Raw genomic sequence first — 57,671 nt, 5'->3', positions numbered from 1 at the left:
GGCGGAGGACACGCCGGCCGTCGGCTCCGGGGCGGGCGCGGCGGACGACGCGTCCGGGACGCTCGCCCTGACCTCCTCCGGCGCCGCGCCGTCCCGGGACGGCGTCTCGTAGGAGAACACCCCGCTCGCCCACCCCGCCGCCCCCACCACGGCGACCACGGCCCCGGCCACCGCGAACAGCGCCCCACGGCGGCGTCGGCGCGGCGGGGCCCCGTCGGCCTCGTCGGCGCCGGCCGGGCCGGGCGCGGCGGGGACGGCCGCGAGGGGCTGCGTGGCGTCGAACAGATGGAGATCGGTGGCGCTCGGCCGGGCCGTCCCGGGGGCCAGCGGCGTCGGGAGGACGGACGTCGCGTCCGCCGCGCCGGGCGCCTCCTCCGGCGGGACGGCGCGCAGGACCATGGTCTCGTCGGCCGCCCCCGGGGCGCCGGGCTCCTGCGCGGGCGTCCTCGGGGCGCCGGCGGCCTCCGCGGCCCCGTCCGGCGTACCCGGGCCGGTCCCGCCGTCCAGCTCGACGTACGGCCGTATGCGCAGCGGATCGAAGTCCTCCGCGGCGGCGGCCTCCGCCGTACGGGCGTCGCGGAGGGCGTCGGACGCACGCAGGGTGCAGGCGCACGACGGCGTGTTGTCGCTGTTCCTGGGCGCACCGCACTCCGGGCACGGGTGCCCGTTCGGTTGTTCCACGTGTTCGTCCCTCCCCTCGCGAACTCCAGAGATTATGCAGATCTTCTTCACGGCTCCGTCCGCGCGCCCCCGGAATCTGGACTTCCGGAAGGACTCAACAGGCCATAACGGGTCACACCGATCACGATGGATGGGGGAACCAGCATCCTGTGGAGGACTTCATGGCCGGGGACGCGCACCGCACGGCGCCGAGGGCGGGCAACACGGGGCCGGCGCCCGGCGCCGGACCGCCCGACCGTGACGCCGGAGGCCGGGAGCACGTGTCCGGGAACGTCATGGTCTCGATCGGCGCCCTGCTGCTCGGTCTGCTGCTCGCCGCCCTCGACCAGACCATCGTCGCCACCGCGCTGCCCACCATCGTCAGTGACCTGGGCGGTCTGGAGCACCTGTCCTGGGTGGTCACCGCGTACCTGCTGGCCTCGACCGCCGCGACCCCGCTGTGGGGCAAGCTCGGCGACCAGTACGGGCGAAAGAGGCTCTTCCAGACCGCCATCGTGATCTTCCTGGTGGGCTCCGCGCTGTGCGGCGCGGCGCAGGACATGCCCCAGCTGATCGCGTTCCGCGCGCTCCAGGGACTGGGCGGCGGCGGGCTGATCGTGCTGTCGATGGCGATCGTCGGCGACCTCGTGCCGCCCCGCGAACGCGGCCGCTACCAGGGCCTGTTCGGGGCGGTGTTCGGCACGACGAGCGTCCTCGGGCCGCTGCTCGGCGGACTGTTCACCGAGCACCTGAGCTGGCGCTGGGTGTTCTACGTCAACCTGCCCGTCGGGATCGTCGCGCTCGCCGTGATCGCGGCGGTGCTGCACATCCCGCGCCGGCGGACCAAGCACGTCATCGACTACCTCGGCACCTTCCTCATCGCCTCCGTCGCCACCTGCCTGGTCCTGGTCGCCTCCCTCGGCGGCACCACCTGGGACTGGGCCTCGCCGCAGATCATCGGGCTCGCGGTGCTCGGCGCGCTGCTCGCCGTGGCCTTCGTGGCGGTGGAGCGGCGGGCCGCCGAGCCGGTGCTGCCGCTGAAGCTGTTCCGGGTGCGCACCTTCACGCTCTCCGCCGTGATCAGCTTCATCATCGGCTTCGCCATGTTCGGCGCGATGACCTACCTGCCGACCTTCCTCCAGGTGGTCCACGACATCACCCCGACCATGTCCGGCGTGCACATGCTGCCGATGGTGGCCGGCATGCTGCTGTCCTCCACCGGCTCCGGACAGATCGTCAGCCGCACCGGCCGCTGGAAGGTGTTCCCGATCGCGGGCACCGCCGTCACCACCCTCGGACTGCTGCTGCTCCACCAGCTCGACGCGCGCAGCTCCACCGCCGTGATGAGCCTGTTCTTCTTCGTCTTCGGCCTCGGACTCGGCCTGGTGATGCAGGTCCTGGTGCTGATCGTGCAGAACGCCGTCCCCTACGAGGACCTCGGCGTCGCCACCTCCGGCGCGACCTTCTTCCGCTCCATCGGCGCCTCGTTCGGCGTCGCCATCTTCGGCACGATCTTCGCGAGCCGCCTCGGCCAGGAGCTCACCGACGCCTTCCGGGGGCAGCGGCTCCCGCCCGGCGTCTCCGCCGACTCCCTGAAGGCCGACCCGCGCGGCATCGCCGGTCTGCCGCCGGCCCTGCGCCCGCCGGCGCTCGACGCGTACGCCACCGCCATCACCGACGTCTTCCTGTACGCCGTACCCGTCGCCCTCCTCGGTTTCGCGCTGGCCTGGTTCCTCAAGGAGGACCGGCTGCGCGCCTCGGTCACCGCGCCCGACGTCACCGAGACGCTCGCCAGCAACCCCGTGGAGCGGTCCTCGTACGACGAGGTGTGCCGCGCGCTGTCGGTGCTCGGCACCCGCGAGGGCCGCCGCGAGATCTACCGGAAGATCACCGACCGCGCGGGCTACGACCTGCTGCCCGCGACGAGCTGGCTGCTGCTGCGCATCAGGAAACACGGCTCGGTGGAACCGGCCCGGCTCGCCGAACGCAGCCCGATCCCGCTGAACGTCGTCCTCGAGGCCGCCCGCCAGGCCGAGATCCGGCACCTCGCCGTGCGCCAGGGTCTCGACATGGTGCTCACCGGTGAGGGACGCGAGGTGACGGAGCGGCTGGCGCGGGCCCGCGAGGAGTCGCTGGCCGAGCTGCTCGGCGACTGGTGGGGGCCGGACCGCCCGACCGACCTGGTGCGGCTGGTGCACGAACTGAACGAGGAGCTGTGCGGCTCCCGGAGCGAACGCCCGCACGACGAACGCTCCGTGGCGCGGGCCGGCTGACGCGCGCCCCTCGGCCCGGCCCCTCGGCGAACCGGTGCCCGGCGTACGGGCCGGCGTCGCGCGCTCCGGTCTCCGCGTGGCCGGGCCGGGCGTACGGCACCCGGGTCCCGGCGAGGCCCCGCGGGTGTCCAGGACCGTCCGGGCGGCGCCCGAGGCGCGGGCCGCGTCCTCGGCGGCCCGCCCGGCAGCGCCGCACCACCCCTGCCGCGCACGCCCTCGTACGGGAACACCAGGGTCGGTTCGGCGGGTGAGCCGGCCGGCAGCCGGACGCCCGCGCCGCCGGCCGGCTCACCCGCGTACCGCGCGACCGGCGGCAGGCCCTCCGGCGGCGCGAGGCCGGTCCCCGGCACGGCGGCGATCTCCCGCTCCGGCTCCCCGGGATCGGTCCGCCGCCCCTCGTGCCACGGGTACCGGTGGTCGCCGGCCTCCGTGCGGTACGCCCGCCGCAGCGCGACGGCGACGGGGGAGTCGTACGGTTCCGGGGCCACGGTCCAGGCCGTGCCCGCCGTGCGAGCGGCCGGGCCATGGCGGACCGTGACGGTCCCGAACTGTTTGTGCGCGAACCTTCGGGCAACCCGGAAGACGAACCGGCTCGCGAGGAGTGCCGGTTGGGCCGATAACCGGAAGGCATCCATGTCCACTGGCCTGATCATTGCGTTGATCGTGATCGTCGCGGTCGCCGTCGTCGCGGCCGTACTGATGTCGCGCGCCCGCGGCCCGCGGCACGGCGCCGGTCTGAAGCGGCGCTTCGGACCCGAGTACGACCGTGCCGTCGCCCGGCACGACGGGGACACCAAGGCCGCCGAGCGGGAGCTCGCCGAGCGCGTGGAGCGCCACGGCGACCTGCGCGTGCGGTCGTTGGAGCCCGCCGAGCGGGAGGGGTACGAGGCGCGCTGGACGGCGGTCCAGGAGCGGTTCGTCGACGCGCCGCGGGACGCGGTCGCCGAGGCGGACCGGCTGATCGCCGAACTCGCCGCCGCGCGGGGCTTCCCCGCCGACGGGCACTACGAGGACCAGCTCGCCGCGCTGTCCGTGCACCACGCCCACCACGTCGAGGGCTACCGGCGCGTGCACCGGGTGGCGCAGGCCGGCGCGCACGACGCCGGCGCGGGCACCGAGGAGATGCGCGAGGCCCTCGTCGGGGCCCGCGCGCTGTTCGAGGAACTGGTGGGGCCGTCCCGGCACGAGGCCGGACGCCACCACACCGGTGCGGAAGCCGGCCGTACGTCCCCGGCCGCCGGCCGCGGCCACCACACGCCGTCGTTGTTCCACCGGCACCAGACGAAGGAGAGCTGAGCGATGACCGACGCGACCCGACGTCCCGGCGACGTCCCGCCCGTCGAGGGGCACCGCACCACTCCCGGCGTCCGGAGCGACGCCCCGGACCCGGGCGCCCGCGGCTCCGGCACCCGTGAGGAGGCCGGCCGCATCACCCCGGCCCCCGACGGCGAGAGCCCGTCGGCCGCCGCGCACCCGCGGCCCGTCGCCACCGCCCCCGCCGGCACACACCACGAGGGTGACCGGGCCCCCTTCGGCACCGGTACGCATCACGACGGCGACCGGGTCTCCGCCGGCACCGGCTCTCATCATGAGGGTGACCGGGCCCCCTTCGGCACCGGTACGCATCACGACGGCGACCGGGTCTCCGCCGGCACCGGTTCTCATCATGAGGGTGACCGGGCCCCCTTCGGCACCGGTACGCATCACGACGGTGACCGGTCCTCCGGCGCCCGCCTCCTCCGGCTCGACGACACCGACAAGCTCACGGCGCAGTTGCAGCACGCCGTGGCCGGGTTCGTCGACGCGCCGCGGGACGCCGTGCAGGAGGCCGACCGCGCGCTGCAGGAGCTCACCGAGCGCTTCACGGAGGCGGTGACCGAGCGGCGCCGCACCCTGCGGCGGTCCTGGCAGGACAACGGGACCGACGAGGGCAAGACCACGTCGGCCACCGACACCGAGCAACTGCGGCTCGCCCTGCGGGACTACCGCGAGCTGGCGGAACGGCTGCTACACGCCTGAGCCGTCCGACCCGCCCGCCGCCGCCCGGCGCTCCCGCCACAGCCGTACGACGTCCTCGACGTCGTACGGCTTCTTGCCCAGCGGGGGGCCGGGCGGCGGCTTGAACATCATGTCGCTGATCTTCGCGTTGATCTCCGTGAGGATCTTCCGCACGATCCGCTCCGAGGGCGCCGCGAGGGCCGCCTCCAGGGCGTCCTCGGCCTCCTTGCGCAGGGCCAGCGTCGGCGGCAGCACCGAGAAGCCCTCGCGGGCCATCTTCCGCTTGACCCACCACAGTTCGTCGTAGGTGGTCTCGACCTCACGGGGGAGCGGCTTGCCCGCCCCCGCCAGCTGCTCGAACTCGCCGCGGGACTCGGCATCACGGATCTGCTTGTCGACCCAGGACTCGAAGTCGACGCCGGGTGGCTTTCGCTCGGTCATGAGGCCATTGTGCCGGACGCCGTGGAGCCGGGCGTTTTATCATTCGGCGGCAGCCGGGCCGGGCCTCTCCGGTCCGCCAGGACGTCTCAGGAGGAGCCCTCGTGCTCGAACTCACGATGGCCGCGGTGTCCGCGGCGGAAGCGGGCGCCACGGCCGGCATGCTCATGGCCGACGCGCCCAGCGAGCCGGGCGCCGTGCTGCGGGTGGGCCGGGACGCGTCCCTGTGCCGGCTCTCGACGCCGGACGACTGGCTGTTCGTCTCGCGGGTCCACCTGGAGTTCCAGTGCGCGCAGGACGGCTCCTGGCAGCTGACCTGGCTGCGCGGCTCCCTGCCCGAGCCGTCCTCCGAGGTGCGGCTGGCCGTCGGCGAGTACGCCCAGCCGGTCGCCTACGGCGGCACCGTGGGACTGCCCCGGGGCGGCAGCGGCGAGGTCGTCATCCAGGACCGCGCCGCCCCGCGCAGCGTCAACGTGGGCTTCTACCACGAGGTCTGAGCCCCGCGGCGTCAGGCCAGCACCCGGGCCAGCGCGAAGCCGTCGTAGTCCTTGGCGCCGACCGTCTGGAGCGCCGTGCCGCTCAGCCGGGGGTGGCTGCCGATCAGGTCGAGGGCGGCGCGGGTGCCCAGCACGTCGGGGTCGGTGTTGTCCGGATCGGCCACCCGGCCGCCGCGCACCACGTTGTCGAGGACGATCAGGCTGCCCGTGCTGGTCAGCCTGAGCGCCCACTCCACGTAACGCGGGTTGTTCGCCTTGTCGGCGTCGATGAAGACCAGGTCGAACGGGGGCGGGTTCTCGTCGGCCAGCTCGGGCAGCGAGTCCAGCGCCGCGCCCACCCGCACCTCGACCTGCCGGTCGAGGCCCGCGCGGGCGATGTTGCGGACGGCGACCTCGGCGTGCCCGGGGTCGTGCTCCAGGGAGATCAGCCGCCCGTCGGCGGGGAGGGCGCGGCCCAGCCAGATGGTGCTGTAGCCGCCGAGCGTGCCGATCTCCAGGATGTGCCTGGCGCCCTGCACCTGGGCGAGGAGCTGGAGCAGCTTGCCCTGCAGGGGCGAGACGGCGATCGGCGGGAGGCCGGCGGCGTCGCTGTCGCGCAGGGCGGCGGCCAGGGAGTCGTCGGGGACGTCGGACAGGAGGCGGCCGGTGAGGTAGTCGTCCACCTCGTGCCAGAGCTGCGACTCGGCCATGTGCCTGTCCCTTCCGTACGAGGGGTCAGCCAGTCTCCCTGGCGCCGCTGAAGAAGATACGCCGTGCCCCCGTCCCCGTCAGGCGTTCTCCCGGTGTGTCCCGTCCGTCCCGGCCTCCAGCGACGGCGCCGAACCCGGCAGCGGGCGGCCCGCCGACTCGGCCATGCGCCACACCGCGAAACCGCCGATCACGGCCGCCGCCATCATGTAGTAGGCGGGCATCATCATGTTGCCGGTCGCACCGATCAGGGCCGTCACCACCAGCGGGGTGGTGCCGCCGAACAGGGACACCGAGACGTTGAAGCCGATCGACAGCGAGCCGTAGCGCACCCGGGTCGGGAACAGCGCGGGCAGCGCGGACGGCATGGCGGCGGTGAAGCAGACGAGGAGCAGCCCGAGCGCGCCCAGGCCGGCGGCGACCGCGAGCAGACCGCCGTCGCGGATCAGCAGCAGCGCGGGCACCGACAGCACCAGGAACCCGGCGCAGCCGGCCGCGATCACCGGACGGCGGCCGACCCGGTCGGTCAGCGCGCCGGCGAACGGCTGGACGATCATCATCAGCACCATCACGCCGAGCACGACGACCAGGCCGTGCGTGGCGTCGTAGCCCAGCTCGCTGGTGAGGTAGCTCGGCATGTACGACAGCAGCATGTAGTCGGTGACGTTGAAGACCAGCACCAGGCCCACGCAGAGCAGCAGCGCGCGCCACTGGCCGGTGACCATCTCCCGCAGCGGCACCTTCGGCCGCTCGTTCTCGGCCTTGGCGACCTCCGCCGCGAACGCCGGGGTCTCCTCCAGGCGCATCCGCAGGTAGAGGCCGATGATGCCCATCGGGCCCGCGATCAGGAACGGGACGCGCCAGCCCCAGGACAGCAGGTCCTCCGACGACAGCAGCGCGGTCATCAGGGTGACCAGGCCCGCGCCGCCGATGTATCCGGCGAGGGTGCCGAACTCCAGCCAGCTGCCGAGGAAGCCGCGCCGCTTGTCGGGGGCGTACTCGGCGATGAAGGTGGACGCGCCGGCGTACTCGCCGCCGGTGGAGAAGCCCTGCACCAGACGGGCCGCCAGCAGCAGGATCGGGGCGCCCACGCCGATCGCGGCGTAGGACGGGATGAGGCCGATGGCGAAGGTGCCCGCCGCCATCATGATCATCGTGAGGGCGAGGACCTTCTGCCGCCCCACGCGGTCGCCGAGCGGGCCGAAGACCATGCCGCCGAGCGGGCGGACCAGGAAGGCCGCGGCGAAGGCGCCGAACGTGGACAGCAACTGGGCGGTGGGGTTGCCCGAGGGGAAGAAGACCTTGCCCAGCGTGACCGCGATGTAGCTGTAGACACCGAAGTCGAACCATTCCATCGCGTTGCCGAGCGCCGCCGCCTTCACGGCGCGCCGGACGAGCGCGGGGTCGGTGACGGTGGGGGCGGAGGCGGGTGCGGCGCCGGACTTCGACGAGACCTTCCGCGTGGACGGGGGAGCGGTGACCGTGGCGGTGGCCAAGACTTCGCTCGCCTACCTTTCGACGGGAACAGGGACGGGTCCGCGCGGCGGCGCTGTCGGGCGGGCCGAAGAAAACGACGATAGGCGCCGTTGGTGCCGTTACGGGCGGTACGGATTTAGGTGCGCAGTGCATCTAAATGGCGGGTGTACAGGCACGCGGCACTGTCTCGGAGGGCTTCGGCCGACTGTCCGGTGTGACCCTTCTCGCCTCCCTTGCGGGTAACGGGGATCCGCTCTTTCCCTCGCCATTCGGGCAAAAGCCGTAGGGCCGTCGGGTGGGGCGGGAGTCGCTCGTGCTCCGCCCGGAGGGGCGCGGGCCTCATGATGCTCACCGAGAGGGATCATGCTGTTACACGGCGTGAGGTGAGCGGGGCAGGAGGCCGACGAGGGTGAGGAACGCGGACCGCGGCGGACGGCCGACGGAGGCCTGTGGGGCGGTGGCCGCCGACGGCCCCCGGGCGCGGCTGCGCGTGGCGCGCCTCGGGCTCTGGACGCTCGCCGCCGTCCTCGCCGTACGACAGGTCACCGCCGTCCTCACCGCTTCACCCGGGGAACGGCTGACCGATCCGGAGACCTGGGTGGGCCCCGCGGGAGTGCTGTACGGCAGTGGCTCCCTCCGCGACTTCGGCGAGTACACCGGCACCCCCTTCGGCGGGCTCGTCCTCGGACCCTTCACCCGCCCCGCCGAACAGACCCTCGGCTGGGGCTGGATCCTCGGCACCCTGCTGCTGGTCGTCGCCCTCGGACTGGTCGCCGCCCGCGCCCTGCCCCGGCCGGTCGGCCGCCGCACCGCGGTCCTCGCCGGGCCCGTCGCCGTCAGCCTGCTCCTGCTGTCCCTGCCGGTGCGCGACGCCCTCCGGCCCGGCCGGACCGGCCTCGTCCCGGTCCTGCTCGTCCTGCTGGGCTGCTTCGTCGTCCGCGGGCGGCGCGTCGGCGGCGTACTGATCGGCGTCGCCGCCGCCCTCCAGCCCACCCTCCTCCTCTTCGTGCCGCTGCTGTGGGGCGCCGGCCGCCGCCGGACCGCCGCCGCCACGGGCGTCACCTTCGCCGCGGCCACCGCGCTCGCCCGGGCCGCGACGCCGCACGACTCCCGCACCCACTGGGTGCACCACCTGGCGGGCAGCGGCCCCGCCGACGCCCTCGCCGACCACTCCCTGCACGGCGCCCTGCTGCGCCTCGGTCTCGAGGGCCCGCCGGAGACCGGCCTCTTCCTGCTGCTCGGCGCCGCGGTCGTGACCCTCGCCCTGCGCCGCGCCGTCCGCTACGCCCACGACGGCCAGCTCCTGCTCGCGGTCGCCGTCACCGGCTGCGCCGCCATCGCCGTCTCCCCCGCCGCAGGGCGGCACCAGCTGCTGTGGGTGCTGCTCGCCGCCGTCGGCCGGGTGGGCGGACACGCCCGCGACCGCCCGGTGTGGCCCGTCGCCGCCGTCCTGGTGATGACGCTGCCGGCGACGACGACGCTGCCGAACGTGGCGTTCCTGTACCCGCTGCGCGACAACGTCGTCCTCCTGGCCGCCCTGGCCGCCGCCACCGCGCTCCCCTTCCTCCCCCGCAGCTCGCCGTACTTCCGCACGCCGATCCCGACCCGGTACGCCCCGCCCGTCCCGGCCCGCTTCGCGTCCGTCCCGCTGCCGCCGTGGCCGCGCCGGGTGCTCATCCGCCCGAACCTCCTGCTCGAGCTCCTGCTGATCCGCGTCACCTACGCCGCGTACACCCAGGTCCGCCTCGCCGCGACCGGCGGCAGCAACGCGGCGGGCCGCGTCCGCGCCGAGGAACACGGGCAGCGGATCCTCGACCTCGAACGCCTGCTCCACCTGGACGTCGAGCGCGCCGTCAACCACGGCGTGGCGAGGATCGGCTGGCTGCGGGAGTCCTTCGACTTCTACTACCTGTCGTTCCACTTCGCCGTCCCGCTGACCGTGCTGGGCCTGCTGTACTGGCGCCGTCCCGTCGACTACCGCTGGGCCCGCTCGGCCCTCGGCCTCACCACCCTCCTCGCCCTGGTCGGCTTCTGGCTCTACCCGCTCGCCCCGCCCCGCCTCATGCCGGGCCTCGGCATCATCGACACGGTCCACGGCGTGCAGGACTTCTCCCGGCCCGACTACGGCACGCTCACCCACCTCACCAACCAGTACGCGGCGATGCCGTCGCTGCACTTCGGCTGGTCCCTGTGGTGCGGGCTGGTGATCGCGGTCATCGCGCCGAAGGCGTGGATGAAGGCGCTGGGCCTGCTGCACCCCCTGTGCACGGCCGCCACGATCGTCGCCACCGGCAACCACTGGGTCCTGGACGCGGCCGGCGGCGCACTCGTCGTCGGCGCCGGCTTCGGCCTGACGTACCTGCTCCAGGGCCCGCGCGCCCGTACGGCCGTGGCCGCCGCCGAGATCGACAGTGAGCCGTCGACGCCGGTGAAGGGCCGTACTCCGAGCTGAGCCGGTACCCGCCGGGCGCGGACACGGTGAGCCGGGTGAATCCGCCGTGGCGGCTCGGACAGTTGCCGTCGTCGCTGCGCGACCGGGGCTTACGGGGTGCCCTGAGCGTTGCGATGAGGTGGCCCGACGGCCACCTCACGCACGAGCCTCCACCGCACACTCGAACCACACGGTCTTCCCGCCGCAGGGCTCGGGATCGACGCCCCACTTGTCGGTCACCGCAGCCAGCAGCACGAGCCCTCGTCCGTTCTCCGCATCCAGCGACGACTCGACCGGCACGCGCGGGAGTTCGTCACTCCCGTCGGCCACTTCCACCCGTACCCCGCCCGGTAGCCGCAGCAGCAGCAGGGCGCAGTGCCGGTCCGGAACGTGCCGTACGACGTTGGCGAGCAGCTCCGTCACGCCGAGTTCCACGGAGTCGGACAGACCGGTCATCTCCCACTCGCGCAGGAACGGCCGCACGATGCGCCGGACGTGCCCCGCCGAGTGCTCACCGACGGTGAGCCGCATCGCGTATCGGTCGCTGCGCGGGGCGAGGAGAGTGGGGAGAGCGGGGGGAATGTATTGGTTCACGCCACAAGGGTGACCTCGACTGACTACGCTCGGCTACGGAACGAATACAACCGGTCCCGCCGTGGACCGAGTTGCGCGAGAGGGGCTCCACGTGACCCATATCAACGTCCTCGACCCGGGCGCGTCACCGCTGGACTACTACGGCTTCGAGCTGCGGCGCCATCGAGAAGCCGCCGGGCTGACCCAGCGGCAACTCGGCGACATCGTCAACTACACGGGCTCGCTGGTCGGGCAGATCGAGACGGCGAGGAAGCTGCCGACGCAGGAGTTCAGCGAGCGGATCGATGCGGCGTTGGGGACGGGAGGGCTGCTGTCCCGACTCGTCACGCTGGTGATGCGGACTCAACTCCCCGCCTGGTTCCAGCAAGTGGCGGAGCTCGAGTCGAGAGCCAAGGCGATCCGCGTCTTCCAGCCGCAGCTCGTGCACGGTCTCTTGCAGACGGAGGCGTACGCCCGCGCGGTGCTCAGCGCCATGGGTGACCACGACCTGGACAATCGCACTTCGGCACGGCTCGCGCGGCAGCGCATCTTCGGCAAGGAAGAGCCCCCGGTTTTCTGGGCGGTCCTCAGCGAGGCCGTACTTCATCAGGAGGTCGGCGGCAAGGAGGCCATGCGGCAGCAACTGTTGAGGTTGTTGTCCCACGAGCGGAACCCGTGTGTGAACGTCCAGGTGCTGCCGTTCGAGACGGGCGTACATACCGGATTGATGGGCTCCTTCGACATCTTCCGCTTCGCGGGAGATCCCACCATTGTTTATAGCGAGGACTACGAGACAGGGCACCCGACGGCCGATCCGGCCGCGGTTGAGTCCCGATCGCTCCGTTACGATCACCTGCAAGCCGCAGCTCTGTCCGTCAAGGACTCGGCGGCGCTGATCCGGCGAGTGATGGAGGAACGCTATGGAGAGCATCTCGCATCCGACAGAGATCACATGGCGTAAGTCGAGCTACAGTGGCGATACAGGAGGATCGTGCGTGGAGGTCGCCGACATACCCGGCTCGGGCCCCGCCGTCCGAGACTCCAAGAACCCGGCAGGCCCGATCCTCACCCTTCGCCCCGCCACCTTCACCGCCTTCCTGACCTGGACGGTCGGCGAACGGTCGCAATGACTCCCCGGACGCGCTGATACCCCGCCTGGCGGCCTCGCGGAGAGGATTCCGTTCGTCCTCGGTTGAGCGTGGACCGGGCATCACGCGACCGCGGCTGCGGTGTCAGTTGGCCCTGGGTATTCAGCGGAATTGGGTGATCTGACGACCCGGTAGCAGAAAGATGCCGCTGACCTGCGAGGATGCGAGTGTCGAAGTCGTATCTGTCGCGATAATCAGGGCACCAATATGGTGAGCGAGCTTACGGGGTGGGACCGGCGGCTGTCCGTGACGGCCGGCGGGAAGGGGCTGGTGGGGCATGCCGGAGCGGTGCTGCTGCGGAAGGTCGCGGACCGGGTCGGGCTGACCGGGGGTCTGGCCGAGGTGCTTCCCGCCGGAGCCGGGCACAGCTGGCGCGAGCGGGCCCACGTCGTGGTCCAGCACGCCGTCGCGATCGTGCTCGAGGCCGCGAATCTGACCGAAGCCGAACAACTCCAGGCCCACCACCGGCGTCTGTTCGGGCCGCCGGTCTCGGACTCCACCACCCGGCGCACGCTGATGGATCTGGACGGCGAGGTCATGGCCGCCCTCTCACGGGCAAGAGCGAAGGTACGGCGGCATGTGTGGTCGCTCCTGGCACGGGCCTTGGGTCAAGGCCCCCTATCGACCCTGCCAACCTCACCCGTCGCTTCCGTAGCTTCCTCGACCGGGCCGGACTCCGCCGCGTCCGTTTCCACGACCTTCGACATTCGACCGCCACCCTGCTCCTGGAACAGGGCGTCGACCTCGTGGTGTTCAAGGAGCTTTTGGGCCACGCCCACATCGGCGTCACCGCCGGCGTCTATGCCCACGTACGACTCCGACTCCAGCGGGACGCCATCGACGCCTTGGGCCACGCCCTCGGCAGCCAGGACGGCGACCCTGACGACCCGCCCACTGCGGTCGTCGCCCGCTGTCACCCCACCCTTTCAATCTCAGCGTCAAAGACCAGGATGCCCCTTTCTCCGCCAATCGGGAAAGGGGCATCCTGCCTCACTCTTCGACAGCACCTACGGGCGAGCTAGCTTTCGCCCAGGAACTGCAAGACTCCTTCAGGTCCGCCTGAATCGATAATCCCCTTGAAGGAATCCAGCATCGCAGCCAGACCCCCCTCCGGAATGATCACGAGATCGGGACACTGAAAATATGCCCCGCCGGAGCATTCTCCAGTCTCCTTCCATCGATCCATTACTTGCGCGATCGCGCGGAGCGTCATGAACGTGGCGCTCCACCGCGTCCCATCCGGGAGGGTGAGTTCCGCGTCTACATTCTCAACGGTTTCCTTGTCGTCCTCTGCGCCCAACATGAAGAGTGCGCTGAACTGCTGGTTCTCTACGCGATAGAGAGGGTCACTGACCATAGAGCTGATTCAGCCTCGCAATCACCTTGGACTCGTTCGCTTTATCGGACTTCCCAACGACCTGAACCCCTCCGTCAACGTTCCGGAAGAACAGGCGACCGCCGTTCCTTCCTCGCGCGTAGGTGACATCCGTTCCGGCCAACGCCTTACTTCCGAGGCCCGGATTCATATTTCCGCGCGACAGCTGCTGGAACAGGCTGTCCAGATCGGCCTGAACCTTCTGATTCTTCCCTGCCTGCTGCGCGGCCTTCGTCAGCGCTGAATCCTTGCCGATGACAGAAGACATCGTTGTGAGGGAACAGTTGGAATTGTGAACCAGTACCGGAGTGGCGCCCGCCAGCACATAGTACGTGTGGAGGTCGTCGACAGTAAGGTTGTACGTGCGAGCGTGCTGTGTGAAGGGCTTGTTAGCTGTGACGATGACGGTGCGGTCGTCATCGGTGAGCAGGGTCATGCCCGACGTGAGGTCGCCGGCTGCTATCCAGCTCTGCTCTGAGGGTGACCAGAATGGGTGTTCGTGTGTCGCCGTGAGCTCTTCTATACCCTCGTCGGTGGTGATGGAGAGCGTGTTGAAGTGCTTGTCGTCTTCGGTGCGGATGAGGCGAGTTACCTCGCGAGGGCCCAGCTCGCCGGTTTCCGGGTTGGCCGCCAGTACCTCATCGCCCAGCTCTACATTTTCGATGTCCTTGGTGGAGCCGTCTGCCATGAGGACGTCGGTCCCGGCGAGGAAGCACCTGATGCATGAGATGTCGCGAGTTTCCTTCCACGGCCCGCTCGCCGGGGGATTCCCCTTACCGCGAAGGCTGTACGGGGTTCCTCCGATACTTCCGACCATGGGGCCCATTGACTCGATGTATTCCGGCGAGTATCGAAGGTCCCAGACGAAGTAGTGGTGCAGCTCGTAGGAGCATTCGATGTATTCTTCGCAGACCGACGCGCCGGCCAGTGCCATGAGTTCATGGTCCGGCAGGTAGTTGTACATTCGGTCAGACTGCAGATTCGCAAGGGCCGTGGAGAAGGCTTCCTCGAACTGGTCAGGTTCGGGTCCCGGTGCGGCAACGACTTCGAAGTGGGACGGCGGCGGCGGCGTCCACGGTGACGAATGGCGCACCTGTGAGGGGCCGTATCCGACGTCGTGGTATCCGCCGATCGCGCCGCCGTACGGTTTCTTGCTGCCGGAGTTTCCGGGGCTGCCGGGGTTGCCTCCGCTGACTGCGTTGTTGACTCCCGACTTTCCAGGGATATTGCCGCAGGAACTGACGGCGTAGGTGGCGCCGCAGCCTTCTTTGAGACCGGTGGGGTCGGAGGCTGTGGCGGGGTGTTGGTTGGCGTAGCTGTAGCCGTTGAGGGACTGTGGCTGGTCGAGGCTGAGGAGGGGGTCGACGCTGATGAACTGGCCGATGGTCGGGTCGTATTCGCGGGCGCCGATGTGGGTGAGGCCGGTGGTTTCGTCGTTGGTTTTGCCGAGGAATCCCTTGTCGTCGGGCCAGGGTGTGCCGGTGGGCTTGCCGCGTTCGGCGCCGAAGGGGCTGGTGTAGCGCTTGCTGTGGGTCTGGGTGGCGTCGGCGTTGATGGCCAGGGACATCGTGCCGTGGTGGTCGCCGGCCAGGTAGGTGAGCTTGTTGCTGAGGGTTTCGTTGGAGCGGGTGGCGATGGTCTGGCCATCGGCGGTGTAGTAGCGCTGGGCCCAGGTGGTGCCGTCGGCGCGCAGGTGGAGTTCGGTGGCGCCGGCGTACAGGATCCGCTCGCCTCCGGCGGTGCTGCGGATCAGGAGTTCACCTGAGGCGTCGTAGAGGTAGTCCGTGGCTTTGCCGTTTTCGGTGAGCTTGGCGAGCTTGCCTTCCTCGGACCATGCGAGGTCTTGGATCGCCGTCGCGCCGGGGCGCTTGGTGGTGTTCCCGGTCGCGTCGGGGGTGTAGGTCTTCTCCGGGCTGGTGCAGTCGCTCTTGGTGGTGGTGCCGGTCAGGAAGTGGGGCTGATCGGTTTTGGTGTAGCAGTAGGTGGTCTTGGTGTCACCGGTGGTCTTGTGGGTGGTTTCTGTGGTGCGCTGGCCCGCCTTGTTGTAGGTGTAGCTGGTCCAGTACGGAGCCGGGCCGGACAGGTCGCTGGTGCTGCGGGTGTCGGAGCACTTCTGGGAGCTGGGTGTCCAGGCTTCGGTGAGGCGGCGGTGGCCGTCGTAGGCGAAGCACTGGGTCTCGGCGCTGCTGGTGCCGCCCAGTGTCGTGGGGTCGGCGATGGAGGTGACGTTGCCGGCCTGGTCGTAGGTGTAGTTGAGGTTCTGCAGCTGGTAACTGTGGGTGTCGTCGGTGACGAAGCTGCTGATCAGGCGGTCGGTGCCCCGCTCGTAGCGGTTGTTGATGTAGGACTTCTTGTGGTCGTCCGTATCGGCGGTGCCCAGCGTGAGCTGGGTGGGCTGGCCGATCGGCGAGTACTCGGCGTCCAGGAGGTAGCCGGTGGAACCGCCGACCGAGGTGACCTGCCCGAGCTTGTTGTAGTCGTACTCGACGATCTCGGAGGGCAGGCCCCCCAGAGCCGGCTCTTTGGTGTGCTTGAGGGTGCCGTCTGGGTTGTAGGCGGTCTCGAACTCCAGCGTCGCCGGTGCACCGGCCTTCACGAACGGATCGCCGGAGGGGAGTTCCAGCTTGCTGACCGCGGGGCGGGACAGCGTGTCGTATTCGGTGACCGTGTCGGTGTACGCCTGGCCGTTCTTCCCGCCCACGTAGCGGGTGCTGCTGTCCGGCATGCCGTCGAGCAGGTCGTCGTAGCTGGTGGCGGTGAGCTGGTTGGCGTCGCTCTTGGACCCGGCCCAGGTCCCGGTCGGACGGCCGAGGACGTCGTAGGCGGTCAGGATCGCCTTGCCGCGGGAGTCGGTGGACTTGATGGCCCGGTCGAGCGCGTCGTACTCGGTGGTGCTCTTGCCCTGGTCCGGGTCGACGGCTGTGATCTGGCGGCCGAACAGGTCGTAGGTGTAAGACCACTTGGCGTCGTCCGGGCCGGTGATCTGCGTCTGCAGACCGTCCCGGGTGTAGTGGAACTTCGTGGACGCGTAGCTGGTGCCGGGGCTGTCACCGTACTGGGGGTCGGCCGGGGCGCCACCGGCGTATTCACGGGTCTCGAGGGTACGGCCGCGGATGTCGGTGATGGCGCGGGTGGCGGTGCCACCGTCCAGGGCGGTGGTGGCGGTGGAGTCACCGGTGTAGCTGGTGGTGGTGGACCACTTCTCGACGCCCATGACGTGCAGGGTGCTCTTGGTGGCCCGGCCGGCCCCGTCGAAGACCGTTCCGCTCTGCTTGGGTGCCTCCCCGTACTCGGCGCGGGTGTATGTACCGTTGGGAGTGCTGGTGGTGTCGAAAATGTCCGCGTAGGACTCGTACGGGAGACCACGGGTGTCGTAGCGGGTGTCGGTCAGCAGACGGCCACCCTTCGGTGTCTCCGACTGGGTCTGCAGGGGACGCAGCAGCGAGTCGAAGATGGCGTAGCTGGTGGTGTAGGTCTCGCCGTCCTTCTTCAGCGTTGAGGAGGACACCCAGGACTGGTTCTTGTTGTCCATGTGGTAGGCGAACTTGGAGCTGGGGCTTTCACTGGCGCTCGAGCGGTTGGGGAGCCACACGGAGGTGAGCCGGCCGAGTGCGTCGTAGGCGAGTTCGGTCTTCTTCAGGTTCGCGTCGTACATGCGCAGCGCCTGGCCCCGGCGCGGGTCGAGGAAGCTTGTGGCCCTGTGCCCCAGTGGGTTGGTGGTGATGGTCTTGGTGAGCGGGCCGGCGGCGACCGGGGTGTAGGCGGTGGTGGTCGGCTGGCCGTCCGCGTCGGTCACCTTGGTGAGGCGGCCGAGAGTGTCGTAGTCCGTGGTGGCGCTGCTGGTGATCGTCTGCCAGCTCGGGCTGCCGGAGGCATAGCTCTTGGCGCGGCCGGTCCAGGTGACCAGTCCCTTGGTCGGCTTCATCGACTCCGACCAGGTGCTCGCACCGTCATAGCCGACCGCTGCGTCCGCAAGGACGTCACCGCGGCGCTTGTCGTCGGCGGGCAGGTCGAGTGCGGTGTCGGCGGTGGAGCATTGCTTGCCGACGGTCCGGGTGCGCGAGACCAGGCTGTTGATGCCGGCATCCACGTTGCGGGCGTACCAGGTGCGGGTGCAGGTCTCGTCACCGCCCAGGCCCTTCTGCCCGTAGTCGTCGACTTCTCTGACCATGCCCAGGTCGTCGTAGCGATTGGTGATGACATGGGTGCGCCAGGACTTCGACGCGGTCAGGTAGGTGCTCGCGTAGGAGGTGTTGGGTCGTGTCCAGCGTGCGATGTGAGCGGCCGCGTCGGGCACCGTCTGCGTGGCGGTGTTCTTGGAGGTGTAGTTGGTGTACGAGGTCGAGATGGGCTGGCTGCCGTTGTAGGCGACCTTCTGCAGCATCTGGCCCGCGTACTGGTCGCTGTCGGTCAGGGCGGGGAAGTCGACGTCGGTGTCCATCAGCGGCTCGACGCTGACGGTCCTGGTGGTGCCGTCCTTCTTCTTGTCCCCGTGCATGCCCTGCAGGTAGCGGGAGACCGTCTTGGAACGGGTGGTGCCCAGCGCGCCGGCGTATACGGTGACATCGCGGTAACCACGCCACTCGGACCAGGTCCGCTCGTCCTTCGGCGTGAACGGGTCGTCGGCGTAGTGCCACGCGGCGCCCGAGTAGTCGTAGGCGTTCTCGACCGTCTGGTTCTGCCCGGCCGGATCGGCAACTCCGACCGCGAGTACACGGTACTTGTGGAACCAGTCCACCGACGCTTCCGTGGCACCGTTGATGTGCCAGTACTGCGGGTAGCAGGAGCGGGTGTTGGAGTCCTGCGCGGCTCCGAGGACCTCGCTGCGCTTGCACTCCGGCGCCGACAGCGTCACCGTCGTGATCGCCCCCGTCTCCGAGGTGATCGTCTCGATGCGATGGCGCTTGAGCGGCAGGATGTCATCCGTACCGTCGACCCGGTTGGGGCGCAGCTGGTAGGTGAACACCACCGGTTTGACGTCGATCGCGGTGCCGGCCTTGCCCGTCCGCTTGATCGATGTGAGGACCAGGACGTGGTCGGTGGTGTCCCCGATGTCGCCGGCGTCCTGGTATTCCTGAGTCAGAGCCCATGAGTCGACCGGGTCGTGCTTGCTGGTGGTGGCGTTCCACGAAAAGGTGTGGATGCCGGTGAGGCGCTTACGGGTGAAGAAGGTCGGGCCCGCGGCATTGCAGTCGGTGTCACCACTGGTGCAGATGCTGTCGAAGGGAACATCGGGCCAGTGCTTGGCCGTGTCCTCGGTCAGCTCCGCGCAGTCCGTGACAGTGCAACGCTCGGCGTACGAGAAGGTCACCTTCCCATCGGCGTCATCCGTGAACAGCGCGCCCTTACGCAGCCCGTACTTGATCTCGTTCAGGTAACCACCGCGGACGTAAGAGGTGTTGGCGGTAGCGGCCTTGTTCTTCGGGTAGTGGTTGGATTCCTTCGTGTACCAGTAGGTCGAGGCGTTGCCGTGGATGTCCTCGACGTAGTCGAGATTCCACCGCCATGCCTGGGTCAGCGAACGGTCGGCGAAGGTGCTGCCCTTGTCGTAGCCGGGCTCGCCGGAGTCGTCACCGAAGACCGGTGCCGTCCAGGTGGAGTTGGTACGTTGGTCGGCTGCCCCCTCGAGCTTGTTCAGGCCGAACACGTACTTTGTTCCGTCGCCGGTGATGACGGTCCAGTACTCACCGTTGTCGTCCCCGTTGTCCGCACCGGTCGAGCGCTTCACCGTGGAGGCGTCATCGTTCTCCAGACGATAGGCACCGGTGGTGTTGTCCTTGATGATGCGGCTGGAATTGCCGTTCAGGACGAGACGGGCGTTGTCGTACTTCCAGCAGCGGTCGAAGACCTTGTCATGGCCGTCGTCCTCGCAACTGCTGTAAGTGCGCTCGATGTAGGACTCGGTGAGGGCGAACCCTTCACCGACCGAGGTGCCCTGGTTGTTGGTGGAGGCGGTGCGTCCGTCGATGCTGCCCGAGTCATACGACAGGCCCAGGCTCGGTGCGGGACCGGCCGCGGCCGGAGGCAAAGTCAGGCCGTAATTCCAGGTGAACGAACCCGAACTGCCGCCGGCCTCCCACGACGACGACGGCGCGAGTGCGGTTGCGGAGTAATCGCCGGTCCCCTTGGGTGACGCCCCCGCTCCGGCAGCCGCCGCCGTCACCGCGAACACGGTGACACCGTTGAGTCTGTTCGCCGAGGCAAGCTGCGTGGAGGCACCGGACGTGGTCTCAGCGAGCGGGACCTGCGCAGAGACGGTCTGCTGTGCGGAGTCGTTGGTTGAGGAGAGCGGGGTCTGCTTGCGGCACTCCGTCTTTGACGGAGTCGTCAGCGCACAGGCAGGCAGCTGCACGAGACGCAGGCGCTCCGACCAGCCGCCACCGATCATGGATGCGAAGTCGCTGTAGTCGACGCTGACTGCCGCCGTACCGGCGGTGTCGGCGCTGGCTGTGAAGAGCACACCGGTGATGCCGGTCTTGCGGGCGGCCTTCTGGTCGAGGACCGTGAAGTCCACGGACCCTGCGGCCGCCGGCATGCTCCGGCTCTTCACCGGTTGCGCGGCCACAGGCGTTCCCGCAAGGTCCACCTCAGCTGCTTTGTCCGCGGAGAGTGTCGTGGTGGCCGCATCGGGCTTGGGCCAGGCAGCTGTCTGCTCTTCCTTGGCTTTACGGGCTCGCTGTTCGCCGGCCTTCCTGCCCTCGGAGACCTTCTGGCGTGCCTTCTTCGCGCCCAGGCCCTTGACTTCTTCGACCTTGCTCACGCGGGGTTTGGGCACATCAGGGCGCCCCAGTCCCTGCTCGCCGGCCACCGCGGCCGGCAGCTGACCGACCGGGGCCAGCAGCGCCAACGCAACCGTGGGCACGACGAGGCGTCGCCCCCACCGCCACGCACCCCCCGCACCCCGTTTTGAGGTGCCTATGCCAAATGTCATGAGTTTCGTACCCATCCGGTTCACGAGAATTGGAAGATCAATCAAGTTGCGGAAGCGGCCGGGGAATGCGGCCGCGGGGTGGTTGGGCAGCCCTGGGGCTGCCCAACCACTCACTGCAGGTCAGTCGCCCACCGTGACTTCGACCTGCTCGGCACTGGCCATCGCGCCGGCCCACAGGCGCACATCGGAGATCCGAGCGGGCAGGAAGTGCTTCCAGCCACCGGTCGCGTATGCCTTGCCGAGGGCGAACTCACCGCTGCCGATTTGCGCCGTGTACGCCTTGGCGTCGCCGTTCCGGCTGTAGCCGATGTAGAGGCTGATCGTGCCGTCCACCGAATCGTGTACGCCGGTCAGCCGCGCGACGCTGTCCACGCTCGCGGTCTCTTCGGAGGTGACGGAGGAGAACGTGCCATCGGACTCGAGACGACCGAAGTGCCACTTGCCCTCCGGCACTGTGATCTCCTCCATGGTCTCCTCGTCCAGCACGGTCTTCCTGCCGGTGAGTTCGAACCACAGGCCCCATGCGGAGCCGTCCGCGGTGCGCTGGCCCGCGACCTGCCCGATGTAGCCGATGTCCTTGGTCAGCAGCTTCGCTCCGTCCAGGGTCACGCCAGTGGTCACCGTGAATGAGCTGCTGCCGTCGACTACAGGACCTGCGGTCGTGGCGGCGTCATCGACGCCGTCGAGGACGATCTCCTCGTCGGTGACTGAAGCGCCTCCGGCCAGCGTGAGGCTCTTGCCGTAGGAGGAGACAGTGTCCTTGATCGTGGTGCCGTCGACGCCGCGGGTGGGGTTCCAGTCCGCGATCAGTTCCACTCCGGCGAACTGCTCCGAGACCAGCAGCTTGGCGTCCTTGGCGATCTCCTCCGGCGTGAGTGTGCGCTGCCAGACCGTGACCTCGTCCACCACGCCATCGAAGTAGTCGGCGTAGTTACCGCTCCACTTCGCCCTGCCGATCTGCAGGCCGCCCGTGGCCGACCAGGGCACACCGGCATCCACCTCGGACTGGAGCACTCCGTTGACGTAGAGGCGGACCTTGTTGTTGTCGGCGTCGAAGCTCGCCGTCAGGTGCGTCCAGACACCGGTGGGGCTGGTCTGCTTGGCACGTGCCTTGTTCCAGGTGTAGGTACCGTCCTTCTCGGTCAGCACCCGCAGGCTCCAGTCCTTGATCCCGTCTGCGCCGTAGGAGACGTAGAACGGGCTGCTGTTGCCGCCGTCCTGGCTCAGCACGGTTTTGGTGCCCGTGGTGCCCGGCGTGACCCGCGCCCAGGCAGAGATGGTGTACGAGGACCGGGTCTCCACTGCGGGGCCGCTGGTCGCCGCATAACCGCCAATGCCGTCCAGCTTCAAACCCTTGTCGTCGACCGGAGTCGCCAACGGCTGTCCCTGCGCGTCATGGGTGATCAGACCGCGTCGCCCGTAGTTGGGCCGGCTCGCACCGGCGCTCAGGGTCGCGTCGTCCTTGCCGTCGTCGGTGGCGGCGTCGATGGCAACGCCAGCGGCCTCGTTGAAGTGGTAGCGCGCGATCGGCCCGGCTCCGGCGGCGACCAGGAAGTCGACCGTGCTCCAGGCTCCGTAGCGGCCGACGTTGTCCTTCGCTCGGACCCACAGCGTGTATGTGCCCGCCTGCGTCACTGGCACGCTGGCCGACGATCCGTTGGCCGTCGGCCAGGTCGTCATACCTGACAGCGTGTACTGATACGACACGACACCGGTGTCACCCGTGGCAGGTGCGAAACTGAAGGTGGCCTTCTGCCCCGGGCCGCCCAGCGCTTGGCAGTCGTTGGGCAGGCACTCCTTGTACGGACTGCCGATAGTGATCTTCGGTGCCTTCGGGGCGGTCGGGTCGACCTTGAAGTAGCAGAAACCGGTGGTGGAGCCGTTCGACGGACCCGACAGGTGACTCTTGCCACCGTTGTAGAACGACTGTGTCCACGCCCGATAGCGGTGTACGGGACCTTCGGTGAGGGTGGACCAGTCGATGGTCTGCTTTTTCCCGTCCCCCGCATACCCTGTCGAGGGCCGCGAGTCATTCGTGCCGGCGTTGGTGTCCGCCCACGTGCCGTCGGTGTTCTTGCGGTCGACGTCGAAGGCGATCCGCAGCTGCGCATCCTCCTCACCGCCCGCCTTGGTCTGCGTCGTCGCCGTCAGCGCCGGCGTCGGGTCGGAGGCGATCGTCGGGTTCGACTCGTTGGTCGAGCACACCGTGCCCGAACCGGTCACGAGCCCGATGCCGCTCGGCTTGTCCGGAATACCTACGAAGGAGACCTCGAGGACGGCATCGTTCTTGAACCGCTTCCATGCCGCGGTGTCCGACTCGTCGTGCGCCCGGATCTCCAGCGTGAGCCGGGAGAACTTGCCCGCCGCGAAGTTCCTCACGGTCGGGGTGAGGTTCTCGTTCGTCTCCTCCGGGTTGTCGTTGAACTCGATCGCCGCATCCGGCAGCCCCGGGCTGCACAAGTCGCCCCGGCCCGCCGAGACATGCCGATCGCCCATCAAGTCCAGTTCCTTGGGACGTGAGGACCAGGTGGTGGAGGAAGAGATGTTGTTGGTGCGGACCAGGTCCACCCAGCGCGGAGCGCACTGGAACGCCCACGGTTCGGTGACCCGGAACGTCGCGTCCAGGACGTGCTTGCCCTTCAGGCTCGCGGGCGAGAACTCGAAGTACAGCTTCTGCACATAGCCCGGACCGCAGTAGTAGCCGTTCCAGGTACCGCACTTGCCTGCGCCCTTGCCCATGTCGTCATTGCCGTTGCCCCAACCGTAGGACTCATAGCCGTCCGACCGCAGCAGCGTCCGCTCCGCCTCGCCCCAGGTCACCGATGGGTCGATGAACAGCGGAAACACCGAAGCGTCCTTCTCGGCAAGGAGGTCGGGGTCGGGGACGATCGACAAGGATTCCTTGCCGACTTCCACATCCATCGTCGCCACCTGGTCGCCCTGCCCCGGCTCCACACCAGATCCGGACGGGGCCGACTCCGCCGGGTCGGACGGGTCGGACGGGCTCGTCTCATCCGCCGCCGCACGTGCCGCCTGAGACGCGGACGGCTGCGCAAGCGCCTTGCCGGCCGAGTTCCACATACGCGCGGGCGGGGCCTTGAACACCGTCTGGCCGTTCGGGTCGACCGCAGCCAGGCTTCCTGATGCGCCTTCCTGGACCGCAAGCCCGGTCGTCTTCAGGCCGAAGGTGAGCTTCTTCAGCTTCTCTCCAGCCGCAGCCTCCGGAGTTTTGACAACCAGGACGTGCTGGAAACTCTCCGCCGTCGCGGTGACCTTCAAATCCACATCCGGCAGCACGTTCGCATACATGGCGCTCGCGCCGTCCAGCTCAGGCTCGGGGAGGCTGCCCGGCCAACTCAGCTCGATCGAGCGGCCCTGGCTCGCGATCCGCACCAGCGGATCCTTCCCACCACCGCTGGAGAATACGATCTGCGGCGCCGCAGCCTTCGGAGCGATCGAACCGTCCGCGCGCTTCTCCAACGTCGCATCCGGCGTCTCCCAGCCGCCCCCCGGCTTGGAGACGCGTACGGGAACCGACGACTCCTGCAAGGTGAAGGTGTAACCGTCTGGATTGGCGAAAACCGTAGTGCGCTCGGAGCGCTGCCCCGTCACCTCGACCCGACTACCGGACTCCTGAGCCTCCGCAAGGGCCTTCTGCCCCTCCGACAACTCTTCGGAGTCCACCGTCGACACTGCGGCTTGAGCCGCGGACGGCTCCACCAACAACGTGGTCAACAGCGCCGCAATCGCCGCGCCTATCACGGACATCCCACGGCACGCCCGGCTCCCGCGACGACGTTTGGGCATGACTGTGCCCCCCGCCCCAAAATCCACAGCCCCTACCCCAGAGTTTCAAAAGTTTCACAAGTTGCGCAGAGTTAAAGCTGTTCACCCGCCGGAGTCAAGCGCGTTGCGCATCCAGGGGCGTCGATGCGCAGTCCTGGACAGGCAGTTTCACTTGGGTTTGCATGATTTGACGCCGCCCCCTCATGCACCTCGTGTGAAAGCACTGAGTGACCAGTGGGCCGAGACCGGAGGAAGCAGGGCCCCTGCCAGCCGGATATCGTCTCCGAAATGGGGCTGCAAAGCCGGACTGAACCCCTCCGCATCCACGCGAAACCATGATGCTGCTCACTTGGTGGCGTAACGGAGAGTCAGTAAGAGTTGAGGCTGCGTCAAGCGGGCGGCTCTGGCGCAAATTCGCTGGTGTCGAGGCGTGCCGATGTCCGAGGGGGATGCGGTGTCGAAGGCGAATGAAGCCTGCTCGTCCGGTCAACGACGAAGGCGGCGGCCCCGGGGATCGTGGGGTCGCCGCCTTCGGTACGGGGGGCGCGGTGCCGTCAGTACCAGTTGTTGGACTGCCAGAAGGACCAGGCGCCGCAGGCGCTGCCGTAGCGGTCCTTCATGTAGTCCAGACCCCACTTGATCTGGGTGGCGGGGTTGGTCTTCCAGTCGGCGCCGGCCGAGGCCATCTTGGAGGCGGGCAGGGCCTGGACCAGGCCGTAGGCGCCGCTGGAGGCGTTGGTGGCGGTGTGGTTCCAGCCGCTCTCGTGCTGGACGATGTTCGAGAAGCACTGGAACTCGGCCGAGTCGCCGATCATCTTCTGCGCGGTCGCCCGGGCGGAGGAGGCGCTCGTCGTGGACGCGGCCTGGGCGGGCGCGGCGGCGATCAGGGTGCCGCAGGTGGCGACGGTCAGGGCGGCGCCGGCGAGGGTCTTCTTCGGGGTGGCGACGGTGCGGAGGAGGGAAGCGGCGGACACGGGCGGCCTTTCGGTCGGAAGCAGGAAGGTCGCGTCACGCGGTGACCGGACGCCGTGGGCGGCGGGGGCATGCGTCGGCGCCGCGACCCGTGGGGTACGTCGGCGCCTGGCGACCGCTCCACAGAAGCAAATCCCGGAATTGTCCGCAAAGGTCCGTCTTACTACCGAAGGTCGGAGAGGCCGGAGCGAGGAGCGGGGACGCCCTGTGCGAAACCGGCGCGTCGCTACGGTGCCGGGTCGTATGTGAGGCGGGTCATGTGGGGTGGTTCACCGTCCCGGTCGCGGCGGGTGAGCGGGGGATCGCTCAGGGGCGTCCTCGAATGTGACCGGCGCCTCGAAGGCCGCCCTGCGGGTGGCCCGGCGGAGGGCCTTGAGGAGGGAGGGGCCCACGGTGAGGGTCAGGACGACCGTGACCAGGGCGCGGCCCAGGTCCCAGCCGAGGGACGTCGCCAGGCAGTAGGCCGCGAAGCGGGCCAGGTTGGCGGGGAGCGACGCGTCGGGGGAGAAGGAGATGTTCGAGGCCAGGACGGACATGAAGGGCCAGCCCGCCATGTTCATCACCGTGCCGTAGGCGAAGGCGGCCAGGAAGCCGTACCCGGCGAGCATCCAGACCTCCGCGCGGCCGCGCAGGCGGTCGGGGCCCGGCAGGAGGCCCGCACCCGTGGTGAACCAGCCCATCGCCAGCATCTGGAACGGGAGCCACGGTCCGACACCGCCGGTGAGCAGCGCCGACGCGAACATCGTCACCGAGCCGAGGACGAAGCCGAAGCCGGGGCCGAGGACCCTGCCGCTGAGGACCATGAGGAAGAACATGGGCTCCAGGCCGGCCGTGCCCGCGCCGATGGGACGCAGGGCCGCGCCGGCCGCCGCGAGGACGCCGAGCATCGCCACCGCCTTCGGGCCCAGGCCCGACTCCGAGATCGTCGCCGCCACGACCGCGACCAGGAGGACCAGCAGACCCGCGAAGAGCCACGGGGCGTCCTGGGCGTGGGCGTTCAGCGACGAGGCGGGCGGGGCGAGGAACGGCCAGCCGAAGCCGGCCACGCCCACCGCGCTGACCAGGGCGAGGGCCAGCCAGGAGCGGGGGCCCAGGCGGACGGCCCGGGCCTGGCGGTCCGTCCGCCGTCCTGTGGTGGTGGTCATCGGTCCAGCGCCTCCCGGACCTGGGAGACCGTGAGCCACTGCTGCGGGGCCAGGATCTTCGCCACCTGCGGGGCGAAGGACGGGGACGCCACGACCACCTCCGCCGCCGGGCCGTCCGCGATCACCTCTCCCTCGGCGAGCAGGACCACCCGGTGGGCGAGCTCCGCCGCCAGCTCCACGTCGTGCGTGGCCATGACGATCGCGTGGCCCTCGGCGGCCAGTCCGCGCAGGATCGTCACCAGGCGGGCCTTCGCCGCGTAGTCCAGGCCGCGGGTCGGCTCGTCGAGGAGGAGCAGGGGCGGGCGCGCGGTGAGGACGACCGCCAGGGCGAGGGTCAGGCGCTGACCCTCGGACAGGTCGCGGGGATGGGTCTCGTCGGCCACCGAGGGGAGCAGCTCGGTCAGCAGGGCGCGGCAGGTGCCGGGCTCGGCGCCCGCGTCCCCGTCGGCGGCCGCGCACTCCGCCGCGACCGTGTCGGCGTACAGGAGGTCGCGGGGTTCCTGGGGGACCAGACCGACGCGGCGGACCAGGTCGCGGGGGCGGGTGCGGTGGGGGACCGCGTCGCCGGTGCGGACCGAGCCCGAGGACGGGACGACCAGGCCCACCAGCGCGCTGAGCAGCGTCGACTTCCCGGCGCCGTTGCGGCCCATGAGGGCGATCGTCTCACCGGGGGCGACGGTCAGGTCGACGTGGCGCAGGGCCTGGACACGGTCGCGGCGGACCGCGAGGGAGCGGACCTCGGCCACGTGGGCGGGGGCGGGTGCGGCGGGCTTCCCGCGCGGGAACAGGCGTCTGGCGGCGGGGGCCGGCGCCGGCGGTCCGGGTTCCCGGGCGGGCGGCCGCCCGCCGGCGAGGCGGTCGCGCAACGGACCCGCCGCGCGCCGGGCGTCGCGGACCGTCAGGGGGAGGGGGGACCAGCCGGCGAGGCGGCCCAGGTCGACCACCGGAGGACAGACGGGGGAGACCGCCATCACCTCCGACGGGCCGCCGAGCCACGGCCGCTCGCCGGGGCCCGGCAGCAGGGCCACCCGGTCGGCGTACTGGACGACGCGTTCCAGGCGGTGTTCCGCCAGGAGGACGGTGGTGCCCAGGTCGTGGACCAGGCGCTGGAGGACGGCCAGGACCTCCTCGGCGGCGGCCGGGTCGAGCGCGGACGTCGGTTCGTCGAGGACCAGCACCCGGGGGTGGGGGGTGAGGACCGAGCCGATGGCGACCCGCTGCCGCTGGCCCCCGGAGAGGGTGGCGATGGGGCGGTCGCGGAGACCGGCGAGGCCGAGGAGGTCCAGGGTCTCCTCGACCCTGCGCCGCATCACGTCCGGTGGGAGGCCCAACGACTCCATGCCGTAGGCCAGTTCGTCCTCCACCGTGTCCGTCACGAAGTGGGAGAGCGGGTCCTGGCCCACCGTGCCCACGACGTCGGCGAGTTCGCGCGGCTTGTGGGTGCGGGTGTCGCGGCCGGCGACCGTGACCCTGCCGTGCAGGGTGCCGCCGGTGAAGTGCGGGACCAGACCGCTCACCGCGCCCAGCACCGTCGACTTGCCGACGCCGGACGGGCCGACGAGAAGGACCAGTTCGCCCTCGGGGACCTCGAAGTCGACTCCGTGGACGGCGGGTTCGGCCATTCCGTCGTAGGTCACCGACACGTTCTCGAAGCGGATCACGTCGTCGGCTCCTTGCGGGGGTCCGTGGGCTCGGGGGCGGGGGTGACGAGGGCGGGGAGCAGACCGATCAGGACGGCCGCCGCCGGCCACAGGGGGAGGGCGGGTGCGACGAGCGGGACCACGCCGGGGTGCAGGGCCGCCGGGTCGCGGGAGGCGGCGAGGGTCAGGAGGGCGGCCACGGCGACTCCGGACGCCGTGACCAGCCAGGCGCGGGCGCCCCAGGGATCGGGGCGGTAACGGGTGCGCAGGGTGCGCCGGCCGCCGAGCCGCAGGCCGCCGAGGGCGGCGGCGACACCGGCGAGGAGGACGGGCAGGCCGTAGGCGCCGCCCTCGGCGGTGAGCAGTCCGTACGTTCCGGCGCAGACGCCGAGCAGACCGCCGAGGGTGAGGGCGGCGGTGGCACGGCGGACGGCGGGCGGGACGGCGGCGGTACGGCCGTACCCGCGGGCGTCCATCGCGGCGGCGAGGGCGACCGAGCGCTCCAGCGCGCCCTCCAGGACCGGGAGCCCGACCTGGAGCAGACCGCGGACGCCGCTGTCGTGCCGGCCCCGCAGCCGGCGGGCGGCGCGCAGGCGCTGGACGTCGGCGATGAGGTGGGGCGCGAAGGTGAGGGCCACGACGACGGCCACGCCGAGTTCGTACAGGGCGCCGGGAAGGGACTTGAGCAGGCGGGAGGGGTTGGCGAGGGCGTTCGCGGCGCCCACGCAGATGAGCAGGGTGGCGAGGCGGAGGGCGTCGTACAGGGCGAAGACGAGGGCCTCGGCGGTGACCTTGCCGCCGAGGCGGATGCCCTGGGCCCAGTGGGGGAGGGGGACCTCGGGGAGGTGCACGAGCACGTGCGTGCCGGGGATGGGGGAGCCGAGGAGCACGGCGAAGGCGAGGCGGACGAGGAGGACGGCGAGGGCGAGTTTGACGAAGGCGCCGTAGGAGCGGGACCAGGGGGCGTGGGGGCGGCGGGTCGCCACGACGTAGGCGGAGACGGTGATGAGGAGGGCGAGGAGGAGGGGGTTGGTGGTGCGTGTGGCCGCGGTGCCGAGGGAGAGGGCCCAGAGCCACCAGGCGCCGGGGTGGAGTGGGGGGCGGTGCCGGTGCCAGTGCTGTCGCTGGGCGGGGGGTGTTGCGCGGCCCGGCGTTTGCGGGGTGCCGCCGCGCCCACCCGTGCCGCCCCAGCGGCACGACTGCCCGCGGTTGGGCGGGGAGTCGTGCCCGCGGCTGCGGAAGCTAGCCACGGCGGCGTGTCTGCCAGACGGCTGCTGCTCCGAGGAGGGCCACTGCGGCGATTCCGGCCGGCAGGCCCACCGACGGACCGCTCGAGTCGTCCGGCTCGCTCTCTTCCTCCGCGGGCGCCGGGTTCTGGTCCGTCGAGACCTGCTCGCCGCAGCCCTTCTTCGGGTAGCCCGCTATCGCGCACAGCAGGGCGTTGGTGTCGTAGCGGAGGGGTTCGGCGACCGAGGCCAGGGCCTCGGCCGTGGTGGCGTCCTCGGGGACCTGGGCGCAGGCCGTGCGGCCGGCCGGCGGGGTCTCGCCGGACGGGGCGTCGGCGGGGGTGCCGAAGTCGATGACCAGGGCCACGCGCTTCGTGCCGTCGGCCGCCGGGGTCTTCGCGCAGATGGCGCCGAAGTCGGCGGCGCCGCGGGGCTTCGCCGCGTCGGCGGAGTCCTCGCTGACGGAGAAGCGGAAGCCGTGGACGTCGCCGTCGGCGGGGCGGGCGAGGGAGGGGCCCTGGTTGGCGTACGTCCACGCCGTGCCGTCCCGCTCCCAGAACGCCCAGTAGCGGTAGCCGGCGGCCTGCGCCTGGCCCGCGCCCGCCGACAGGGGCAGGAGCGCGGCCAGGAACAGGACGGTGACCCGGCGGATCACGGCTGCCGCCGCTTCGTGCGGCCGCTGATCAGGAAGCCGATGCCGATGCCGGCGACCAGGCAGACGCCGACGAACCACCAGACGCCGAAGCCGGAGTCCGACTCCTTCTTCTCGTCCTTGTCGTCGCTCTTCGCCCCGGCGGTCCTCTCGGGGGCGGCGGGGCCGGTCGCGCCCAGCCGCTCCACCAGGTCCGTGCCGCCGAAGGCGCGCGGGTCCGCACCCGTCGCGTGGGCGGCGAGGACGAGCTGGGCGTAGGCGGCGGGGCCGCTCTGCGCCGCCCAGTCGGCGGCGTTCTTCTCCAGCCAGGCCAGGGACTTCTCCGCCTGCTCGCGGGCGCCCTGGGCGGCGAGCGCGACCACCGCGTCGGCGGTGTTGCCGTAGTCGGGCTGGTCCTCGGCGCCGGCCAGGGCGGAGGTGAGGTGACCGTCCTCGGCGAGGGCGTCCGTGAGGTGGGCGGCGCCGTTGGCGGCGGCCTGCTCGGGGGTGTCGGCCTGCTCGCAGGCGGCGTCCTTCGCCGCCCCGCCCTTGCCGGGCTCGACGACCAGGCCCGCGCCGAGCGAGCCGAGCACGCCCGCCGCCGTCGCGTCCGCGTTGGCGACCAGCTCGCCCTTCTTGTCCGGCTGGAAGGCGAAGGCGCCCGCGCCGTCGCCCTCGCAGGGGAGCGCCAGCTCCAGCAGGGCGTCGTAGGGGGACTTGCCGTCCTTCTTCACCTCGGCCGGCTTCTCGCCGGCGGCCGCGAGCGCGCCGATGACGACGGAGGTGGAGTTGGTGTCGCTGGCGCCGCCCGCCGTGTAGCCCCAGCCGCCGTCCCCGTTCTGCGCGGACTTCAGCCAGTCGAGGGCCTTCTTCGTGACGTCGTCGTGGCCGCCGAGCGCGGCGAGGGCCTGGACGGCGGCGGCGGTCTGGTTGGTGTCGACCATCGTCTTCGCGTCGCACGCCCCGGCGGTGTCGGCGCGGTACGGGGCGAAGGAGCCGTCGGCGCACTGCTGCCCGGTGAGCCAGTCGACGGCCGCCTTCGCCGGCTCGACGCCGACCGTGTGCAGGGCGAGCAGGGCGAGCGACTGGCGCCAGACGCCGTCGTACTGCGGGTCGCCGTCGCCGTACAGGGCGGAGGGGAGCGCCGGGGACGGCGCCGGGGACGGGGTGGTGTCGGCGGCGGCCGGAGCGGCGGCGCCGATCACGGCGACGGCGGCCAGGACCGCTGCGCTGCGGCGGACGTTCATGATCGGCGGGTGCCTTCCCTGCGGGGAGCCGGGCAGCGCGGGACATCCCGGCGGCTCGGCTCCGTATACCTCGACGGTGCCGGTGCGCCGGCGGGTCCGCCGGGCACGTGAGCCGGTCACGAACCGTGCGGGGCAGTCCGGCTCACCGTCCCTACGGACGGTTCACGGTTGCGGGTCAGCGCCGGAATTGCACCGGCTTCCCCCCGTACGGGTGATGACGACGCCGACACTCTACCCGCCCGTAAGGAAGGGGTCAGGAGTGGCTTCGGTGAGTGAGGTCACGTGGCACGCGCGCCGCACCCGCACCCCGGCCCGGGGTGCGGGTGCGGCGCGGGCGGGGCGGTTCAGGAGGCCGTGCAGGCGCCGACCTGTGGCGGGGGCGTGCTGCCGCCGTTGACGGTGAAGCCGAAGCTGGTCGAGGCCCCGGCCGCGAGGGAGCCGTTCCAGCTGGAGCGCACCGTCATGACGTCGCCGCCGCCGTCCCAGGTGGGTGAGCCGTTCCAGACGGAGACGACCTTCTGCGGGGCGGCCATGGTGACGTTCACGCTCCAGGCGGTGATCGGCGAACTGCCCGCGGTGATCGTCACCTTGCCGTTGTAGCCGCCGTTCCACTGCTCCGCCGTGGTGTAGGTGGCGGTGCAGGCCGCGTCCGGGTCACCGGGGTCGCCCGGGTCGCCGCCGCCGGGGGCGCCGCCGAGGGCGCTCAGCACGGCGTCGTACGCGGGCTTCTTGTTGTAGTCGTTGTCGAACAGCAGGGGAGTGCCGCTCGACCGCCACGAGTACTTGTCCGGGATGCCCCACACCGTGATGCCGGTGCAGCGCGTCACCGCGAGGCAGGCCTTGGTGACGTTGCCGTAGTCGGTGGCCTGGGCCTGGCCGGAGCCCTCGATGTCCAGCTCGGTGATCTGCACGTCGACGCCGAGGTCGGCGAAGCGCTGGAGGTTGGCCCGGTAGTCGGAGGGGACCGGGGAGTTGGGGTTGAAGTGGGACTGGAAGCCGACGCAGTCGATCGGCACGCCGCGGGACGTGAAGTCCTTGACCATGGCGTAGACGGCGTTGCTCTTCGCGTTGACGCCGTCGGTGTTGTAGTCGTTGTAGCAGAGCTTGGCGTTCGGGTCGGCGGCCCGGGCGGTGCGGAAGGCCTCCTCGATGAAGCCGTTGCCGACCTTCGTCTGGAAGGGCGAGTTGCGCCGGGCGCCGCTGCCGCCGTCCTGGAACGCCTCGTTGACCACGTCCCAGGAGTGGATCCGGCCCTTGTAGTGGGTCATGACCTGGGTGATGTGGTTGTTCATGGCCGACCGGAGTTCGCTCGCGCCGAGTCCGGAGACCCAGCTCGGCAGCTGCGAGTGCCAGACCAGGGTGTGTCCGCGGACCTTCATGCCTTTGCTCCGGGCGTGGTCCACGATCTGGTCGGCGCGGCTGAAGAGGAAGGTGCCGCGGCTCGGCTCGACGGCGTCCCACTTCATCTCGTTCTCGGGCGTCACCGAGTTGAACTCGCGGTCCAGGGTGGTGGTGTACGGCGACTCGCCGAGGTGGTTCGCGGCGACGGCGGCGCCGAAGTAGCGGCCCTTCTCGGCCGCCGCCGCGCCCAGGGTGTCGGCGGCGTGCGCGGTGGCCCGGGGGAGTGCGGCGAGCGCGGTGACGGTGAGCAGGGCGGTGGTGGTGACGCCGAGGGCGGCGCGCAGCCGGCCGCGTGCGGGGCCGCCGCCTCCGGCTCTCGCCCCCGTTCGCTTCTTAATCATGCGCATGTCATCCCTTCTCCGATGGGGTCACGTGCTGCGGATGGGCGGGATTGCTGCCGTGCGGTCGAGCGAAAGTTTCGGACTCGGCTCCGAATTTCTGCGGTGACGATATGGGTCACCGAAGAGACGGTCAATCGTTCACGCATGACGAAAGTCGTCGGTCCGCGAGGGGTGGCGGAAGGGAGGCCCGCCACCGGCGTCAACGGAAGGAGTTCGAAAGTTTCGCCGGTGGTCGCCGGTGGTCGCCGGTGGTCGCCGGTGGCTGTCGGCGGCAGCCGGCGGCGGTCAGGCGCCGTCGGCGCTCTTCGGGGCCGTCAGGTCCACCAGGCGGCACACCGTCTCTATGTCGGTCTCGACCTGGGCGATGGAGGCGCGGCCCGAGAGCCAGGTGATCAGGGCCGAGTGCCAGGTGTGCTCGATGACCCGGACGGCCGAGAGCTGCCCGGGCGTGGGGTCGGCGAGCTCCATGGCGTCCAGGATGATCGCCGTGGTCTGCCGGGAGACCTGGTCCACCTCCGGGCTCACGCCGCGGTCCGCGAAGGTCAGGGCGCGCACCATCGCGTCGGCCAGGTGCGGCTCCCGCTGGAGCGCGCGGAAGGCCCGCATCAGGGTCTCCGCGACCCGCTCGGCCGGGGTCTCGCCGGCCGGCGGCTCCTTCCGCAGCGTGCCGTGCAGGGTCTCCAGCTGGTCCTGCATGGTGGCGACCAGAAGATGGATCTTGGACGGGAAGTAGCGGTACAGCGTGCCGAGCGCCACCTGCGAGGACTCCGCGACCTCGCGCATCTGCACCGCGTCGAAGCCGCCCCGGCCGGCCAGCCGCGCGCACGCCCGCAGGATGCGGCGCCGACGTGCCTCCTGGCGCTCGGTGAGCGGTGAGGCCGGGGCGGGAGGCGCGGCGCCGGCTCCCGTCGTCGCCCCGCCCGCCCTGTCCGTCGTGGCTGCCCTGGCCTCCTCGTCCCTGTTGGCTTCCGTAGGCATGGGTCCCGTCCGTGACAGTCGGTGAGGGTGGATGATCAGACAGCATGGCATGCCGTCCGTCGTGGCGTGAATCACCTGATCCACTGCTGCCAGTACCCCTACCTGCCGGTAGATTCGGATCCTCCGAACGATCAACTCTGAAACTTGTTCTAGATGAGCGTCCCGACGTAGTGTCGCGGGACAGTGCAGGGAGAAGGGGGCCCAGAGTGACCGCTGAGGCCAGTCAGGCCGGGCCCTCGCAGGGGTCCGCATCCGACGGCTTGCGACCGCTCCGCATCGCACTCCTCACCTACAAGGGAAACCCGTTCTGTGGCGGGCAGGGCGTCTACGTACGCCACCTCTCCCGCGAACTCGCCCGTCTCGGACACCGCGTCGAGGTCATCGGAGCCCAGCCCTACCCCGTGCTCGACGTCCTCGGCGGGGGCCACGCCGGGCCGGTCCTCACCGAACTGCCCAGCCTCGACCTCTACCGCCAGCCGGACCCCTTCCGCACCCCGAAGCGCGACGAGTACCGGGACTGGGTCGACGCGCTCGAGGTCGGCACCATGTGGACCGGCGGCTTCCCCGAACCGCTGACGTTCTCCCTGCGGGCCCGCCGCCACCTGCGCGCCCGCCGCGGCGACTTCGACGTCGTCCACGACAACCAGACCCTCGGCTACGGCCTGCTCGGCGACCTCGGCGCCCCCCTGGTGACCACCATCCACCACCCCATCACCGTCGACCGCCGCCTGGAACTGGACGCCGCCGAGAACTGGCGGCGGCGGTACTCGGTACGCCGCTGGTACGCCTTCACCCGGATGCAGAAGCGGGTGGCGCGCCGCCTGCCGTCCGTGCTCACCGTCTCCGGCAGCTCCCGCCAGGAGATCGTCGACGACCTCGGCGTACGGCGGGACCGCGTCCACGTCGTCCACATCGGCGCCGACACCGACCTGTTCGCGCCCGATCCGTCGGTGCCGGTCGTACCGGGGCGGATCGTGACCACGTCCAGCGCGGACGTGCCGCTGAAGGGGCTGGTCTTCCTCGTCGAGGCGCTGGCGAAGGTGCGGGCGGAGCAGCCCGACGCCCATCTCGTCGTGGTCGGCAAGCGGCCCGTGGAGGGGCCCGTCGCGCAGGCCGTGGAGCGGTACGGCCTCGAGGGCGCCGTCGAGTTCGTCAAGGGCATCTCGGACGCCGAACTGGTCGACCTGGTGCGCTCGGCGCAGGTCGCGTGCGTGCCGTCGCTGTACGAGGGGTTCTCGCTGCCGGCCGCCGAGGCCATGGCCACGGGCACCCCGCTGGTCGCCACGACCGGCGGGGCGATCCCCGAGGTGGCCGGCCGCGACGGGGAGACGTGTCTCGCCGTACCGCCCGGCGACGCGGGGGCGCTGGCCGCCGCGCTGACCCGGCTGCTCGGGGACCCGGAGCTGCGCGCCCGGCTCGGGGCGGCCGGCCGGGAGCGGGTGCTGCGGAACTTCACCTGGGCGCGCGCGGCCCAGGGCACGGTGGCCCGCTACCGCGAGGCGATGGCCCGAGCGGGCCGGGGCACGGGCGCCGCCCGTGCGGAGGAACCGGCTCCGAGCCGCCCGGCCCCGACCGCAGCGGACGTCCTCCCGGACCCGGGCGCCGCAGACGTGAACACAGCCGACACCTCCGACCGCGAAAGCAGGGCCACGTGCTGACCGTCGACTTCTCCCGGTTCCCGCTCGCCCCGGGCGACCGCGTCCTGGACCTCGGCTGCGGGGCCGGCCGGCACGCCTTCGAGTGCTACCGGCGCGGCGCCCGGGTCGTGGCGCTGGACCGGAACGGCGAGGAGATCCGCGAGGTCGCCAAGTGGTTCGCGGCGATGAAGGAGGCCGGGGAGGCGCCCGCCGGGGCCACCGCCACCGCCATGGAGGGCGACGCCCTCGCCCTGCCCTTCCCCGACGAGTCCTTCGACGTCGTCATCATCTCCGAGGTGATGGAGCACATCCCGGACGACAAGGGCGTCCTCGCCGAGATGGCGCGCGTGCTCAAGCCCGGCGGCCGGATCGCGATCACCGTGCCGCGCTACGGCCCCGAGAAGGTGTGCTGGACCCTGTCCGACGCCTACCACGAGGTCGAGGGCGGCCACATCCGCATCTACAAGGCGGACGAGCTGCTGGCGAGGATCCGTGAGGCGGGCCTGCGTCCGTACGGCACCCACCACGCGCACGCGCTGCACTCGCCGTACTGGTGGCTGAAGTGCGCGTTCGGCGTGGACAACGACAAGGCGCTGCCGGTGCGGGCGTACCACAAGCTGCTGGTCTGGGACATCATGAAGAAGCCGCTGGCCACCCGGGTCGCGGAGCAGGCGCTGAACCCGCTGATCGGCAAGAGCTTCGTGGCGTACGCGACCAAGCCGCATCTGCCGCGCGCCGAGGCCGAGGCGGACGCCGCGTGACGACCCCCCGGACTCCTCGGACGGAACACCTCGTCCTGCCCGGGGTGCTCACGGCCGGCCAGGCCGCCGCGACCGTCGCCGGCATCCTCGCCGTGCAGCGGGAGGACGGGGCGATCCCCTGGTTCCGGGGCCACCACCTCGACCCGTGGGACCACGTCGAGGCCGCGATGGCCCTGGACACGGCGGGCGAGCACGACGCCGCCGAACGTGCCTACCTCTGGCTGGCCCGGCACCAGTTGGCGGACGGCTCCTGGTACGCGGCCTACGCCGACGGCGACCCGCTCGACGTCGCCGACCGGGGCCGGGAGACCAACTTCGTCGCCTACATCGCGGTCGGGGTGTGGCACCACTACCTCGCCACCGGCGACGACACGTTCCTGGACCGCATGTGGCCGGTGGTGTGCGCGGCGGTGGAGTTCGTGCTGCGGCTGCAGCAGCCCGGCGGGCAGATCGGCTGGCGGCGCGACGACGACGGCACGCCCACCGCGGACGCGCTGCTCACCGGATCCTCCTCCGTCCACCACGCGCTGCGCTGCGCGCTCGCCGTCGCCGAGCAGCGCGAGGAGCCGCAGCCGGACTGGGAGTTGGCGGCGGGCGCGCTGCGGCACGCGATCCGGCACCACCCGGAGCGGTTCCTGGACAAGGGCCGCTACTCCATGGACTGGTACTACCCGGTGCTCGGCGGCGCGCTCACCGGCACGGAGGCCAAGGCCCGCATCGAGGAGGGCTGGGAGCGTTTCGTCGTCCCCGGGCTGGGGGTGCGCTGTGTGGTGCCCAACCCGTGGGTGACCGGCGGTGAGTCGGCCGAACTCGCCCTGGCCCTCTGGGTGATGGGCGAGTCCGACCGCGCGCTGGAGGTGCTCCAGGCGATCCAGCACCTGCGCGATCCGGAGACCGGCCTGTACTGGACGGGCTACGTCTTCGACGACGACGCGATCTGGCCGCGCGAGCTGACCACCTGGACCGCCGGCTCCCTGCTGCTGGCGGTCGCCGCCCTCGGCGGCCACGAGGCCACCTGCGCGGTCTTCGGCGGCGACCACCTGCCCAGGGGACTGGCCCCGGACTGCTGCACGCCGGTCTGAGCCGACCGAACGCCGGCCTCAGTACCGACGCGGGCGGCCACGCGGGTTCGGGCTTCGTCGAGTGTGCTGTGTTCGCCGGGGGTTCCCCCAGGCCCCTGGGTCGTGTGGCCGGGGCGGCCGGGTGGTCCGGGGTGGGGGCGGTTCAGTACCGGCGTAGGCGGCCGGCGATGGCGTGGCCGATGAAGAGGTAGACGACGGCGGCGAGTCCGTAGCCGGCGACCACGCGGGCCCAGGCCTCGTCGAACGTGAAGAGGTCGCGTGACCAGGCGGCCAGCCAGTTGGCCGCGTCGTGGACGAACTGCACCAGGTCATTGCCCCGGTTGGCGTCCAGCAGATACATGAGGATCCACAGTCCGAGGATGACGGCCATGACGTCCGCGATCACCGCGATGACCGTCCCCGCGGAGTTGGAACCGGTGCGATAGCGAGGGGACATACTCTCCGACTGGCCCCGAACGTCCGGTTGAAACCCGCAACGCCCGGGGCCGGCAAGGAGGTTCAGCGGTGGGTGGGCGGCAGGCGCCACGCCTGCGGGCCGCGCTGCCGGTACTCCGCCGGAAAGACACCGGGGCGCCGGTCCGCGACCTCGCCCCCGCGTCCGGCGGATTCGTCGAGCCGTCCTTCCCGGAGACGGGCGACCACCCGTTCGTCACCCGTGTGATGACCGACGCGGAGCGCGGCGCACACGGCATCGTCCGCGTCGGCCGGCCGTGACGGGTCCCGCCGTACGACGACGGCCCCCCGCCCGGTGGGGCGGGGGGCCGTGACGAGGAGAGGGCCGGGCCGGTCAGCCGCGCTGGATGCCCGAGGTGTCCTGGAGGACGCCGCGGCGGCCGTCCTGGGTCTGGGCGACGAGGGACGGACCGCGCTGCTCGACCGCCAGGTACCAGGTGCCGGGGGCCAGTTCGGCGATCGGCGTGGGCGAGCCGTCCTCCGGGAACAGCGGCCGGGACACCGGCACGGCGAACCAGAACGGCGAGAAGTCCGCGGCGGGCGCCGGAGCGGGCTGGCCCGCCTGGGGCTGACCCGGCTGCGGCTGGCCCGGGAAGGGCTGCTGCGGCTGACCGGGCTGTCCCGGCTGCGGCTGACCGCCGAACGAGGCCTGCTGCGCACCCGGGTAGCCGTAACCACCGGGCGGCTGCGCGCCGTACGGCTGCGGGGCGGCGGGACGGGCGGCCGGGAGGAGCGCGCCCTTGAGGGCGGGCACCAGGGGGGTGGCGACGGCGGCGACGGCCATGACGAGCGTGGCGACGAGGGCCAGGATCACACCGGTGCCGGGGTCGGGGCCGTCACCGGCGCCTCCGAAGTTGTCGGCGCCGCCGGCCACGTCGAAGATGTTGCCGAGGGCGCTCCAGGCGGCGAACACCGTGAAGGCGACGCCGAACTGGCCGAGGTCGAGCCCCGCGACCTTCGGCGGCTGCGGCAGGCCGCGGGCGACGACGACGAGCGCGGCGCCGATGAGGCCCGCCAGCACCACTCCGAGCACGACCGGCCCGCTGGCCCACAGGCTGGGGAGGTCGAGGCTGTCGGGTGCGCCGTCGACGGAGTAGAGGTCGAGGAACGACGCGATGAACAGCAATACCGCTGCTCCGATCACCACGCCGTCGCCTCGAGTGAGGGAGCGGATATTCACTTCAGGTCCTTCGTAGGTCGTCTCGTCGTCGGAAGAGGCGTCGCTGTCACCATGTCGCCCGAAGGTTCCGGTGCGAAGCGCGGGGGTGGCCCCTCATCGTACGGACGACAGTATCGTCCGCGGGATCGGGCTGTCCGCCCGGATCGGCGCGCTGATCCCTACCCGCGCAGGAAGCTCACGATTCCCTCGGAAATCCCTTGCGCCGCTTTCTGCCGCCAGGCGCCGCTGGTCAGCAGCGCCGCGTCCTCGCTGTCGCGCATGTTGCCGCACTCGATGAACACCTTGGGAACCGTTGACAGATTGAGACCGCCCAAGTCCTTACGCGTGACGAGACCGGTACCGTCGCCGACGTAGTTGGAGGGCGCGCTGCCGGTGACCCGGACGAAGTCGCCCGCGATGCGCGTACCGAGGTCGCCGGACGGCCCGACGACGGCGCGGGTGTCCGCGGCGCCGGCGTCGACGGCGCCGGGCAGGATCACATGGAAGCCGCGGTTGCCGGCGCCCGAGCCGTCCGCGTGGATCGAGACGACGGCGTCGGCCTTCGCCTCGTTGCCGATCCGGGCCCGCTCGTCCACGCACGGGCCGAACGGCCGGTCCCCGTCCTGGGTCAGCTTCACGGTGGCGCCCTGCTTCTCGAGCAGGGCGCGCATCCGGTGGGCGACGTCGAGGGTGAACTCGGCCTCCGCGTAACCGTCGTCGGTGGACGTCCCGGTGGTGTCGCACTCCTTGCGGTTCGTCCCGATGTCCACCTGGCGGTTGATCTCGGCGGTGTGCTCGAAGTTGCCCGGGTTGTGTCCGGGGTCGATGACGACGACCTTGCCCACGAGGGGGCCGCCCGCGGCGGCGGAGGCGCCGGGCTTCCCGCCCCCGGAACCCGCGGACGGCGCCGGCGACGACGTACGGGGCGAGGCGGAGGCGGAAGGGGACGCGGAGGGGGAGGCGGCGGCGCTCCCCGGGCCCTCGTCGCCCCCGGACCCGCCCACCGCGGCGTACACCGCCCACCCGAGCAGCGCGCCCGGCACCAGCGCGGCGAGCGCCACGGTCAGGGGCCCGCGCCGGGGCCTTCGGGGCTGGGGCGGATCGAAACCGGGACCTGTGTACGACACGCGGCCACCCTAGCGGTGCCGGGCGTCCGTGCCGGTACGGCGCAGGACGCGCAGGGAGCCGGTCGCCGAGACCTCGGTGAACGCGCCGGACGCGAGGGCCCGGAGGTAGACGCGGTACGGGGCCTGGCCGGTGAACTCGTCCACCGGGTCGGGGAAGACGTCGTGGATGACGAGCAGGCCGCCCTCGGCGACGTGCGGGGCCCAGCCCTCGTAGTCGGCGGTGGCGTGCTCGTCGGTGTGGCCGCCGTCGATGAAGACGAGGGCGAGGGGCGAGGCCCAGAGGGCGGCGATCCGGGGGGAGCGGCCGACCAGGGCCACCACGTGGTCCTCCAGACCCGCCCGGTGCAGGGTGCGGCGGAAGGTGGGGAGGGTGTCCATCAGGCCCAGTTCGGGGTCGACCGTCTCCGGGTCGTGGTACTCCCAGCCGGGCTGCTGCTCCTCGCTGCCGCGGTGGTGGTCCACGGTGAGCGCGGTGACACCGGCCGCGCGGGCCGCGTCGGCGAGCAGGACCGTGGAGCGGCCGCAGTAGGTGCCGATCTCCAGGAGCGGCAGCCCGAGACGGCCGGCCTCGGCCGCCGCCGCGTACAGGGCCAGCCCCTCGTCCACGGGCATGAAGCCCTTCGCCGCCTCGAACGCGGCCAGGATCCCGGAGCCGGGTGCCATCGACATGGGGCTTGCCTCTCCCGAGGACGTACGTGTGTGCACGGCCCCATGCTGCCGCACCCCCTGCCGGACCGGCCGGCAGGGGTGCCGCAGGGTGACGGGAGTCAGGCGGAGACCGTCTCGGCCGGCAGGGACAGGTCCAGGTCGACCGGGTGCCCGTCGCCCCCGTGGCGGGCCGGGGAGTCGAGCGGGGCGTGGCCGGCGGCGCGGGCGGCCAGGACGTACGCGCCCCCGGCGGGGACGGTGAGGGCGTACCCGCCGTCGTCGGCGGAGACGGTGGCGCCGGCCCGGCGGCCGTGGCGGTCGATCAGGGTCACCTCGGCGCGGGCGACGGGGACGCCGGCGGCGTCCAGGACCCGTCCGCGGAAGCCGCTCAGGGCCGCCTCGGCGCGCTTCAGGTTCGCGTCCTCCTCGCTGCTCGCCCGCAGCCGCGGATGCTGCTCCGAGGGGCGCCCGGCGGGCAGGAACAGGGCCAGGACCAGGCCCACGGCCACCGCCGCCGTCGCGATCAGGAAGGAGATCCGGAAGCCGTGCGTGGTCGGGATCCCCACCCCGCCCACGGTGTCCGCAGTGTTCGCCAGCACCATGCCGATGACGGCGCTCGACACCGACGTGCCGATGGACCGCATCAGGGCGTTGAGGCCGTTCGCCGCGCCCGTCTCCGAGGCCGGCACCGCGCCGATGATCAGTGCGGGCAGGGAGGAGTAGGCGAGGCCGATGCCCGCGCCGATGACCACCGAGGTGACGACGGTCTGCCAGGCGGCGTCCATCAGGCCGAGGCCGCCGCCGTAGCCGGCCGCGATGATCAGCAGGCCGAGGATGAGGGTGGTCTTCGGGCCGTACCGGGCGGACAGCCGGGCGTAGACGGGGGCCGTGAACATCATCGTCACGCCCAGCGGGGCCACGCACAGGCCCGCGACCACCATCGACTGGCCGAGGCCGTGGCCGGCGGGGAGCTGGAGCAGCTGGGGCAGGACCAGGGAGACGACGAAGAAGGAGATGCCGACCATGATCGACGCGAGGTTGGTGAGCAGGACCTCGCGGCGGGCGGTGGTGCGCAGGTCCACCAGGGGCGCGGGGACGCGCAGCTCCATCAGGCCCCACAGGAGGAGGACCACGGCCGCCGCGGCGAACAGGGTCAGCGTGGTGCCGGAGGTCCAGCCCCAGGCGCTGCCCTTGGAGACGGGGAGCAGGAACAGCACCAGCCCGGCGGACAGGCCCAGCGCGCCCGGCAGGTCGAAGGCGCCCCGCGCGCGCACCGGGGATTCCGGTACGACGGTCAGGGTGAGCGCGATGGCGAGGACGCCGAGGCCGGCGGCGCCGAAGTAGAGGGCGTGCCAGTCGGAGTGCTGGGCGACCAGCGCGGCGGCGGGCAGCGCGAGACCGCCGCCGACGCCTATGGAGGAGCTCATCAGGGCCATCGCCGAACCCAGCCGCTCGCGGGGCAGCGTGTCGCGCATCAGGCCGATCCCGAGCGGGATGGCGCCCATCGCGAAGCCCTGGAGGGTGCGGCCGGCGATCATCAGCAGCAGGTCACTGGTGAACGCGCTGACCAGCGCGCCGACCACCATCACCGCGAGGCTGGCGACCAGCATGCGCCGCTTGCCGTGGAGGTCGCCGAGGCGGCCCATGATCGGGGTGGCCACGGCGCCGGACAGCAGGGTCGAGGTGAGGACCCAGGTCGCGTCGGCGGGGGTGGCGTCCAGCAGGTGCGGCAGGTCCTTGACGACCGGGACCAGCAGGGTCTGCATCACCGCGACGACGATGCCCGCGAAGGCGAGCACCGGGACCACGGCCCCGCCCGTTCTGCCGGAAGGACGGTCGGTCGTCGTCTGCGTCATGAAGGGTGCCTCCGGGGCCGGCCGTGTGCAGGGGTACGTGCAGACCGAACCCCGTACACCGAGGCAACTATTCCGATGCTTTGAGCCGCTAACGAATTCTTGACCGTTCCTTGGTGCCGGCGGATACCGGCACCGTTCGATTGAACCGGCAATCAGGAAATTAGCCGCATTTCTCGTATTCACGCCTTTTGTCGAGGGGAAAGGGCACTTCGGACGGTGTGAAAGCGACTGCTGGGACCACTGGGACGAGGGAGACAGCAATGCGCAAGTTCCTGGGCGCCGTCGCCATCGGCGTTCTGCTCGCTGTCGCCCCGGCCGGCGCGGCGTTCGGCCGGACCGCCGAGCAGGCGGCCCAGCCGGCCACCGCCACGGTCGTCCAGGCACAGGACGACGACAACGACGACGACGGCGGCGGCGGCAACGGCGGACTGTGGGGCCTGCTCGGCCTGCTGGGATTGGCCGGACTCATCCCTCGCAGGACCAGGCAGGAGCGCCACCGGGACACCGGCGGCAGCCACCGCATGTGACCGCCGTGCCCCGCTCCGGCGAAGCCGCCCGCCGCCCCGCCCGACCGGGGCGGCGGGCGGCGCCCAGGACCGGGGACCGAGTGCGGGGCAGGACGAAAAGCCGATGCCGGGGCGGGGACGGGTTGAGAGCATGGCGTACATGCTCGAAACCACCGACACCGCCCGCAGGTCCGCCCCCGCCGCACCGCCCGTCTGGCTGGTGGTGGCGCTCGCCTGCGCCGGGCAGTTCCTCGTCGTCCTCGACATCTCGGTGGTGAACGTCGCCCTGCCGTCCATGCGGAGCGGGCTGGCGCTCGGCGAGCAGGGCCTGCAGTGGGTGGTGAACGCGTACGCCATCGCCTTCGCCGGCTTCATGCTGCTCGGCGGACGCGCCGGAGACCTCTACGGGCGCAAGCGGATGTTCCTCGTCGGCCTCGGCCTGTTCACGCTGGCCTCGCTGGCCGGCGGGCTGGCCCAGGACGGCTGGCAGCTGCTGCTGGCGCGGGCCGTGCAGGGACTCGGGGCGGCCGTCCTGGCGCCCTCCACGCTCACCATCGTCACTTCGGCCGTGCCAAAGGGCGCGGCCCGCACCCGGGCCATAGCGACCTGGACGGCCGTCGGGGCCGGCGGCGGCGCGGCCGGCGGATTCGTCGGCGGGGTGCTCGTGGACGCGCTGTCGTGGCGGTGGGTCCTGCTGATCAACGTACCCGTCGGAGCGGTCGTACTGGCCGGGGCCGCCCGGTGGCTCGCGGAGAGCCGGGCCGGGGACGGGCGGCGGCTCGACCTGCCGGGCGCGCTCCTGGTGACGGCCGGCCTCGCCACCCTCGCGTACGGCATCTCGCAGACCGAGGCCGAGGGCTGGACGGCGACGGCCACGGTGGTGCCGCTGGGCGCCGGGCTCGCCCTCCTCGCCCTGTTCCTCCTCGCCGAGGCACGGGCCAAGGCCCCGCTGATGCCGCTCGGACTGCTGCGGCTGCGATCGGTGGCGTCGGCGAACGCGGCGATGCTCCTGAGCGGCTGCGCCATGTTCTGCATGTGGTTCTTCATGACCCTGTACGCCCAGAACGTGCTCGGCTACACCCCGCTGGAGGCCGGACTGGCCCTGGTGCCGAGCTCGCTCGCCGTGATCATCGGCTCCAAGCTCGCGCCCCGGCTGATGCGCGCGGCGGGACCGCGCGCGACGGCCGTGCTCGGCACGCTGATCGCGGCGGCCGGCTTCGGCTGGCAGTCGACGATGACCGCGGACGGGGCGTACCTCACCGCGATCATGTTCCCCGGCATCCTGATGATGCTGGGCGCGGGCACCGCCACCACCCCGCTGGCCTCGCTGGCCACGTCCGGCGCGGCGCCGGAGGAGGCCGGCCTGGTCTCCGGGCTGGTCAACACCTCCCGCACGATGGGCGGCTCCCTGGGACTCGCGATCATGTCCACGATCGCGGCGGCCCACACGGGCGCCGCCCGCACCCCGCAGGCCCTGACGGAGGGCTACGCCCAGGCCTTCCGCACCAGCACGGCACTGCTGCTGGCCGGCGCGGCGGTGATGTGGCTGTGGCTGCCGAGGAAGGCGGCCGCCGCCCACTGAGCCGGGCCGGGGGGAAAAGCGGGGCGGCCCGCGGGAGGAGCGAAGGCCCTTTGCCGGCCTCCGGCGGGGGCCGGCGGGATTTTTCGTCCCCGGCCCGGGGTGCGGGGTCCCGCCGCCGGAGCGCGGGCCGCGCAGGAGACCTTCCAGCCCTTCGCGGAGCGCCCCGCGCACACCCGCGACCTGGAACTCCGTACGCGCGCGGGCCTATGGTCGCCGGACGCGGAAGGGGGCCGGATGGACCGGAACATACGCACCGTGGACGACGTATTCCGGCGGCCCGGGCCCCGCCCGCGCTTTCGGTGATCATTCGGCGATCAGGAGCCCCATGCCCATCGACGCGGCCAGGGCGCTCGCCGCCGCACCCCGCACCGGCGAGATCGCCTGGACCCCCCAGGACGTCCTGCTCTACCACCTCGGCATCGGCGCCGGCCGCCCCGCCACCGACCCCCGCGAACTGCGCTACACCCTGGAGTCGCGACTCCACGTCCTGCCGAGCTTCGCCACCGTCGCGGGCGGCGGACCGCCCGGCGTGACCGGTGCGCTGTCCCTCCCCGGCGTCGACGTGGACCTCGCCCGCGTCCTGCACGGCGGCCAGTCCCTCACCGTGCACCGCCCCCTGCCGGCCGAGGGCGCCGCCGCCACCACCGCCCGCATCGTCGCCGTCCACGACAAGGGCAAGGCGGCCGTCCTCGTCATGCGCACCGAGGCCGCCGACGCCGACGGTCCGCTGTGGACCGACGAGGCGCGGATCCACGTACGCGGTGAGGGCGGCCGGGGCGGGGACCGGGGCCCGTCCGTGCGGCACGCGCCGCCCACCGGGACGCCGGACCGGATCCTCGAACGGGCCGTCCGCGAGGACCAGGCCCTGCTCTACCGCCTCTCCGGCGACCGCAACCCCCTGCACGCCGACCCGGGGTTCGCCGCGCGCGCCGGGTTCGAACGGCCCGTCCTGCACGGCCTGTGCACCTACGGCATGACCCTCAAGGCGGTCGTCGACACCCTGCTCGACGGTGACGTCACCCGCGTCCGCTCCTACGCCACCCGGTTCGCCGGGGTCGTGTACCCGGGCGAGACGCTGCGGATCCGGATGTGGCGCGGGGACGGTGCGGTACGGGTGGTCGTCGGCGCCGTGGAGAGGGGCGACGCGCCGGTACTCGCCGATACGACGGTCGAACACGACTGAGCCGGGTCCCGGCCGTCGTCGACGACGACGGCCGGGACCCGGCTCGGATGCGGACCGCTGCCTGACGAGGCGTCAGGCGGCCGACTCCGCGTACTCGTTCACCTGCTCCGGCCTGCGGTGCCTGCCGCGCGGGGACGCTTCCGCGTCCTGCGTGGAGACAGGGCCCCGGTGCCTGCCGTGTCCGGCAGAGGCCTGTCCGCCCTCGGCGGACTGCGGCTCGTTCGTGCTGACGTCGTTCATCGGAAGGAACTCACCCCGTACACATGCATCTCTCCTACAGCCGGGCGAGTGTAACCGGCGCCCCACCACCCGGATCCAGGCGGCCACGCCGACCGCAGCTACTTCGTTACAAGCCGTCCCAGAGGCGCCTGTTGCAAGGGGACGGGACGGGGAGCGGCGGGGGCCCCGGGGTCGTCGTGCGCGGGGAGTTCGGTGAGGAAGGCATTCCGGTCGTCGGCCATGTACTCGGTGTGGGGCGGCAGTTGACCGTCGACCACGTGCGTGGCGCACAGCGGAAGCGGATCGTCGGCGATGCGCACGGCGTACGAGGGCGACCGGTCGCCGCCGCGCAGGGCGTAGGGCGGGAGGAGCTCTCCGGCCAGGGGGCCATCGGCGGCGGCGAGTCCGCCTTCGGCCGTGGGCGCGGCGGTGGGCGGGGTGTGGTCCTCGGTCGCGGGCCGGGTGGTGAGCCGGCCCATGGCCATGAGGGCGGCGTTGGGGGGAGCCCCGCCCTCGGCTGCGAGCGCGGCGGTGGACCGGTTCCGCCCTTCGGCCGCGGGGGCGGCGGGGAGGACGAGCCGGCCCACGGGCATGAGGGCGGCGTTGGGGGGAGCCCCGCCCTCGGCTGCGAGCGCGGCGGTGGACCGGTTCCGCCCTTCGGTCGCGGGGGCGGCGGGGAGGACGAGCCGGCCCACGGTCATGGGGGCGGCGGCGGACGGCATCCGGCCGCCGGCCACGGGCCCCACGGCGGTGGGGAGCCCGCCGTCGGGCATGGACGCGGGCACGGGGACGGGCTCGGCGGGCGCCGGACGGCCCGGAGCCTGCCGGAGGTCCGTCGCCGGACGGACGTCCAGCCCCTCCCGCCGCCGCTCCTGCCAGGGCGCCCTCAGCCCGGCCACACCGCACGGCACCGCCCCGGTGGCGTACGGCAGCCGCAGCACCCCGTCCGCGGTCCACAGTCCCGCGCCGGCCAGCCACCCCGCAGGCGCCGGAAAGTGGTGCACCCGCCGTTCCGCCGGCCGCCACACCCCGACCCAGCTGCCGAACGCGCCGTCGATGCGCAGCGCCACCGCGCAGCCCTCCGGCGTCAGCATCTGCCCCGGCTGGATCGCGAACGGCGTGACCGCGCAGTCCGCCGGCCGCAGGCACTCCGGGAAACGCACCGGCAGCGTGCTGCCCAGCACCCCCCAGCCCAGCCGGCCCTGGCCGGGTGACGGCGCGTCCGAACGGATCAGCAGCAGCCCGCTGTCCGGGTCGGCGAGCAGGACCCGGTCGTCGCTCCCGTCGGCGATCTGCAGCAGCGGGGACGTCTCGCCGCCGCGCTCCAGGTCCACCACGACCGCCTTGGTGCACCCGCCGCTCTCCCGGTCCAGCGCCAGCATCCGCCCCTCGCGGTCCAGCCACACCCCGCCCGAGCAGCGCCCGGGAACCTCCGCGAGCTGCTCCGGCCCGAACGCGCCGCCCGCCACCAGCCACACCACCGTGGACCGCCGGCCCACGGCGAGGGCGTACGCGCGCTCCCCGCCCGGCGCGGGCGGCAGCAGCCGCAGCCGGGCGTCCTCCTCCGGGCGCTCCACCGTGCCCAGCGGCAGCTCACCGGTGCCGGGGCCGGTCGGGTACAGCAGGGAGAAGGCGTGCCGTCCGCCGGCCGGACGGTGGATGAGGACCCGTCCGTCGCTCAGGGGCTGCACCTCGGTGCCGGGTTCCTCGGGCTGGTTGCCGGGCAGCGGCACCGCGTAGGGCTCGGGGCCGTCCAGGGTCCAGCGCTCCGGGAAGAAGGAGTCGCCGGCGAGGGCGAGGCGCGCGGCGTAGGAACCGTCGGCGGTGATGGCGCAGCCCGCCCGTCCGGCTCCCTCCTCGTGTCCCGCCGCAGGTTCGATGGCACAGACCGTCATCGTTCGGTCACCTCCGGTGATGAACGTAGGTCGCGTGTGCACGGACGGCGGAGCGGTGGGCCCGCACTTCACACGTAAGGGTGCTCCAGGAACGATTCGCCTGAGGAAGGGGAGGGGGGTGTGCTCCAGGACGCCGGTACTGCCGTGCGGAACGGCCAGGTAGCCTTTCAGGTGTGCCCCGTCTGTCTGAAGTCATCGCCGCGCTGGAGAACCTGTGGCCCGCCGAGCGGGCCGAGTCCTGGGACGCGGTCGGCACCGTCGTGGGCGAGCCCGACCAGGAGGTCACGCGGGTCCTGTTCGCCGTCGACCCGGTCCGGGAGATCGTCGACGAGGCGGTGAAGCTGGACGCCGACCTGCTGGTCACCCACCACCCGCTCTATCTGCGCGGGACGACCACGGTCGCGGCCTCCACCTTCAAGGGCCGCGTGGTGCACACGCTCATCAAGAACGACATCGCGCTGCACGTCGCCCACACCAACGCCGACACCGCCGACCCGGGAGTCTCCGACGCCCTCGCCGGCGCCCTGGACCTCAGGGTCGTACGGCCCCTGGTGCCGGACGCCACCGATCCCGAGGGCCGCCGCGGACTGGGCCGCGTGTGCGAGCTCGACCGTCCGCTGACCGTCCGCGAGCTCGCGGCCCGCGCCGCCGGACGCCTCCCCGCCACCGCGCAGGGCATCCGCGTCGCCGGCGACCCCGACGCCCTCGTGCGCACGGTCGCCGTCAGCGGCGGCTCCGGCGACAGCCTCTTCGACCACGTACGGGCCGCAGGCGTGGACGCCTTCCTCACCGCGGACCTGCGCCACCACCCGGTGTCCGAGTTCGTCGCGGACCGCGCCCAAAGCCCCCTCGCGCTGCTCGACGCGGCGCACTGGGCCACCGAATGGCCCTGGTGCGAGCTGGCCGCAGCCCAGCTCGACGAGATCTCCGACCGCCACGGATGGGGCCTGCGGGTCCACGTCTCGAGGACGGTCACCGACCCCTGGACCGCCCACGCGGCCTCGACCGCCACCACCGACACATCTGGAGCCCCCAACTGAACGCCGCGCCCGCCGACCAGATCCGACTCCTCGACGTCCAGGACCTCGACGTCCGCCTCCAGCAGCTCGCGCACAAGCGGAAGTCGCTGCCCGAGCACGCCGAGATCGAGTCGCTGAACCGGGACCTCACCCAGCTGCGGGACCTGCTCGTCGCCGCGCAGACCGAGGAGAGCGACTGCGCCCGCGAGCAGACCAAGGCCGAGCAGGACGTCGACCAGGTGCGCCAGCGCGCCGCCCGCGACCAGAAGCGCCTCGACTCCGGCGCCGTCTCCTCGCCGAAGGACCTGGAGAACCTCCAGCGCGAGATCACCTCCCTCGCCAAGCGGCAGGGCGACCTGGAGGACGTCGTCCTGGAGGTCATGGAGCGCCGCGAGTCCGCGCAGGAGCGGGTCGCCGAACTGACCGAGCGGGTCGGCTCCGTGCAGGGGAGGATCGACGACGCCACCGCGCGCCGGGACGCGGCCGTCGAGGAGATCGACGGCGAGGCCGCCTCGGTGACGAAGGAGCGCGAGGTCGTCTCCGCCTCCGTGCCCGCCCCGCTGCTGAGCCTGTACGAGAAGCTGCGCGGGCAGCAGGGCGGCATCGGCGCGGCGAAGCTGTACGCCCGCACCTGCCAGGGCTGCCGTCAGGAGCTCGCCATCACCGAGCTGAACGAGATCCGCTCCGCGGCCCCCGACACGGTGGTGCGCTGCGAGAACTGCCGGCGCATCCTGGTGCGCACGTCCGAGTCGGGGCTGTAGGGGTCACCGGCGGTGCGGGAGTTCATCGTCGAGGCGGACGGCGGGTCGCGGGGCAACCCGGGGCCCGCGGGCTACGGGGCCGTGGTGGGTGACGCGGCGACGGGGGAGACCCTGGTGGAGGCGGCCGAGTACATCGGGGTCGCCACGAACAACGTCGCCGAGTACCGGGGCCTGCTGGCCGGCCTGCGCGCCGCCCACGAGCTGGACCCGGAGGCGCGGGTCCACGTCCGGATGGACTCCAAGCTCGTCGTCGAGCAGATGACGGGCCGCTGGAAGATCAAGCACCCGGCGATGAAGCCGCTCGCGGCTCAGGCGGCGCGGGTCTTCCCGCCGGAGCGGGTGACGTACGAGTGGATCCCGCGCGCGCAGAACAAGCACGCCGACCGTCTGGCCAACGAGGCGATGGACGCGGGCAAACGGGGCGAGGCCTGGTCGGCGGCGACCTCCCGGGCCGCCCTGGACACCCCGCCGGCCCGTCCCGAGCCCGCGGGCCCGCCCGGCGACGCGGCGGCGGGCGCGGCCCGCGCCCGGGCGGCACTGGCATCGGCGTCCGGTGGTCCCACCGCTGCCGAGGTCGCCGGTGCCGGGTCCGGCGGTGTGAGGACCGAGGCGGATGCGCGGGCGGCCGGAGCCGGTGCCGCCTCCGGTGCGGCCGGGACCGGTGCCGCGGCCGAAGGCGCCGGCGCTGCCGAGGCCGCCGGCGCCAAGGCCGACGCCGACGTCCGGGCCGCGCGGGCCGTCGCCACGCCCAGCGCCGGGTGGGCGCCCGCCGACCTGGGGCCGCCCGCGACCTTCGTGCTGCTGCGGCACGGTGAGACCCCACTGACCCCGCAGAAGCGTTTCTCGGGCAGCGGCGGCAGCGACCCCTCCCTCTCCGGCGTCGGCCGGGAGCAGGCCGAGAAGGCCGGCGAGTTCCTCGCCCGGCGCGGCACCGTCCAGGCGGTCGTCGCCTCGCCCCTCGCCCGCACCCGTGAGACCGCCGGCATCGTCGCCGCCCGGCTCGGTCTCGACGTGACCGTGGAAGAGGGGCTGCGCGAGACGGACTTCGGCGCCTGGGAGGGCCTCACCTTCGGCGAGGTCCGTGAACGCCACCCCGACGACCTGAACGCCTGGCTGTCCTCCCCGGACGCCGAACCCACCGGCGGCGGCGAGAGCTTCGCGGCCACCGCCGCCCGGGTCGCCGCCACCCGCGACCGGCTGACCGCCGAGTACCGCGGCCGTACGGTCCTGCTCGTCACCCACGTGACGCCGATCAAGACCTTCATACGCCTCGCGCTGGGCGCCCCGCCCGAGGCCCTGTTCCGCATGGAACTGTCGGCGGCCTCCCTCTCCGCCGTGGCGTACTACGCCGACGGCAACGCCAGCGTCCGCCTGTTCAACGACACCTCGCACCTGCGCTGAGCCCCGCCGCCGCCCGGGCCAGCGCCTCGACGCGGTCCCAGTCCCGGGCGGCCACCGCGTCCGCCGGAAGCATCCAGCTCCCGCCCACGCACCCCACGTTGGGCAGCGCGAGGTAGTCCGGCGCGGAGTCGGGGCCGATGCCCCCGGTCGGGCAGAAGCGGGCCTGCGGAAGCGGCCCGGCGAGCGACTTCAGATACGCCGTGCCGCCCGCCGCCCGCGCCGGGAAGAACTTCATCTCCCGCACCCCCCGCTCAAGGAGCGCCACCACTTCGGAAGCGGTGGACACCCCCGGCAGGAACGGCACCCCGGACGCCCGCATGGCCTCCAGCAGGACGTCCGTCCACCCCGGGCTGACCAGGAACCGCGCCCCGGCCGCCACCGCCTCGCCCACCTGCGCCGGCGTGATCACCGTCCCGGCGCCGACCACGGCCTCGGGCACCTCGGCGGCGATCGCGCGGATCGCGTCGAGCGCGGCGGGCGTCCGCAGGGTCACCTCGATCGCGGGCAGCCCGCCCCCGGCCAGCGCACGCGCCAGCGGTACGGCGTCGGCGGCGTCCTCGACGACGACGACGGGCACGACGGGGGCGAGGTCCAGCACGGAGGAGGGGTCCGGGGAGGGCAGGGGAGAGCGCATGACGTCATCCTGCCCTCGCCGATGCGCACCGCGCAAAGGTCGTTGCATACGCTGCAACGCGGGGGTTCAGTGCACCTCGTCCACCAGGACGTCCAGCGACCAGGCCGCCCCCGCCCTGGCCGGCGCCGTCGCCTCCACCTCGTACCCGAGGTCCCGCAGCGCCTTCACCAGACCGGCGGGATCCTTCGGCGCGGCCCCGGCCGTCAGCAGGCTCCGCACCATCCGCCCCTTGGTCGCCTTGTTGAAGTGGCTGACCACCTTCCGGGTCGGCGCGTGCAGCACGCGCACGGTCGCCGTCCGCCCGGCGACCTCGCCCCTCGGCTTCCAGGCCGCCGCGTACGCCGCCGACCGCAGGTCCAGCACCGGCCCGTCCCCGGCCGCCTCGGGCAGCACCTCGGCCATCGGCGCGCGCCAGTGCCCGCCCAGCGCGCCGAGGCCGGGCAGCTTCACGCCCATCGAGAGCCGGTAGGAGGGGATCCGGTCGGTGACCCGGACCGCGCCCCACAGCCCGGAGAAGACCAGCAGGGACGCCGCCGCCCGCCGCTTCGCCGCCGCCTCCAGGGACGCCAGGTCCAGGGCGTCGTACAGCACCCCGGTGTAGATCTCCCCGGCGGGCCGCGCCCCGGCGGTCCGCAGCTCCGCGTTCTTCGCGACCTCGCCCCGCAGCCCCTCGCTCAGCCCGAGCACCTCGCGCGCCTTGTCCTCGTCGCCGGTGCACAGGTCCACCAGCTCGGCGAGGACGGCCTCCCGCGCGGCGGCCAGCCCCGGCAGCGACAGCGACTCGGGCTTCAGCGGGGCACCGCGGCCGGAAGCGGCCTTGCCCTCGGACGGCGGCAGCAGGACAAGCACACGCACTCCTTCGATCGAGCTCGACGTCAGGGTACGGCGTGGGCCGGCCGGTCCGGTTCGGCGTCGTAGAGGACGGCGGGGCCGAAGCCCGTCCCCGTGAAGTGCCCGGCCGGTTCCAGGGAGAGCACCCCGTGCGGCCGGGGCCGGAAGGACAGCGCGCGGCGCAGCGCGGCGGGGTCCGCGGGACGGTCGCCCGCCCACTGCCGGTGCCCGGCGAGGTGGTCGTCGAGGCCGGTGGTGTCCGCCGGGCCCTCGACGGGCCGGGCGGCGTCGAGGAGGACCGCCATGATCTCGCGGGCGATCGCGGTGACGTCGTCGGGGGCGTGGTAACCGGGGACGGGGTGCCGTGGAGGAGGAAGCAGCGCTGCGGATCGTCGAGCGCCCACGCGCGCAGCGCGCGCCCCAGTCCGCCGAGGTCCGCGCCGGACGCGGCGGCGGCATCCCCCTCTGCCTCCTCGTCGACCGCGAGGCCTCCTCGGTCACGCTGTTCAGCGACCCGGAGAAGGACGAGTACCGCGAGCGGTGCACCCGCCCCTTCGGTAAACCGATCACCCTCCCCGCCCCCTTCGCCTTCGACCTGGACACCGCCGACTTCCTCTGATCCCCTGCGGGCGGGGGGCGAAATGACGGACGTACGGGAACAGGCGCGCTGGACCAGGGCGCGGCTCGGGCGGTGCGGTACGCCGCTCGATCTGCTCACCGCCCGCTTCGACCGGCACGAGTACGCCCCGCACGCCCACGACGAGTTCACGATCGGCGTCACCGTCGGCGGTTTGGAGGCCATCGCCTACCGGGGCGGACGCATCGTGTCCGGGCCGGGGTCGATCGTCGTCCTCGAACCCGGCGAGATGCACACCGGCGGCCCCGCCGCCCCCGACGGCTACTCCTACCGCGCCCTCTACGCCGTCCCCGCCCTCCTCGCCGACGGCACCCTCGGCAGCGGCGGCCTCCCGCACTTCCGCGACCCCGTCCTCGACGACCCCGAACTGGCCGCCGCCCTGCGCCGCGCCCACACGGACGTGAGCTCCTGCCCGGACCCCCTGGAGGCGGAGTCCCGCATCCCCTGGCTGCTCACCGCCCTCGCCCGCCGCCACTCCACGGCCCGTGCGGACGACACGGCCGTCCCCGGCGCCGTCGCCCTCGCCGTCCGCGACCGCCTCGCCGACGAACTCCTCGCCCCGCCCTCCCTCGCCGACCTCGCCGCCGACCTCGGCCTCTCCCGCTACCAGCTCCTCCGCGCCTTCCGTACGACGATGGGGGTGCCCCCGTACGCCTGGCTCGCCCAGTACCGGGTGACCAGGGCCCGCGCCCTCCTGGACGCCGGAGCGCGCCCCGTCGAGGTGGCCGCTCTCGTCGGCTTCGCCGACCAGGCCCACCTGACCCGCTGGTTCCGCCGCGTGCTCGGGGTGACCCCGGCGGCGTACCGCAACAGCGTTCAAGACGGCGCCCGCTGACCCGGCCGACACTCACCGCATGACTGCACGCGGCTGGGCCCTGTTCTCCCTGATGGGAGCCGTCTGGGGCATCCCCTACCTGATGATCAAAGTGGCGGTGGACGAGGTGTCCCCGTCGACCGTGGTGTTCGCGCGCTGCGCCCTGGGCGCCCTGATCCTGCTCCCCTTCGCCGTGCGCCAACCGGGTCTGGTCCGGAACCTGCGGACGCGCTGGAAGCCGATGCTGGCGTTCGCGGTCATCGAGATCGTCGGCCCCTGGTACACCCTGACCGACGCCGAACGCCACCTGTCCAGCTCCACGGCGGGCCTGCTGATCGCGGGCGTACCGATCGTCGGCGTCCTGCTCGCCCGCTCCTTCGGGACGGCGGAGGCGCTGGGCGCCCGTCGGATCACGGGGCTCGTGGTCGGTCTCGGCGGCGTCGGCGTCCTCACCGTCCCCCACCTGACCGGCGGCGACGCCCTGTCCCTGGCGGAGGTCCTGGTGACGGTGGTCGGCTACGCCACGGCCCCGCTGATCGCCGACCGTCACCTCAGGGACGTCCCGACGCTGCACCTCGTCACGCCCTGTCTGGCCCTGGCCGCCCTGGTCTACCTCCCGGCGGCGGTCGTGACCCGCCCGGCGGCCCTGCCCTCGGCCGGGGCCCTCACCGCCCTGGCCGCCCTCGGCGTCGTCTGCACGGCGGTGGCCTTCGTGGCCTTCCTGGAGCTGGTCAAGGAGGCGGGCCCGATCCGCGCATCGGTGATCACGTACGTCAACCCGGCGGTCGCGGTGGCCGCCGGCGCCCTCTTCCTGGACGAGCCCCTGACGGGAGGGGTCCTCGCCGCCTTCGCCCTGATCCTCACCGGTTCGGTCCTGGCGACGGCCACCGCACCGAAGCCCCGCTCCCGCCCGGTACCATGGTCGGCACGGCAGACGAGCCGGGCGGGCGGCCGCGTGGAGTCCCTCACGGGACTTCCCGAGGAACGTCCGGGCTCCACAGGGCAGGGTGGTGGCTAACGGCCACCCGGGGTGACCCGCGGGACAGTGCCACAGAAAACAGACCGCCGGGGACCTCGGTCCTCGGTAAGGGTGAAACGGTGGTGTAAGAGACCACCAGCGCCTGAGGTGACTCAGGCGGCTAGGTAAACCCCACCCGGAGCAAGGTCAAGAGGAGACGCCTCCTCGGAAGAGAAGGCGTCTTTGCGCGGACGTTCGAGGGCTGCCCGCCCGAGTCCGCGGGTAGACCGCACGAGGCCGGCGGCAACGCCGGCCCTAGATGGATGGCCGTCGCCGGCGGGCCCGCGAGGACCCGCCGGAACAGAACCCGGCGTACAGCCCGACTCGTCTGCCGGCCGCGTCCGGCTCGACGGGTCCGTCCACCGGCCCGCACCTTCACTCCGGGGTCCTCCTCGACGGCCGGTACACGGACCCGACCGCCTGGCCCGGCAGGGGCGGCCGGCCCTCCGGCCGTTCCGCCCGACGGCCGGGTCTCCCTGAACGCGCCGCCGGCGATCGGCGTGCGCGGCCGTGTCCCACGCCCACCGGGCGGGGAGCCGGACGGAACCCGCAGACGCCTCCACCGCCGGCGGTGCCGCACCCACGCCCCGCGCGGACACTCCGGCTGCGGGCACGTTCGGTACGTCCTCGACGGGTGAATCCCATGGGGTGGTGAATGATGGCGCCGTGCCGGTTTCCCCGGCGTGCGACTCGGCTTTTCTCCCGCTTCCCGCGGTCGCCGCCACGGAACCTTCACGATCAGCGGAATTCCCACACTCCGGCGGTCGGGCCGTCACGACGGCTCGCGTGCGCAAGGGATGCGGCCTACGCGTAGTCGGCCGAAATTCGTCACCGCGTGCGGGCCGAGGAGCCGGTGAACCCGTGCGGAGGAAGCGATGTGACGCCGCCTCAGGAGGCTTCTCGCAGGTATTTCCGCCCTCCGGGCGGACTCGTCCGGCGGCATCTCGAATACCACAGCGGAACGTGCGAGCGACGAGTTCACGACGAACTGGAATTGCTGACGGACTATGCAACAAGCGCGGCCTTCTCACCCATCGGGGTGATTAGCATGAGCCGTACGTGGTCGGAAGATCGCCTTCCTGTTGGCTGACCTCTTTCCCGGCCCGCGGCTGCCGTCGTGCCGCCGCCCCCGATTCCCCTGCTCTCACCGACCGAGGGACCGCTCCATGCCAGTGCCTGCTTCGCCCAGCCAGCACCCCTCGGCGGGGGCGCCGCGCACCTCGCTCGCCGCACGGGCGGCCGTGCTGGTGACGAGCGCCGCCGCCGGCGGCGCGGCAGTCGCCCTGGCACCGTCCGGCGCCTCCCCGTGGACCCTGGCCGTGGTGGCGGCCGGCTGGGTGTGCGTGGCCGTCACCGTCCTCGTCGACCACCGGCTCCTCCACCGGGCCCGCCGCGCGACCGCCGAACGGGAGTCGGAGAACAGCCGGCTCAAGGCGGAGGCGGCCCGGCTGTCGGCCGAGATCTCGCACCTGGCCGGTGTGACGCTGCCCGCCGCGACCCAGCGGCTGCGCGAGGGCGCGAGCGCGGCCGACGTACTGGGCAGCATGCCGCCGCCGTCCGACCCGCACCTGCGGCGGCTCGCGCACACCGTCGCCACCCTCGTCGAGGAGGACGTGCGGCGGGCGCTCGTCCTGGACGGCGAACACCGCGCGATGCGCGCCGAACTGGAGCAAGTGGCGGCCGAGCACGAGCGCTTCGCGACGGAGACGCTGCCCGCCGCGGTCGCCCGGCTGCGCGACGGCCGCTCCGCCGACACCGTGCTCGCCGAGGTCGACCTGCCCCGGCTGCCGGCACTGCGCGCCCCGGCCGAGTCGTTCATCCGCGAGCTCGCCCACAGCGAGCGGCGCGCCGCCGCGGCACAGGCCGCCTCCGCCAAGGCGCTCAGCCGCGTCCAGGCCAAGGCCGTGCGGATGCTCGCCGACCTGCGGGAGATGCAGGAGCGGCACGGCGAGGAGGTCTTCGGCGACCTGCTGAGGCTGGACCACAGCACCTCCCAGCTCGGCCTGATGACCGACCGGCTGGCGCTGCTCATGGGCGGCAGGTCCAGCCGCGCCTGGAACAAGCCGATCGTGATGGAGAGCATCCTGCGCGGCGCCGTCGGCCGCATCGCCGCCTACCAGCGGGTGCGCCTGCACTGCTCCACCCGCGCCGCGGTCTCCGGCTTCGCCGCCGAGGGCGTGATGCACCTGCTCGCCGAGCTGATGGACAACGCCGCGAACTTCTCCCCGCCCATCGACGAGGTGCACGTCTACGTCGAGGACCGCAGCGCCGGCATCGTCGTCACCATCGAGGACAGCGGCCTGAAGATGGCCGACGCGGCGATGCGCCGCGCCGAGGAGGCCGTGACCGGCCGCGTCACCGACCTCGCCTCGCTGCAGGGCACCCGGCTCGGCCTGGCCGTGGTGGGACGGCTCGCCGCGAAGTACGGCATCAGCGTCAACTACCGCCCCTCCTCCCGCGGCGGCACCGGCGTCGTCGTCCTGCTGCCCCTGGACCTGCTCGCCCAGCAGCGCGACCTGGCCCCGCACGAGACGGCCCCCCGGCCCGACGCGATCCCCCCCCCCGCCGCGCCCGCCCCGGCCCCGCTGCCCGGC

44 protein-coding genes, 1 other RNA gene and 5 pseudogenes (1 of these 50 running past the window's edge) are annotated in these 57,671 nt (G+C 72.2%); 23 read left to right on the top strand and 27 right to left on the bottom strand.

Annotated elements, in window-relative coordinates; all coding sequences use genetic code 11:
• Positions 1-681 carry the 5' portion of a peptidoglycan-binding domain-containing protein gene (locus ADK41_RS23525; protein ID WP_030817819.1) on the bottom strand. The gene continues 414 nt to the left of window position 1, outside the view, so only the first 681 of its 1,095 coding nucleotides appear in the window; its start codon is at positions 679-681; its stop codon lies beyond the left edge, outside the window.
• Between the two features lie 161 nt (positions 682-842).
• On the opposite strand from ADK41_RS23525, the gene ADK41_RS23520 reads away from it, so the two are divergent.
• From ADK41_RS23520 to ADK41_RS38375, 3 genes are all read left to right on the top strand, one after another.
• Complete coding sequence (locus ADK41_RS23520) at positions 843-2,933, top strand: MDR family MFS transporter (RefSeq protein WP_030817817.1); 2,091 nt, start codon at positions 843-845, stop codon at positions 2,931-2,933.
• A gap of 633 nt (positions 2,934-3,566) precedes the next feature.
• Complete coding sequence (locus ADK41_RS23515) at positions 3,567-4,229, top strand: hypothetical protein (RefSeq protein ID WP_030817815.1); 663 nt, start codon at positions 3,567-3,569, stop codon at positions 4,227-4,229.
• 3 nt (positions 4,230-4,232) lie between these two features.
• Complete coding sequence (locus ADK41_RS38375; RefSeq protein WP_030817813.1) at positions 4,233-4,952, top strand: hypothetical protein; 720 nt, start codon at positions 4,233-4,235, stop codon at positions 4,950-4,952.
• Here ADK41_RS38375 and ADK41_RS23505 read toward each other — a convergent pair.
• Complete coding sequence (locus tag ADK41_RS23505; protein ID WP_030817811.1) at positions 4,941-5,372, bottom strand: DUF1992 domain-containing protein; 432 nt, start codon at positions 5,370-5,372, stop codon at positions 4,941-4,943. The two genes, ADK41_RS38375 and ADK41_RS23505, sit on opposite strands and share 12 nt — an antisense overlap.
• A 101-nt stretch (positions 5,373-5,473) precedes the next feature.
• Here ADK41_RS23505 and ADK41_RS23500 point away from each other — a divergent pair, with 101 nt between their 5' ends.
• Positions 5,474-5,866, top strand: a complete 393-nt coding sequence (locus ADK41_RS23500; RefSeq protein ID WP_030817809.1) for an FHA domain-containing protein — start codon at positions 5,474-5,476, stop codon at positions 5,864-5,866.
• Between the two features lie 11 nt (positions 5,867-5,877).
• Here ADK41_RS23500 and ADK41_RS23495 read toward each other — a convergent pair whose 3' ends face one another.
• Together ADK41_RS23495 and proP are read right to left on the bottom strand one after the other, a co-directional pair.
• The gene (locus ADK41_RS23495; protein WP_030817807.1) at positions 5,878-6,555 is read right to left on the bottom strand and encodes an O-methyltransferase; all 678 of its coding nucleotides are present in this window, start codon (positions 6,553-6,555) and stop codon (positions 5,878-5,880) included.
• A gap of 78 nt (positions 6,556-6,633) precedes the next feature.
• On the bottom strand, positions 6,634-8,049 hold the full coding sequence (proP, locus tag ADK41_RS23490; RefSeq protein ID WP_030817804.1) for a glycine betaine/L-proline transporter ProP: 1,416 nt from the start codon (positions 8,047-8,049) through the stop codon (positions 6,634-6,636).
• Between the two features lie 389 nt (positions 8,050-8,438).
• Here proP and ADK41_RS23485 point away from each other — a divergent pair, with 389 nt between their 5' ends.
• Complete coding sequence (locus tag ADK41_RS23485; RefSeq protein WP_030817802.1) at positions 8,439-10,481, top strand: bifunctional glycosyltransferase 87/phosphatase PAP2 family protein; 2,043 nt, start codon at positions 8,439-8,441, stop codon at positions 10,479-10,481.
• 135 nt (positions 10,482-10,616) lie between these two features.
• Here the strand turns inward: ADK41_RS23485 and ADK41_RS23480 are convergent, their stop codons facing one another.
• Positions 10,617-11,054 carry an ATP-binding protein gene (locus ADK41_RS23480; RefSeq protein WP_030817800.1) on the bottom strand — a complete coding sequence of 146 codons (438 nt, stop codon included), beginning with the start codon at positions 11,052-11,054 and terminating at the stop codon, positions 10,617-10,619.
• Positions 11,055-11,145: 91 nt separating this feature from the next.
• Between ADK41_RS23480 and ADK41_RS23475 the strand changes: the two genes are divergently transcribed.
• On the top strand, positions 11,146-11,994 hold the full coding sequence (locus ADK41_RS23475; RefSeq protein WP_030817798.1) for a helix-turn-helix domain-containing protein: 849 nt from the start codon (positions 11,146-11,148) through the stop codon (positions 11,992-11,994).
• A gap of 34 nt (positions 11,995-12,028) precedes the next feature.
• A complete protein-coding gene (locus ADK41_RS44330; RefSeq protein ID WP_380956600.1) occupies positions 12,029-12,163 on the top strand; it encodes a DUF397 domain-containing protein in 135 nt (44 codons plus the stop codon).
• A 120-nt stretch (positions 12,164-12,283) separates the two neighbouring features.
• Here ADK41_RS44330 and ADK41_RS23465 read toward each other — a convergent pair whose 3' ends face one another.
• Positions 12,284-12,643 (bottom strand): hypothetical protein, encoded by a 360-nt coding sequence (locus tag ADK41_RS23465; protein WP_159043989.1) that lies wholly within the window; start codon positions 12,641-12,643, stop codon positions 12,284-12,286.
• A gap of 155 nt (positions 12,644-12,798) precedes the next feature.
• Between ADK41_RS23465 and ADK41_RS39665 the strand changes: the two are divergent.
• Positions 12,799-13,092: pseudogene (locus tag ADK41_RS39665) on the top strand (tyrosine-type recombinase/integrase); the annotation flags it as partial.
• A 107-nt stretch (positions 13,093-13,199) separates the two neighbouring features.
• Here the strand turns inward: ADK41_RS39665 and ADK41_RS23455 are convergent.
• The 11 genes from ADK41_RS23455 to ADK41_RS23405 all read right to left on the bottom strand — a co-directional run bounded on the left by ADK41_RS23455 (position 13,200) and on the right by ADK41_RS23405 (position 33,854).
• Entirely contained in the window at positions 13,200-13,538 is a 339-nt protein-coding gene (locus ADK41_RS23455; RefSeq protein ID WP_037803047.1) for a hypothetical protein, read from the bottom strand.
• Positions 13,528-20,418, bottom strand: a complete 6,891-nt coding sequence (locus ADK41_RS23450) for a polymorphic toxin-type HINT domain-containing protein (RefSeq protein WP_234318487.1) — start codon at positions 20,416-20,418, stop codon at positions 13,528-13,530. The genes ADK41_RS23455 and ADK41_RS23450 overlap by 11 nt, the downstream gene beginning before the upstream one ends.
• Before the next feature lie 189 nt (positions 20,419-20,607).
• The gene (locus ADK41_RS23445; RefSeq protein WP_234318486.1) at positions 20,608-24,294 is read right to left on the bottom strand and encodes a LamG-like jellyroll fold domain-containing protein; all 3,687 of its coding nucleotides are present in this window, start codon (positions 24,292-24,294) and stop codon (positions 20,608-20,610) included.
• A 533-nt stretch (positions 24,295-24,827) separates the two neighbouring features.
• Complete coding sequence (locus ADK41_RS23440) at positions 24,828-25,247, bottom strand: transglycosylase SLT domain-containing protein (protein ID WP_030817788.1); 420 nt, start codon at positions 25,245-25,247, stop codon at positions 24,828-24,830.
• Between the two features lie 267 nt (positions 25,248-25,514).
• Positions 25,515-26,390, bottom strand: coding sequence for an ECF transporter S component (locus ADK41_RS23435; protein ID WP_030817786.1), 876 nt, complete (start codon positions 26,388-26,390; stop codon positions 25,515-25,517).
• Entirely contained in the window at positions 26,387-28,051 is a 1,665-nt protein-coding gene (locus tag ADK41_RS23430) for an ABC transporter ATP-binding protein (RefSeq protein ID WP_030817784.1), read from the bottom strand. The genes ADK41_RS23435 and ADK41_RS23430 overlap by 4 nt, the downstream gene beginning before the upstream one ends.
• A complete protein-coding gene (locus ADK41_RS23425; RefSeq protein ID WP_078661721.1) occupies positions 28,048-29,280 on the bottom strand; it encodes an energy-coupling factor transporter transmembrane component T in 1,233 nt (410 codons plus the stop codon). The genes ADK41_RS23430 and ADK41_RS23425 overlap by 4 nt, the downstream gene beginning before the upstream one ends.
• Entirely contained in the window at positions 29,273-29,911 is a 639-nt protein-coding gene (locus ADK41_RS23420; RefSeq protein WP_030817780.1) for an SCO2322 family protein, read from the bottom strand. Before ADK41_RS23420 ends, ADK41_RS23425 begins: the two co-directional genes overlap by 8 nt.
• The gene (locus tag ADK41_RS23415; RefSeq protein WP_030817778.1) at positions 29,908-31,134 is read right to left on the bottom strand and encodes a prenyltransferase/squalene oxidase repeat-containing protein; all 1,227 of its coding nucleotides are present in this window, start codon (positions 31,132-31,134) and stop codon (positions 29,908-29,910) included. Before ADK41_RS23415 ends, ADK41_RS23420 begins: the two co-directional genes overlap by 4 nt.
• 344 nt (positions 31,135-31,478) lie before the next feature.
• Complete coding sequence (locus ADK41_RS23410; protein ID WP_078661720.1) at positions 31,479-32,882, bottom strand: endo-1,4-beta-xylanase; 1,404 nt, start codon at positions 32,880-32,882, stop codon at positions 31,479-31,481.
• A 279-nt stretch (positions 32,883-33,161) separates the two neighbouring features.
• Entirely contained in the window at positions 33,162-33,854 is a 693-nt protein-coding gene (locus tag ADK41_RS23405) for a TetR family transcriptional regulator (protein WP_037803045.1), read from the bottom strand.
• Between the two features lie 206 nt (positions 33,855-34,060).
• Between ADK41_RS23405 and ADK41_RS23400 the strand changes: the two genes are divergently transcribed.
• The 3 genes from ADK41_RS23400 to ADK41_RS23390 are packed head-to-tail and all read left to right on the top strand — an operon-like array spanning position 34,061 to position 37,334.
• On the top strand, positions 34,061-35,512 hold the full coding sequence (locus ADK41_RS23400; protein WP_030817767.1) for a glycosyltransferase family 4 protein: 1,452 nt from the start codon (positions 34,061-34,063) through the stop codon (positions 35,510-35,512).
• Positions 35,506-36,252, top strand: a complete 747-nt coding sequence (locus ADK41_RS23395) for a class I SAM-dependent methyltransferase (RefSeq protein WP_030817765.1) — start codon at positions 35,506-35,508, stop codon at positions 36,250-36,252. Before ADK41_RS23400 ends, ADK41_RS23395 begins: the two co-directional genes overlap by 7 nt.
• Complete coding sequence (locus tag ADK41_RS23390; protein ID WP_030817762.1) at positions 36,249-37,334, top strand: prenyltransferase; 1,086 nt, start codon at positions 36,249-36,251, stop codon at positions 37,332-37,334. The genes ADK41_RS23395 and ADK41_RS23390 overlap by 4 nt, the downstream gene beginning before the upstream one ends.
• A gap of 142 nt (positions 37,335-37,476) precedes the next feature.
• On the opposite strand, the gene ADK41_RS23385 is transcribed toward ADK41_RS23390, so the two are convergent.
• Positions 37,477-37,770, bottom strand: coding sequence for a hypothetical protein (locus tag ADK41_RS23385; protein WP_030817759.1), 294 nt, complete (start codon positions 37,768-37,770; stop codon positions 37,477-37,479).
• Positions 37,771-37,838: 68 nt separating this feature from the next.
• Here ADK41_RS23385 and ADK41_RS23380 point away from each other — a divergent pair, with 68 nt between their 5' ends.
• A complete protein-coding gene (locus tag ADK41_RS23380; RefSeq protein WP_030817755.1) occupies positions 37,839-38,048 on the top strand; it encodes a hypothetical protein in 210 nt (69 codons plus the stop codon).
• Positions 38,049-38,121: 73 nt separating this feature from the next.
• On the opposite strand, the gene ADK41_RS23375 is transcribed toward ADK41_RS23380, so the two are convergent.
• The 4 genes from ADK41_RS23375 to ADK41_RS23360 all read right to left on the bottom strand — a co-directional run bounded on the left by ADK41_RS23375 (position 38,122) and on the right by ADK41_RS23360 (position 42,577).
• The gene (locus ADK41_RS23375; protein ID WP_030817752.1) at positions 38,122-38,967 is read right to left on the bottom strand and encodes a DUF5336 domain-containing protein; all 846 of its coding nucleotides are present in this window, start codon (positions 38,965-38,967) and stop codon (positions 38,122-38,124) included.
• 158 nt (positions 38,968-39,125) lie between these two features.
• Positions 39,126-40,073, bottom strand: coding sequence for an N-acetylmuramoyl-L-alanine amidase (locus ADK41_RS23370; RefSeq protein WP_030817749.1), 948 nt, complete (start codon positions 40,071-40,073; stop codon positions 39,126-39,128).
• Between the two features lie 9 nt (positions 40,074-40,082).
• The gene (locus ADK41_RS23365; protein ID WP_030817747.1) at positions 40,083-40,742 is read right to left on the bottom strand and encodes a class I SAM-dependent methyltransferase; all 660 of its coding nucleotides are present in this window, start codon (positions 40,740-40,742) and stop codon (positions 40,083-40,085) included.
• 98 nt (positions 40,743-40,840) lie between these two features.
• Positions 40,841-42,577, bottom strand: a complete 1,737-nt coding sequence (locus ADK41_RS23360; protein ID WP_030817743.1) for an MFS transporter — start codon at positions 42,575-42,577, stop codon at positions 40,841-40,843.
• Between the two features lie 260 nt (positions 42,578-42,837).
• Here ADK41_RS23360 and ADK41_RS23355 point away from each other — a divergent pair, with 260 nt between their 5' ends.
• The 3 genes from ADK41_RS23355 to ADK41_RS23345 all read left to right on the top strand — a co-directional run bounded on the left by ADK41_RS23355 (position 42,838) and on the right by ADK41_RS23345 (position 45,848).
• Positions 42,838-43,104 (top strand): hypothetical protein, encoded by a 267-nt coding sequence (locus ADK41_RS23355; RefSeq protein ID WP_051842706.1) that lies wholly within the window; start codon positions 42,838-42,840, stop codon positions 43,102-43,104.
• 130 nt (positions 43,105-43,234) lie between these two features.
• A complete protein-coding gene (locus ADK41_RS23350) occupies positions 43,235-44,665 on the top strand; it encodes an MFS transporter (RefSeq protein WP_030817737.1) in 1,431 nt (476 codons plus the stop codon).
• Positions 44,666-44,990: 325 nt separating this feature from the next.
• On the top strand, positions 44,991-45,848 hold the full coding sequence (locus ADK41_RS23345; protein ID WP_030817734.1) for a MaoC/PaaZ C-terminal domain-containing protein: 858 nt from the start codon (positions 44,991-44,993) through the stop codon (positions 45,846-45,848).
• Between the two features lie 72 nt (positions 45,849-45,920).
• On the opposite strand, the gene ADK41_RS42215 is transcribed toward ADK41_RS23345, so the two are convergent.
• Positions 45,921-46,088: a hypothetical protein gene (locus tag ADK41_RS42215; RefSeq protein ID WP_167353484.1), complete on the bottom strand. Its 168-nt coding sequence runs from the start codon at positions 46,086-46,088 to the stop codon at positions 45,921-45,923.
• A 691-nt stretch (positions 46,089-46,779) separates the two neighbouring features.
• Positions 46,780-47,962, bottom strand: a pseudogene (locus ADK41_RS23340) (hypothetical protein); the annotation flags it as partial.
• Between the two features lie 173 nt (positions 47,963-48,135).
• Between ADK41_RS23340 and ADK41_RS23335 the strand changes: the two are divergent.
• From ADK41_RS23335 to ADK41_RS23325, 3 genes are read left to right on the top strand one after another with little or no spacing between them, the layout of a single operon-like run.
• Positions 48,136-49,002: a Nif3-like dinuclear metal center hexameric protein gene (locus tag ADK41_RS23335; protein ID WP_030817728.1), complete on the top strand. Its 867-nt coding sequence runs from the start codon at positions 48,136-48,138 to the stop codon at positions 49,000-49,002.
• The gene (locus tag ADK41_RS23330) at positions 48,999-49,742 is read left to right on the top strand and encodes a zinc ribbon domain-containing protein (RefSeq protein ID WP_030817725.1); all 744 of its coding nucleotides are present in this window, start codon (positions 48,999-49,001) and stop codon (positions 49,740-49,742) included. Before ADK41_RS23335 ends, ADK41_RS23330 begins: the two co-directional genes overlap by 4 nt.
• Before the next feature lie 12 nt (positions 49,743-49,754).
• Positions 49,755-51,143, top strand: a complete 1,389-nt coding sequence (locus ADK41_RS23325) for a bifunctional RNase H/acid phosphatase (protein WP_030817721.1) — start codon at positions 49,755-49,757, stop codon at positions 51,141-51,143.
• Here the strand turns inward: ADK41_RS23325 and eda are convergent.
• From eda to ADK41_RS41760, 3 genes and pseudogenes are all read right to left on the bottom strand, one after another.
• Positions 51,118-51,777 (bottom strand): bifunctional 4-hydroxy-2-oxoglutarate aldolase/2-dehydro-3-deoxy-phosphogluconate aldolase, encoded by a 660-nt coding sequence (gene eda / locus ADK41_RS23320; RefSeq protein WP_030817718.1) that lies wholly within the window; start codon positions 51,775-51,777, stop codon positions 51,118-51,120. The two genes, ADK41_RS23325 and eda, sit on opposite strands and share 26 nt — an antisense overlap.
• A gap of 66 nt (positions 51,778-51,843) precedes the next feature.
• Positions 51,844-52,626 carry a peroxide stress protein YaaA gene (gene yaaA / locus ADK41_RS23315; RefSeq protein WP_030817715.1) on the bottom strand — a complete coding sequence of 261 codons (783 nt, stop codon included), beginning with the start codon at positions 52,624-52,626 and terminating at the stop codon, positions 51,844-51,846.
• A 26-nt stretch (positions 52,627-52,652) separates the two neighbouring features.
• Positions 52,653-53,065 (bottom strand): annotated as a pseudogene (locus tag ADK41_RS41760) (TetR-like C-terminal domain-containing protein); the annotation flags it as partial.
• Here ADK41_RS41760 and ADK41_RS43375 point away from each other — a divergent pair.
• From ADK41_RS43375 to ADK41_RS23290, 5 genes and pseudogenes are all read left to right on the top strand, one after another.
• A pseudogene (locus ADK41_RS43375) lies at positions 53,054-53,227 on the top strand (Uma2 family endonuclease); the annotation flags it as partial. The pseudogenes ADK41_RS41760 and ADK41_RS43375 sit on opposite strands and share 12 nt — an antisense overlap.
• A gap of 22 nt (positions 53,228-53,249) precedes the next feature.
• The gene (locus ADK41_RS23300) at positions 53,250-54,080 is read left to right on the top strand and encodes an AraC family transcriptional regulator (protein WP_030817712.1); all 831 of its coding nucleotides are present in this window, start codon (positions 53,250-53,252) and stop codon (positions 54,078-54,080) included.
• A gap of 19 nt (positions 54,081-54,099) precedes the next feature.
• Positions 54,100-54,927 (top strand): annotated as a pseudogene (locus ADK41_RS44325) (DMT family transporter); the annotation flags it as partial.
• A gap of 67 nt (positions 54,928-54,994) precedes the next feature.
• Positions 54,995-55,408: RNase P RNA component class A (gene rnpB, locus ADK41_RS24785), an RNA gene on the top strand.
• 835 nt (positions 55,409-56,243) lie between these two features.
• The coding region (locus tag ADK41_RS23290) for an ATP-binding protein (RefSeq protein ID WP_078945756.1) at positions 56,244-57,671 on the top strand (1,428 nt) is incomplete at its 3' end.

This window comes from Streptomyces caelestis, from assembly GCF_001279005.1.
GTDB classification, from domain to species: domain Bacteria; phylum Actinomycetota; class Actinomycetes; order Streptomycetales; family Streptomycetaceae; genus Streptomyces; species Streptomyces heliomycini.
This window is presented reverse-complemented; position numbering and strand designations above follow the sequence as displayed.

Bases quoted from the DNA above. Each gene is read 5' to 3' on its own strand.
- ADK41_RS23520 (WP_030817817.1), top strand. From the start codon at position 843: ATGGCCGGGGACGCGCACCGCACGGCGCCGAGGGCGGGCAACACGGGG.
- ADK41_RS23515 (WP_030817815.1), top strand. From the start codon at position 3,567: ATGTCCACTGGCCTGATCATTGCGTTGATCGTGATCGTCGCGGTCGCC.
- ADK41_RS38375 (WP_030817813.1), top strand. From the start codon at position 4,233: ATGACCGACGCGACCCGACGTCCCGGCGACGTCCCGCCCGTCGAGGGG.
- ADK41_RS23505 (WP_030817811.1), bottom strand. From the start codon at position 5,372: ATGACCGAGCGAAAGCCACCCGGCGTCGACTTCGAGTCCTGGGTCGAC.
- ADK41_RS23495 (WP_030817807.1), bottom strand. From the start codon at position 6,555: ATGGCCGAGTCGCAGCTCTGGCACGAGGTGGACGACTACCTCACCGGC.
- ADK41_RS23455 (WP_037803047.1), bottom strand. From the start codon at position 13,538: ATGGTCAGTGACCCTCTCTATCGCGTAGAGAACCAGCAGTTCAGCGCA.
- ADK41_RS23445 (WP_234318486.1), bottom strand. From the start codon at position 24,294: ATGCCCAAACGTCGTCGCGGGAGCCGGGCGTGCCGTGGGATGTCCGTG.
- ADK41_RS23435 (WP_030817786.1), bottom strand. From the start codon at position 26,390: ATGACCACCACCACAGGACGGCGGACGGACCGCCAGGCCCGGGCCGTC.
- ADK41_RS23415 (WP_030817778.1), bottom strand. From the start codon at position 31,134: ATGAACGTCCGCCGCAGCGCAGCGGTCCTGGCCGCCGTCGCCGTGATC.
- ADK41_RS23410 (WP_078661720.1), bottom strand. From the start codon at position 32,882: ATGCGCATGATTAAGAAGCGAACGGGGGCGAGAGCCGGAGGCGGCGGC.
- ADK41_RS23405 (WP_037803045.1), bottom strand. From the start codon at position 33,854: ATGCCTACGGAAGCCAACAGGGACGAGGAGGCCAGGGCAGCCACGACG.
- ADK41_RS23385 (WP_030817759.1), bottom strand. From the start codon at position 37,770: ATGTCCCCTCGCTATCGCACCGGTTCCAACTCCGCGGGGACGGTCATC.
- ADK41_RS23365 (WP_030817747.1), bottom strand. From the start codon at position 40,742: ATGTCGATGGCACCCGGCTCCGGGATCCTGGCCGCGTTCGAGGCGGCG.
- ADK41_RS23360 (WP_030817743.1), bottom strand. From the start codon at position 42,577: ATGACGCAGACGACGACCGACCGTCCTTCCGGCAGAACGGGCGGGGCC.
- ADK41_RS23355 (WP_051842706.1), top strand. From the start codon at position 42,838: ATGCGCAAGTTCCTGGGCGCCGTCGCCATCGGCGTTCTGCTCGCTGTC.
- ADK41_RS23350 (WP_030817737.1), top strand. From the start codon at position 43,235: ATGGCGTACATGCTCGAAACCACCGACACCGCCCGCAGGTCCGCCCCC.
- ADK41_RS23345 (WP_030817734.1), top strand. From the start codon at position 44,991: ATGCCCATCGACGCGGCCAGGGCGCTCGCCGCCGCACCCCGCACCGGC.
- ADK41_RS42215 (WP_167353484.1), bottom strand. From the start codon at position 46,088: ATGAACGACGTCAGCACGAACGAGCCGCAGTCCGCCGAGGGCGGACAG.
- eda (WP_030817718.1), bottom strand. From the start codon at position 51,777: ATGCGCTCTCCCCTGCCCTCCCCGGACCCCTCCTCCGTGCTGGACCTC.
- ADK41_RS23300 (WP_030817712.1), top strand. From the start codon at position 53,250: ATGACGGACGTACGGGAACAGGCGCGCTGGACCAGGGCGCGGCTCGGG.